The 57,671-nt window shown below is 74.4% G+C and carries 40 protein-coding genes and 1 pseudogene (1 of these 41 running past the window's edge); 16 read left to right on the plus strand and 25 right to left on the minus strand.

What is annotated here, in order from left to right; translation table 11 throughout:
* Positions 1 to 508: 508 nt before the first annotated feature.
* From AB0C78_RS35445 to AB0C78_RS35465, 5 genes and pseudogenes are all read right to left on the minus strand, one after another.
* Entirely contained in the window at positions 509 to 1,510 is a 1,002-nt protein-coding gene (locus tag AB0C78_RS35445) for a DUF6177 family protein (RefSeq protein WP_360756707.1), read from the minus strand.
* The gene (locus AB0C78_RS35450; RefSeq protein ID WP_151600508.1) at positions 1,507 to 1,887 is read right to left on the minus strand and encodes a hypothetical protein; all 381 of its coding nucleotides are present in this window, start codon (positions 1,885 to 1,887) and stop codon (positions 1,507 to 1,509) included. Before AB0C78_RS35450 ends, AB0C78_RS35445 begins: the two co-directional genes overlap by 4 nt.
* Positions 1,887 to 4,316: pseudogene (gene eccCb, locus AB0C78_RS35455) on the minus strand (type VII secretion protein EccCb); the annotation flags it as partial. The pseudogene eccCb and the gene AB0C78_RS35450, both read right to left, overlap by 1 nt.
* Before the next feature lie 29 nt (positions 4,317 to 4,345).
* Positions 4,346 to 5,761 carry an MFS transporter gene (locus tag AB0C78_RS35460; RefSeq protein WP_360756710.1) on the minus strand — a complete coding sequence of 472 codons (1,416 nt, stop codon included), beginning with the start codon at positions 5,759 to 5,761 and terminating at the stop codon, positions 4,346 to 4,348.
* On the minus strand, positions 5,758 to 6,966 hold the full coding sequence (locus AB0C78_RS35465; RefSeq protein ID WP_360756713.1) for a M20 family metallopeptidase: 1,209 nt from the start codon (positions 6,964 to 6,966) through the stop codon (positions 5,758 to 5,760). Before AB0C78_RS35465 ends, AB0C78_RS35460 begins: the two co-directional genes overlap by 4 nt.
* Before the next feature lie 70 nt (positions 6,967 to 7,036).
* Between AB0C78_RS35465 and AB0C78_RS35470 the strand changes: the two genes are divergently transcribed.
* The 6 genes from AB0C78_RS35470 (at position 7,037) to fdh (ending at position 16,240) form a co-directional block, all read left to right on the plus strand.
* Positions 7,037 to 8,125: an Lrp/AsnC family transcriptional regulator gene (locus tag AB0C78_RS35470; protein WP_360756716.1), complete on the plus strand. Its 1,089-nt coding sequence runs from the start codon at positions 7,037 to 7,039 to the stop codon at positions 8,123 to 8,125.
* Between the two features lie 125 nt (positions 8,126 to 8,250).
* The gene (locus AB0C78_RS35475; protein WP_360756718.1) at positions 8,251 to 8,790 is read left to right on the plus strand and encodes a MarR family transcriptional regulator; all 540 of its coding nucleotides are present in this window, start codon (positions 8,251 to 8,253) and stop codon (positions 8,788 to 8,790) included.
* Between the two features lie 206 nt (positions 8,791 to 8,996).
* Positions 8,997 to 10,241, plus strand: coding sequence for a GAF domain-containing SpoIIE family protein phosphatase (locus AB0C78_RS35480; protein WP_360756721.1), 1,245 nt, complete (start codon positions 8,997 to 8,999; stop codon positions 10,239 to 10,241).
* Between the two features lie 34 nt (positions 10,242 to 10,275).
* The gene (locus tag AB0C78_RS35485) at positions 10,276 to 11,019 is read left to right on the plus strand and encodes a hypothetical protein (protein WP_360756723.1); all 744 of its coding nucleotides are present in this window, start codon (positions 10,276 to 10,278) and stop codon (positions 11,017 to 11,019) included.
* Positions 11,020 to 11,143: 124 nt separating this feature from the next.
* Positions 11,144 to 12,904: a hypothetical protein gene (locus tag AB0C78_RS35490; RefSeq protein WP_360756726.1), complete on the plus strand. Its 1,761-nt coding sequence runs from the start codon at positions 11,144 to 11,146 to the stop codon at positions 12,902 to 12,904.
* Positions 12,905 to 12,991: 87 nt separating this feature from the next.
* The gene (gene fdh, locus AB0C78_RS35495; RefSeq protein ID WP_360756728.1) at positions 12,992 to 16,240 is read left to right on the plus strand and encodes a formate dehydrogenase; all 3,249 of its coding nucleotides are present in this window, start codon (positions 12,992 to 12,994) and stop codon (positions 16,238 to 16,240) included.
* Between the two features lie 13 nt (positions 16,241 to 16,253).
* Here fdh and selD read toward each other — a convergent pair whose 3' ends face one another.
* The 3 genes from selD to selA are packed head-to-tail and all read right to left on the minus strand — an operon-like array spanning position 16,254 to position 20,358.
* Entirely contained in the window at positions 16,254 to 17,255 is a 1,002-nt protein-coding gene (selD, locus tag AB0C78_RS35500; RefSeq protein WP_360756731.1) for a selenide, water dikinase SelD, read from the minus strand.
* The gene (locus tag AB0C78_RS35505; RefSeq protein WP_360756734.1) at positions 17,252 to 19,015 is read right to left on the minus strand and encodes a SelB C-terminal domain-containing protein; all 1,764 of its coding nucleotides are present in this window, start codon (positions 19,013 to 19,015) and stop codon (positions 17,252 to 17,254) included. The genes selD and AB0C78_RS35505 overlap by 4 nt, the downstream gene beginning before the upstream one ends.
* Before the next feature lie 2 nt (positions 19,016 to 19,017).
* Positions 19,018 to 20,358, minus strand: a complete 1,341-nt coding sequence (selA, locus tag AB0C78_RS35510; protein WP_360756736.1) for an L-seryl-tRNA(Sec) selenium transferase — start codon at positions 20,356 to 20,358, stop codon at positions 19,018 to 19,020.
* Positions 20,359 to 20,519: 161 nt separating this feature from the next.
* On the opposite strand from selA, the gene AB0C78_RS35515 reads away from it, so the two are divergent.
* The 3 genes from AB0C78_RS35515 (at position 20,520) to AB0C78_RS35525 (ending at position 23,442) form a co-directional block, all read left to right on the plus strand.
* Positions 20,520 to 21,062, plus strand: coding sequence for a MarR family transcriptional regulator (locus AB0C78_RS35515; protein WP_360756739.1), 543 nt, complete (start codon positions 20,520 to 20,522; stop codon positions 21,060 to 21,062).
* Positions 21,059 to 21,910 (plus strand): DMT family transporter, encoded by an 852-nt coding sequence (locus AB0C78_RS35520; protein ID WP_360756741.1) that lies wholly within the window; start codon positions 21,059 to 21,061, stop codon positions 21,908 to 21,910. The genes AB0C78_RS35515 and AB0C78_RS35520 overlap by 4 nt, the downstream gene beginning before the upstream one ends.
* A gap of 200 nt (positions 21,911 to 22,110) precedes the next feature.
* The gene (locus AB0C78_RS35525; protein WP_360756743.1) at positions 22,111 to 23,442 is read left to right on the plus strand and encodes a helix-turn-helix domain-containing protein; all 1,332 of its coding nucleotides are present in this window, start codon (positions 22,111 to 22,113) and stop codon (positions 23,440 to 23,442) included.
* A 31-nt stretch (positions 23,443 to 23,473) separates the two neighbouring features.
* Here AB0C78_RS35525 and AB0C78_RS35530 read toward each other — a convergent pair whose 3' ends face one another.
* The 3 genes from AB0C78_RS35530 to AB0C78_RS35540 form a co-directional block, all read right to left on the minus strand.
* Positions 23,474 to 25,234 (minus strand): fatty acyl-AMP ligase, encoded by a 1,761-nt coding sequence (locus AB0C78_RS35530; protein WP_360756746.1) that lies wholly within the window; start codon positions 25,232 to 25,234, stop codon positions 23,474 to 23,476.
* Positions 25,235 to 25,266: 32 nt separating this feature from the next.
* Positions 25,267 to 26,274: an acyl-CoA desaturase gene (locus AB0C78_RS35535; RefSeq protein WP_360756748.1), complete on the minus strand. Its 1,008-nt coding sequence runs from the start codon at positions 26,272 to 26,274 to the stop codon at positions 25,267 to 25,269.
* A 98-nt stretch (positions 26,275 to 26,372) separates the two neighbouring features.
* The gene (locus AB0C78_RS35540; protein WP_360756751.1) at positions 26,373 to 27,650 is read right to left on the minus strand and encodes a lipase family protein; all 1,278 of its coding nucleotides are present in this window, start codon (positions 27,648 to 27,650) and stop codon (positions 26,373 to 26,375) included.
* Positions 27,651 to 27,823: 173 nt separating this feature from the next.
* On the opposite strand from AB0C78_RS35540, the gene AB0C78_RS35545 reads away from it, so the two are divergent.
* Positions 27,824 to 28,387, plus strand: coding sequence for a MarR family transcriptional regulator (locus AB0C78_RS35545; RefSeq protein WP_360756753.1), 564 nt, complete (start codon positions 27,824 to 27,826; stop codon positions 28,385 to 28,387).
* 10 nt (positions 28,388 to 28,397) lie between these two features.
* On the opposite strand, the gene narI is transcribed toward AB0C78_RS35545, so the two are convergent.
* The 4 genes from narI to AB0C78_RS35565 are packed head-to-tail and all read right to left on the minus strand — an operon-like array spanning position 28,398 to position 35,128.
* On the minus strand, positions 28,398 to 29,138 hold the full coding sequence (narI, locus tag AB0C78_RS35550; RefSeq protein WP_360756755.1) for a respiratory nitrate reductase subunit gamma: 741 nt from the start codon (positions 29,136 to 29,138) through the stop codon (positions 28,398 to 28,400).
* The gene (narJ, locus tag AB0C78_RS35555) at positions 29,135 to 29,791 is read right to left on the minus strand and encodes a nitrate reductase molybdenum cofactor assembly chaperone (RefSeq protein ID WP_360756758.1); all 657 of its coding nucleotides are present in this window, start codon (positions 29,789 to 29,791) and stop codon (positions 29,135 to 29,137) included. The genes narI and narJ overlap by 4 nt, the downstream gene beginning before the upstream one ends.
* Positions 29,788 to 31,431, minus strand: a complete 1,644-nt coding sequence (narH, locus tag AB0C78_RS35560; RefSeq protein ID WP_360756760.1) for a nitrate reductase subunit beta — start codon at positions 31,429 to 31,431, stop codon at positions 29,788 to 29,790. Before narH ends, narJ begins: the two co-directional genes overlap by 4 nt.
* Before the next feature lies 1 nt (position 31,432).
* Positions 31,433 to 35,128: a nitrate reductase subunit alpha gene (locus AB0C78_RS35565; protein ID WP_360756763.1), complete on the minus strand. Its 3,696-nt coding sequence runs from the start codon at positions 35,126 to 35,128 to the stop codon at positions 31,433 to 31,435.
* Between the two features lie 362 nt (positions 35,129 to 35,490).
* On the opposite strand from AB0C78_RS35565, the gene AB0C78_RS35570 reads away from it, so the two are divergent.
* The 3 genes from AB0C78_RS35570 to AB0C78_RS35580 all read left to right on the plus strand — a co-directional run bounded on the left by AB0C78_RS35570 (position 35,491) and on the right by AB0C78_RS35580 (position 38,657).
* The gene (locus AB0C78_RS35570; RefSeq protein ID WP_360756766.1) at positions 35,491 to 37,200 is read left to right on the plus strand and encodes an ExeM/NucH family extracellular endonuclease; all 1,710 of its coding nucleotides are present in this window, start codon (positions 35,491 to 35,493) and stop codon (positions 37,198 to 37,200) included.
* 130 nt (positions 37,201 to 37,330) lie between these two features.
* The gene (locus AB0C78_RS35575) at positions 37,331 to 37,609 is read left to right on the plus strand and encodes a hypothetical protein (RefSeq protein ID WP_360756768.1); all 279 of its coding nucleotides are present in this window, start codon (positions 37,331 to 37,333) and stop codon (positions 37,607 to 37,609) included.
* Positions 37,610 to 37,649: 40 nt separating this feature from the next.
* A complete protein-coding gene (locus AB0C78_RS35580) occupies positions 37,650 to 38,657 on the plus strand; it encodes an LLM class flavin-dependent oxidoreductase (protein ID WP_360756771.1) in 1,008 nt (335 codons plus the stop codon).
* A 28-nt stretch (positions 38,658 to 38,685) separates the two neighbouring features.
* Here AB0C78_RS35580 and AB0C78_RS35585 read toward each other — a convergent pair whose 3' ends face one another.
* The 7 genes from AB0C78_RS35585 to gabT all read right to left on the minus strand — a co-directional run bounded on the left by AB0C78_RS35585 (position 38,686) and on the right by gabT (position 47,178).
* Entirely contained in the window at positions 38,686 to 39,477 is a 792-nt protein-coding gene (locus AB0C78_RS35585; protein WP_360756773.1) for an SDR family oxidoreductase, read from the minus strand.
* Between the two features lie 78 nt (positions 39,478 to 39,555).
* Complete coding sequence (locus AB0C78_RS35590; protein ID WP_360756776.1) at positions 39,556 to 40,245, minus strand: ABC transporter ATP-binding protein; 690 nt, start codon at positions 40,243 to 40,245, stop codon at positions 39,556 to 39,558.
* Positions 40,242 to 41,933, minus strand: coding sequence for an ATP-binding cassette domain-containing protein (locus AB0C78_RS35595; RefSeq protein ID WP_360756779.1), 1,692 nt, complete (start codon positions 41,931 to 41,933; stop codon positions 40,242 to 40,244). The genes AB0C78_RS35590 and AB0C78_RS35595 overlap by 4 nt, the downstream gene beginning before the upstream one ends.
* Positions 41,920 to 42,777, minus strand: coding sequence for a branched-chain amino acid ABC transporter permease (locus tag AB0C78_RS35600; protein ID WP_360756781.1), 858 nt, complete (start codon positions 42,775 to 42,777; stop codon positions 41,920 to 41,922). Before AB0C78_RS35600 ends, AB0C78_RS35595 begins: the two co-directional genes overlap by 14 nt.
* Entirely contained in the window at positions 42,770 to 43,936 is a 1,167-nt protein-coding gene (locus AB0C78_RS35605) for an ABC transporter substrate-binding protein (protein WP_360756783.1), read from the minus strand. Before AB0C78_RS35605 ends, AB0C78_RS35600 begins: the two co-directional genes overlap by 8 nt.
* Before the next feature lies 1 nt (position 43,937).
* Entirely contained in the window at positions 43,938 to 45,656 is a 1,719-nt protein-coding gene (locus AB0C78_RS35610) for an amidohydrolase (RefSeq protein ID WP_360756786.1), read from the minus strand.
* A gap of 169 nt (positions 45,657 to 45,825) precedes the next feature.
* Positions 45,826 to 47,178 carry a 4-aminobutyrate--2-oxoglutarate transaminase gene (gene gabT, locus AB0C78_RS35615; protein ID WP_360756788.1) on the minus strand — a complete coding sequence of 451 codons (1,353 nt, stop codon included), beginning with the start codon at positions 47,176 to 47,178 and terminating at the stop codon, positions 45,826 to 45,828.
* Between the two features lie 86 nt (positions 47,179 to 47,264).
* Between gabT and AB0C78_RS35620 the strand changes: the two genes are divergently transcribed.
* Positions 47,265 to 48,758, plus strand: coding sequence for a PucR family transcriptional regulator (locus AB0C78_RS35620; protein ID WP_360756791.1), 1,494 nt, complete (start codon positions 47,265 to 47,267; stop codon positions 48,756 to 48,758).
* Between the two features lie 4 nt (positions 48,759 to 48,762).
* Positions 48,763 to 50,190, plus strand: a complete 1,428-nt coding sequence (locus AB0C78_RS35625) for an aldehyde dehydrogenase family protein (RefSeq protein ID WP_360756793.1) — start codon at positions 48,763 to 48,765, stop codon at positions 50,188 to 50,190.
* Positions 50,191 to 50,233: 43 nt separating this feature from the next.
* On the opposite strand, the gene AB0C78_RS35630 is transcribed toward AB0C78_RS35625, so the two are convergent.
* Positions 50,234 to 51,265, minus strand: a complete 1,032-nt coding sequence (locus AB0C78_RS35630; RefSeq protein ID WP_360756796.1) for an alpha/beta hydrolase — start codon at positions 51,263 to 51,265, stop codon at positions 50,234 to 50,236.
* A gap of 185 nt (positions 51,266 to 51,450) precedes the next feature.
* On the opposite strand from AB0C78_RS35630, the gene AB0C78_RS35635 reads away from it, so the two are divergent.
* Positions 51,451 to 52,413, plus strand: a complete 963-nt coding sequence (locus AB0C78_RS35635; protein WP_360756798.1) for a hypothetical protein — start codon at positions 51,451 to 51,453, stop codon at positions 52,411 to 52,413.
* 9 nt (positions 52,414 to 52,422) lie between these two features.
* Here AB0C78_RS35635 and AB0C78_RS35640 read toward each other — a convergent pair whose 3' ends face one another.
* Together AB0C78_RS35640 and AB0C78_RS35645 are read right to left on the minus strand one after the other, a co-directional pair.
* Positions 52,423 to 57,069, minus strand: coding sequence for a hypothetical protein (locus tag AB0C78_RS35640; protein ID WP_360756801.1), 4,647 nt, complete (start codon positions 57,067 to 57,069; stop codon positions 52,423 to 52,425).
* A gap of 94 nt (positions 57,070 to 57,163) precedes the next feature.
* Positions 57,164 to 57,671: the 3' end of a cytochrome P450 gene (locus AB0C78_RS35645; RefSeq protein WP_360756804.1), read on the minus strand. 743 nt of this gene lie beyond the right edge of the window; the window shows 508 of its 1,251 coding nt (coding positions 744-1,251); its start codon lies beyond the right edge, outside the window; the stop codon is at positions 57,164 to 57,166.

Below are 57,671 nucleotides of genomic sequence, written 5' to 3' on the forward strand. Positions count from 1 at the left end.
CGACCACGACCTGCAGCGCAAAAGACCGGTGGCGCGTCCGGCGATCGACCGGACTGTCTCCGCGACGGCTTTCTCACGCAGCCGCCGAGATACACAGAACAACACCTATGCGGCAGAATGCGGTGACGGCCTGCGGGACGTCGCCGAGTTGCCGGAGCCGGACTAAGGTGGAGGGTGAGGATGGCCCGCACGACGATGGGTGAGGTGGCTGGGTGAGCAGTGGGCCTTCTGTGGGATGTGCCGTCCCTGAGCGCGGCGGCATCCCGCTCGCTCTGGGTGCGGACCTTGGCGTGGTGCCGGTTTTGCAACTTTTGCGTTTCGCTCCCCGGCGCGCAGCCGTCCCGACGCGATCGCGATCTGCTCGGCGACGTCCTCGATCACCGTCCCGCGGGTCATGGCGCCTGCGTAACGTCTCCGCGCAGCCCGGCACCCGCCTGATACCTCCGCTTGCGGGAGAGCGTGCGGCTCGCTGACCCGGCGAAGCACTCCGCGCTCCGGGGCCGCAGGATCATGTCAAGTGCCGGATGAGGGCGCCCATCCGTTCCCACGGCGGGTCGGAGGTGTCGTCGGCGAACGCGTACCAGGCTCCCGGTTCGGCCGGGTCTCCGATCAGCCGCCCCTTCACCGGCGCCGACAGCGCGCGTTGGCTGCCCGCTTCGGCGACTCCGGCCGGACCGAGCGCCAACGCGAGCGGGCGGGGAAACCCCAGCAGGCGGGCCGGATAGGTAAGGTCGGCACGCCCCGGCATGCAATGGGCCGTGAGCGTGCTGAGTTCGCCGGTTCCGGCGTACCGGTCCGCCAGGGACTCGAGGGCGCCGAGGGGGCCCGGCGACCAGGTGTCGCCAGGCAGCGACATCACGAAGATGACCTCTTCCCTGACACCCGTATCGACACGTGATACCTGCACTGTGCCGCCGAAGGGCGGGCCCGGCTCCCCATGGCCGCCCGTGAACACCAGCCAAGTCGGACGTGGTGCGCGGCGGCGGCACAGGGCGGTCAGAGCGGCCCGGTCCCAGCGGGCCACGGCCGGTTCGGCGGCGCCCCATCCGGACGGGGCGGCGCCGGCGAGGAGCAGCGCCAGCTCCTCGACCGCCGAGCCCAATACCAGCTCTTCCGTGGCGTCGTGGACGACACGTAGGTCGACGATGACGTGATGCCCCAGTTCCGCGTCTTCGGGGCCGCGCAGGAAGGTGGGGGACGGGCCGTCCGTCCTGGCACGCTCGGCCACAACGAACTCGGTGCCGTTCCAGTCCACCGGGAGCCCGGAGAACCCCTCGTAGTGGCCGTCACCTGCGTGCACGATCCAGCGTGCCTGCGGGCCGCGGAAGGCCAGCCGCAGCGGCAGCGTGATCCGGGTGTCGGGCGGGGTGAGCACCTGGAGCACCAGGTCTTCGGCCGCGCACCGCGCCATGACGTCGGTCACCCATGACGAGATCGGCACGATCTCCTGGTCCCGCGTGATGACGACGCTCCTCTCGGTGGCCAGGTCGACGGCCGGATGCTCCCTCACGTCGGCTCCGGTGGTTCCGGGGGCGCCGGCGGCCACACCGCGCCGCCCAGCCGGGAGATCAGCTCCGCGGCGAAACGGTGCGCCACGGCGGGCCCGTCCGGGGCGTCGTCCGGCACCCACGCCTCCATCCACCAGTACGGGATCGCCAGCCCAGCGGTGACGCGGTCCCCGAGCAGCCGCTCCACCTCGCCCTCGACCTCGACCCGCTGTGCCTCCTCGATGCTCACCAGCACCCGGTCCGACTCGTCGCAGAGCTGGACCAGCCTGTCATCACCGGCGGCCCGGACCCACAGCGACTCGTCCGCGACCACCATCGAGTCGGCGAGGTCCAGGGCGTTGGGCTCACGTTGGGTCAGCACGACCAGGAAATAGGCCATTACGCCTCCCGCAGGGAGGACGGCCGCGGTGCGGGGACGCCGGGCGGCTCGTCCAGCAGCGCCGTCTGGATGAGTCGTGGGCCGTCTCCGCGGGTGAGCCAGAGTCCGCGTCCCGGCGGCTGCGGCCGGGCGTACACGCGGGGGAACAACTGCCCCTCCGATCGGTCGCCGGACATCAGTAGTGCGCCGGTGCCGATCTCCCGCATCGCCTGGACGAGCGGGTCGTACATGCCGCGGGACGCTCCGGCGACGCGGCGGGTGACGACGAAGTGGACACCGATGTCGCGGCCGCCGGCGACGAACGGCAGGAAGGGTGCGAGCGGCTGCTGCCCGGCCGTGGTGAGCAGGTCGTAGTCGTCCACCAGGATGACGATGCGCGGTGTCGGGACGGTGCCGTCGCTGTCCGCGGCGACGTCGTCGGGCATTCGTTCCTGCAGTTCCTGCGCCACGTTCGCGGCAAGCCCGGCGCACACGCGCGGAGTGGTGGCGTATCCGCCGAGGTAGGGCGCCGGGATGACGTCGCGCAGCGTCCGGCGCGGGTCCATGACAGCGAACACCATCTCGCCGGGCGTGTACCGGGCTATCAGGCCGCCGGCGATCAGCCGCAGCAGGTTCGTCTTGCCGCATCCGCCGTCGCCGAGGACGAGCAGGTTCTGGTCGACGCCGAACAGGTCCAGGGGCACCGGGGCAAGGTGTCGCTCGTCCACGCCGATCGGCACCAGCCTCGGCTCGTCCGCCGGGCCGGGCAGGTCGTGCGCGGGCAGCCGGTGCGGCAGGACGCGGACCTGCGCCGCCACCGGCCCGGCGGTGGCGCCCCGGATCCTGCCGACCGCCGACTCCACCGCCTCGCCGAGCGCGGACGGATCGGGCGCGCCGCCGATCGCGGGCACAGCGACCTGCGCGAACAGCTTGGCCTCGGTCAGGACGCGGCCGGGCAGGTCCGCGCTGATCGTCTGGGCCAGTTTGCGGTCCACGGCGGAGTCCGAGGGGTCGTTCAGCCGCAACTCGACCCGCTGCCCGAAGTTGGACTGGGCCGCGATCCGCACGTCGTTCCAGCGCAGCATCCCGGCGACCACGTGCACGCCGTAGCCGCCGCCGCGCTGCAGCAGGTCGGCGACCATGTCGTCGATCTCCTCGAAGTCGGTGCGGATGGCTCCGAAGCCGTCCACGAGGAGCACGACGTCCGCGCACGGCAGTTCGGGCACCAGCCCGTCGGCGTGCATCCGGCGCAGCCGCGCGACCCCGTCGATGCCGCGGTTCCGGAAGACCTCCTGGCGGTGCTCCAGCATCCCGTGGACTTCCTCGACCGTTCGGCGGATCCGCTCGTAGTCGGTGCGGCCCGCGATTCCGCCGACGTTGGGCAGGCCCTCCAGAGCCTGGAGCCCGCCGCCGACGAGGTCCAGCCCGTACACCGACACCTCAGAGGGTGAGCGGGTGAGCGCAAGCGAGAGCGTGAGCGTGCGCAGCAGCGTCGTCTTCCCGGTCTGCGGGCCGCCGATGATCGCGACGTGCCCGCCGGCCGCCGTCAGATCGAGCCGCCAGACGTCCTGCCATTGCCGGCGGGCGTCGTCCAGCAGACCGACCGGCACCTCGAGCCCCTTCCCTCGGGCGTCCGGCAGGTGCATCCCGGCGGCGGTGACCTGGACGGGGCCGCAGATTTCCTCAAGCGTCACCAAGGACGGCAGCGGCGGCAGCCAGATCGTCTGGACCCGGCGGCCGTGCCGGGACAGCGACTCGACCGTCACGTCGAGCAGCGTCGGCCCGGAGGTCCGTTCCGGCAGGCTCGGCTCGTCGGCGCCGTCCCCCTCCGTCTCCGTGCGGCGCCTGGCCGTCTCGCTCCTGTTGAGCACCGGATAGAGGCGGACCGGCGGTGCCTGCCCGGCAGGCTCCTCGTCGGCCGCCGCCTGGTCGCGGTACGCGCCCGACACGTAGCCGCCCTTGAACCTCAGGTAGACGCTGGTGTCGACCTTGAGGTACCCGAAGCCGGGCAGGGCCGGCAGGTGGAAGGCGTCCGTCGTGCCGAGGACAGTCCGGCTCTCCTCCTCGGAGAACGTGCGCAGCCCGATCCGGTAGGACAGATAGGTTTCCAGGCCGCGCAGCTTGCCGCTCTCGACGCGCTGGCTTGACAGGAGCAGGTGGACGCCGATGCTGCGGCCGATCCGGCCGATGGACAGGAAGAGTTCGATGAAGTCCGGACGAGCGGTGAGCAGCTCGCCGAATTCGTCGATGATGACCAGCAGGTGCGGCAGCGGGGGCAGCTCGGGCCGTTCCGCGCGCAGGTGGTTGTAGTCGCCGACGCTGGCGATGTTGCCGGCGTCCCGCAACACCTGCTGGCGGCGCTGCACCTCGCCGGCCAGGCTGGCGTAGGCGCGCTCTATGAGCCCCGCGTCGTCCTCAAGGTTGGTGATGACCCCGGCGACGTGTGGAAGCGATCCGAACCGGCGGGACGCCCGGCGCGTCAGCCCTCCCGCCTGCGGGCGGCGACCGCGAGCAGCGCCGCCAGCAGGGCGAACGCCGCGCCGATCAGCCAGACCGCGACGTAGCCGCCCTCACGCGGGTCGTCGTGCCCGGCGGGCGCGGCGAGCAGCGTGCCGAACAGGCCGCCCGCGACCGCGCCGCCGACCGTCTTGACGTTGTTGTAGACGGCGGTGGCGACGCCCGTCCGGGACGGGTCGGACGCCTCGGCGATCACCGTGGGCATCGCGCCGAGCGCGGTGCCCATGCCGAGGCCCATCAGGGTCAGCTCGGCGACCACCTGCCACAGCGCGCCGTGCGCCGCCGCGAACGCGACGAACCCGGTCCCGACCAGCAGGAACGAGCCGATCAGCGCGCCGCGGTAGCCGATCTTCCCGGCGATCCGCGCGGTGCACGCCGAGCCGGCGATGCTCGCGGCCATCGCGGGCAGCATGGCCAGCGCGATCGACAGCGAGGACAGCGCGAAGCCGTAGCCGGCCTCGTCCGGGTCGGTGGCGAAGAAGGTCGCGTTCGGGGACTGGCCGCCGAAGTAGATCACCCCGAACGCGAACGAGGCGAAGTAGAACGGCGCGACGTGCCGTCCGGCCATGGCGCGCAGGTCCACGAGCGGCTCGGCGGTGCGCAGCTCGACGAACGCCCACACCGCGAGCAGCGCGAGCCCCGCGAGGGCGGGGACGAGCACGCGCCCGCTCCCCCAGCCGTGGTCGCCGGCCGACGACACGCCGGCGAGCAGCCCGAGGACCGCGAGGCCGAGCAGCGCGACGCCGGGCCAGTCGACCCGTCCGGCGGCGCGGGTCACCGACTCGGGGATCGCGACCATCGACACGGCGACGCAGGCCACGGCGAGGACGGCGGGGACCGCGAGGGCGAGCCGGACGTCGCCGAAGACCTTGCCGGCCACGCCCATGCCGAGGCCGCCGAGCAGCCCGCCGAGGGTGAGTGCGCCGACCAGCCGGGCGATCGCGCGGCGGGCCAGGTCGACCGGGAGCCGGTCGCGGACCAGCGCGATCTCCAGCGGCATCAGCGCGACCAGCGGGCCCTGCAGCAGCCGTCCTGCCAGCAGCACCGGGAAGGCGGGCGCGACCGCGCACAGCACCGACCCCGCGGCGACGCAGGCCAGCGCGATCCGCAGCATCCGGCGGTGCCCGTACAGGTCGCCGAGCCGGCCCATCGCGGGCGCGCAGACGGCCGCCGACAGCAGCTGGACGGAGACGACGAGCGCGACGGCGGAGTCCGGGACGCCGAAGGTGTCGCCGATGCTCGGCAGGATCGGCGCGATCCCGGCCTGCAGGAACCCGCTGACCAGCTCGAACAGGACGAGCAGGCCGACCACGGCGGTGACCGACCGCACCGGCGGCGCCGCCCCTTCCCCGGTGGCGGCGCCGGTGGCGGCCGTCACGCGTCCCCCAGGCGGCGCGTCGCGAGCTCGGCCAGCAGCGCGGCGGCGTCGGGCAGGACGGCGTCGTCGTAGGCGGCCTGCGGCGAGTGGTTCATCGGCGCGGTCGCCGGCTCGCGGCCGGCCGGGCAGGCGCCGAGCCCGATGAACGCGCCGGGGACCTGCTGGAGGACGAACGAGAAGTCCTCGGAGCCGGCCATCGGGCGCGGGACGTCGAAGACGCGCGCGTCGCCGAACAGGTCGCGGGCGGTGCCGAGCGCGAACGCGGCCTCGCCGGCGGCGTTGACGGTGACGGGGTACTGCTCGACGTAGTCGATGTCGGCCTCGACGCCGTGCGCGGCGGCGATCCCGCGCACGGTCCGCTCGACGCCCGCGCGGACCTTGCGGTGCGCCTCTTCGGAGAACGACCGGACGGTGATGTCCATCGACGCGGTCTCGGGGATGACGTTCCCGGCCGTCCCGGCGTGGACGGAGCCGACGGTCACGACGGCGGGGTCGAAGATGTCCAGCTCGCGGGTGACCATCGTCTGGAGCGCGCCGACCATCGCGGCGAGCGCGGGCACCGGGTCCTTGGCGCCGTGCGGTGACGAGCCGTGCCCGCCCTTCCCCCGGACGACCACATTGACGGCGTCGGACGCGGCCATCGCCGTCCCGCCCCGGCTGACGATCGTGCCCTGCGGCAGCGCGGTGGAGAACACGTGCAGGGCGTAGGCGGCGACGGCGCGCTCTCCCGCCGCGTCCAGCACCCCCTCGTCGATCATGATCTTGGCGCCGCCCATGCCCTCCTCGCCGGGCTGGAACATCAGCACCACGTCGCCGGCCAGCTCGTCGCGGCGCGCGGCGAGCAGCTTGGCCGCGCCGACGAGGCCGGCGACGTGCAGGTCGTGCCCGCAGGCGTGCATCCGCCCGGGGATCGTCGAGGCGTAGTCGAGGCCGGTGTCCTCCTGGACGGGCAGCGCGTCCATGTCGCCGCGCAGCAGCACCGCCGGGCGGCGCCCGTCCGCGCGGGCCGCGCCGCCGCGCAGCACGGCGGTGACCGAGCCGAGGCCCTTGCCGGTGGTGATCTCCAGCGGCAGCCCGTCCAGCGCGGCGAGGACCTTCTCCTGGGTGCGCGGCAGGTCGAGGCCGAGCTCCGGCTCGCGGTGCAGGGCGCGGCGCAGCTCGGTCAGTTCTTCCCGCAGGTCAGCGGCATCGTCACAGACAGACATGCAGGTATGGTGCGGAGTCGGACCCTTTCCGCCCGGCTTCTGCCGGTATCCACCGCGAGAGACCGCTCGTATGCCGACATCGACCACCCTCGACGAGCTGGACCACCTGCTCGTCACCGCCCTGCAGACCGCGCCCCGCGCCGACTGGCGCCGGATCGGCGCGGCGCTCGGCGTGGACGCCTCCACCGCCGCGCGCCGCTGGGCGCGGCTGACCGGGGCCGGGCTGGCCTGGCTGTCGTGCTTCCCGGTCGCGGTCGACTGGCTGACCCCGGTCGTCGCGTTCATCGAGATCGACTGCGTGCCGGGGCGGCTGCACGAGGTCGCCGCGGAGCTCGCCGAGGACCCGCACGTGTTCAACCTGGAGCACGTCACCGGCGGCCGGGACCTGCTGATGACCGTGGTGCTGCGCGACAACGCCGAGCTCGCCCGCTACGTCGGCTTCCGGCTCGGCCGGCTCGACGGCGTCGCCGCGACCCGCACGCAGCTCGCCACCACCCTGCACTCCGAGGGCAGCCGGTGGCGGCTCGACCGGCTCGACCAGCGGCAGCGCGACCTGCTGGTGCGCGACCGCCCCCGCGACCGGGGCGAGTGGGTGCTGCGGGCGGAGGACCAGCGGCTCGCGCGGCTGCTCGTCGAGGACTGCCGGCAGCCCGTCGCGCGCCTCGCCGAGCGCAGCGGCCTCAGCCCGACGACGGTGCGCCGCCGGCTGGCCCGGATGGACCGCGGCGGCGCCCTCATGTACCGCTGCGAGGTCGCCCGGTTCCTGTCCGGCTGGCCGGTGACGGTGTACCTGTGGGGCTCCGCGCCGCCCGACGAGGTGACGCGGCTCGCGGGCCTGCTCGCCGGGCTCCGCGAGACCCGGATGTGCGCGTCGCTGACCGGCGCGCACAACGTCCTGTTCGCCGTGTGGCTGCGGTCGGTGGAGCGCGTCCAGTCGTTCGAGACGGCGCTGCGGCGGCGCTTCCCGCAGCTGGAGATCGTCGACCGGGCGGTGGCGCTGTGGCAGGTGAAGCTCGCCGGGCAGCTGCTCGACCCGCAGGGCCGGCACCTGCGCGGCGTCCCGTTCTGGACGTGGGACGACCCCGGCACCGAGGACGCGCTCGGCGACCTGGTCGCGCGGCTGCGCGCGGGCCCGGGCCCGCAGGCCGCCGCCCCCTGACGGGCGTCGTCGTTTATCGTGGTCTTCCGTCCGCGACGCGCCCCGTTCCCGCCCCACCGCGGCGGGACGCGCGAGCCGGTGCCGTGGGTGGCGAGGCCAGGGAACTCCATGAGAAAGGCGGGGGCGTGACGCAGCGACGACCGCGGCTCTCGGCCGACGACCCGGCGGGCGAGGATCCGGCGGGCGGCGGCGCGGGCGAGGTGCCGGACGACGTCACCGCCGCCGTCGAGCGGGTGCTGAGCGCGGCGGCGCTGCTGTGGAGCCGCGCCGACCAGGGCCTGGAGCCGGCGGTGTCGCCGATCCAGCTGCGCGCCGTGGAGGCGATCGCCCGGTTCGGCCGGCCGAACCTCGGCCGGCTCGCCGAGGAGCTCGGCGCGATCCCGTCGTCGGCGAGCCGGCTGTGCGACCGGCTGGAGGCGGCCGGCCTGGTGGTGCGGGAGAACGCGGTCGCGGACCGGCGGGAGATCATCGTCCGGCTGAGCAAGCAGGGCGAGCGGCTGTACTCGGAGCTGACCCGGCGCCGCCGCGCGGCGGTGCGCGAGGTGCTCGCGCAGCTGTCGCCGGGGTCCCGGGGGCGGCTCATCGACGCGCTCACCGAGTTCGATCTGGCCCGCGAGCGGCAGGACGCGGGCTCGTCCGAGGCGGTCGGCTCCCGGACGGCCTGAGCCCGCCGGCCGCGCCCCCGCCCGCACCCCGCCCGTGTCCCGCGGGGATTCCGGGAGGAATTCCGGTGCTCCTCGACATCAAGTATTTGCCATGTGGCAAGCTTTTTGACAGTCTTCCCCTGCGGTTCCCCGTCCCGGTCCGGACGGCCCGCGGAGGAACCATGCCCCCGGGAGGTGGACGGCCCGGACAACGAGATGGGGTCGCAATGAGCACGCACGGCCGCGCGGCCGACGTCGAACGGGCGCTGCGCACCGCCCCGGCGCATGCGCTCCCGGAGACGCTGGCCGCCCTCCTCGGGCGGGAGCTGCCCCGCGTCCGGAGCGCGCGCCTGCTGGTGAACGACTACCACTCGCGCGTCCTGCTCCCGGTCGAGCCCTTCCCCTCCGCACCGGCGCGGCCGGCCGGAGGGGAGCCGGCCGCGCCGCTCAGGATCCGGGGCTCCGCGGCGGGGCGCGCGTTCGTCTCCCGCCGGCCCGTCGTCGAGCCCGCCCCGGACGGTCCCGGGCGGCCGGACGGCGCGGACGCGACCGTGTTCGTCCCCGTCACCGCGCGCGGCGAGCGGCTCGGCGTGCTGGAGCTCGCGTCGTCGGGCGGCGACTGGGACGACGCCGCGTTGGCCGAGCTGGCGGAGGTCGGCGCGGTGTTCGGGTCGGCGCTGCGGGTCGCCTGGCACCACACCGACCGGTACGAGCGGGCCCGGCGCAGCCAGCGGCTCACGCTGGCCGCCGAGCTGCAGTGGCAGCTGCTGCCCGGGCACGCCTGCGCCGGGGACGGCTACAGCCTCGCCGGGCACCTGGAGCCCGCCTACTCGATCGGCGGCGACAACTTCGACTGGTCCGCCGAGCACGACCACCTCGCGCTGACCGTCACCAACGGGTCGGGCACCGGCATCCAGGCGGCGCTTTTGACGTCGCTGACGGTCGGGGCGCTGCGCAACGCGCGCCGGTCCGGCGCCGACATCGGCGAGCAGGCGAGCCTCGCCAACGACATGGTCCACGTCCGCTACGGCGGGCGCGAGTTCACCGAGACGCTGGTGATGCGGATCGACCTCGCCGACGGGACCGTGCACGTCATCGACGCGGGCTCGCCGCGGATCCTGCGGATGCGCGGCGCCGAGGTGGCGCGGATCCCGCTCGAGCAGCAGCTCCCGCTCGGCATGTTCCCCGACACCGAGTACAAGCCGCAGCGGTTCCGGCTGGAGCCCGGCGACCGGCTCGTCATCGTCAGCGACGGGGTGTTCTCCGCGCGGTCCGCGCGCGGCGAGTTCGGCGCGCAGGCGCTGGAGCAGGCGACCCGCCGCAGCCGCCTGCAGGACGCGGCGGAGGTGCCGCTGACCATCGTGAACGAGCTGATCGAGCACCACGAGGGCGCCGACCTCGCCGATGACGCCGTGGTGGTGTGCCTGGACTGGCGCGGCCCCGGCGCGCCGCCCGCCGCCGCACCGGAGTAACCTCCCGCTTACCGAGCCGAGCGGAGGAGGCGCGATGGACGGGCTGGACGCGATGGAGACCGTGCGGGCGGCCGACGGGATCATCCACGACGTGGGCGCCGCGTGGATGCTGGACCCGGCGACCCCGGAACGCGGCAAGCGGGCCGGCTACGACAACCCGTTCGCCTTCTACTTCGCGGGCCGCGGCGGGGTTCTCGGCGACGTCGACGCCGGCGTGGTGTCCGCCGCGATGGGCTGGTTCCCGGCGCCGGTCGTCCGGCTCTTCTGGGACGAGGGCGTCGCGGTCGCGGGGGCGCGCGAGGCCGCCCGCCGGTACGCGGCGACGTGCGTGGAGTGGGGCCGCGACCACATCGGCGACGCCGGCGGCGAGCGGCTGTGCGAGCTGGCCGGACGCGTCGTCGACGCGGCGGAGGGCTCCGGGCTGCCGCTGTTCTGCGGATGGCGCGCCGAGCCGCTGGCCGACGACGTCCCGGGCCGCACCGCGCAGCTGGTGCACGTGCTGCGGGAGTGGCGCGGCGCGCTGCACCTGGTGGCGACGACCGCGGCGGGGCTCGCGCCGCTGGAGGCCGTGCTCGCCGGCTCGAACGAGGACCGGGCCCGCTTCCTCGGCTGGCGCGGCGACCTCCCGGACTGCTCGGCGCTCAAGGGCCGCCGAGCGGAGGCGGAGGAGACCACCGACCGGCTCGCCGCCGCCGTGTACGAGCGGGCGCTGTCGCCCGCCGAGCGCGCCGAGTTCGTGGAGCTCATCCGCGCGGTCGGAGCCGCCGCGCTCGGCTGACGCGCCTTTTTTGTCGTCCGGGACACAAGAACGGTTCGGCGATTGTGTCGGCGGGCGACTGTCGCGGGCGGAGAACGGCGTCCATTGTTGCCCCGTATCCGTCCGCGTCCGGAAGGAGAACGTGATGGGGCGACCACCCCACCCCCTCGTTCGCCGCCCGCCGCGCCGGCTCGGCGGGCTCGCCGTGCTGGGCGCGTCGGCGCTCGTCGCCGCCGCGGCGGCGCTCCCCGTCCACGCCCTCGCCGCCCCCGCCGCCGGCCCGGGCGCCGACCGGGTCGAGACGCCGGTCGCCACGGGCTCGCCCGTCACCGGCGTCACCGAGTCGATGGTGCGGGTGCGCGTCCCGCTGCCGGCCTCGGCGGGCCCGCACCCGGAGGCCTGCGACTGGCTGTCCTACCTGCGGTTCCGGGACTCCGCAGGCCCCGCCGCGTCGGCGGACGCCGACCGGATCCTCGTCGCGCAGCCCGGCATCCTCGAAGGCGCCGGCGCCTTCGACAGCGTCGCCCGCAACACGGTCGCGGCCGCCGCGAAGGACGGGAAGCACATCGAGTTCTGGGCGCTCGACCGCCGGTCCAACTGCCTGGAGGACCACACCGGTGTCCAGGCGGGCCTCGCCGCGAAGGACGTCCACCTCGCCGTCGATTACTACTACCGGCAGAAAGAGGTCGACGGCCGGAAGTTCGCCGGCTACCAGACCAACGACCAGGTGGCCTGGCTGCAGAACGTCGGGCTGGAGCAGACCGTCCGCGACCAGTACGACCTGATGGTCCACGAGCTGCCGGACCAGCAGGCCCGCAAGCAGAAGATGCTGTGCGGCGGCCATTCCCTCGGCGGCGTCCTGACCGCGTTCTTCGCCGAATGGGATTTCGACGGGAACCATTCCACCACCGGCGACGCCGGCTACAACCAGTGCTCCGGCTATTTCGCGCTCGACACCCGCATCAGCACGAGCCTGCCCGGAGCGGGCGGCCAGCTCCCCACCGACCTGGTCCCGCTGCTGAAGTTCGGCGCGGGCGCCGTCCAGGCGGGGCTGGAGAGCGGCGTCGTCCCGCGCTCGCTCTCGGCCCCCGCGCTGATCAACACCGAGACGATGAACCTGCTGTCGATCGCGGGCCTCGCCGCCGACCTCTCCCCCGGCGGCGTGTCCGACCTCGCGACCTACGTGCCGTCCTCGTTCAACACCGACACGACGTACCGGCTGCTGTTCTCCAAGGACTACCCGACGTTCGTGAAGGGCTCCCCGACGGTGAAGGACTTCCGCTTCAGCAACGCGGCGGCGCTCGGCGGGCTCCTCGACGACAACTCCGAACCGCTGGCGTTCATGCAGGCCAGCGTCGGGTTCTGGGACGGCGGGAAGATCGTCGACAAGGAGTTCCCGGCGCCGAACGACCTGGACGCGATCGGCCTGTCCGGGCTGAAGCAGCTGCTCGGCCCGGACAAGAAGGCCATCCCCGACGAGCCGAACGGCCCGCTCTACACCTGGCGGAACTACGACCAGGTCGGCGCCGGGGTGCCCGCCTCCAAGGACGGCACGCCCTTCACGTCGTCCGCCAAGGAGGTCACCGACATCGGCGAGCTGGCCCGCAGCCTCGCCGAGCAGCCGCTCGACTTCACCGAGCACTACTTCCCCACCAAGATGGTCACCGACATCGCGCTCGCGGCCGCCCCCGGGATCGCCGACGACGCCGTCCACACCGGCGGCCCGACCGCGAACCCGATCATCAACCTGGAGGCCGGCGACGGGCTCGGCGGCTCCAGCCCACAGCCCGGCGACGTCGTCGCCCCCGGCTACCAGCACATCGACGTGCTCACCGCGGCCGCGAAGCAGAACGACGGCAAGCCCGAGATCGTCTCGACGAACCTGGCCGCCTTCGCCGCGAGGTGACGCCCCGCCCCGCCCGCGCCCCGCATCCCCGTGTTTCGGGGTGCGGGGCGCGGGTACGAGGCCGCCCGATGAGGTGAGGGGGTCGGGATGGGCGTCCGCCAGTGGATCGGATCGTGGCCGGTGTACCGGCAGGTGACCGGGGACGATCCGCTGGGCCGCGGAGCCGCCGCCAAGAGCGGCGTCAGCGAGCGCCTCAAGCCGCGGGTGAGCACCGCCGACCAGGTCGTCAAGTCCGTCTGCCCGTACTGCGCGGTCGGCTGCGGCCAGAACGTGTACGTGAAGGACGAGAAGGTCGTCCAGATCGAGGGCGACCCCGACTCCCCCGTCAGCCGCGGCCGGCTCTGCCCGAAGGGGTCCGCGAGCCTCCAGCTGACGACCGGCTCCGCGCGCGAACAGCACGTCCTCTACCGGCGCCCGCACGGCACCGAATGGGAACGCCTCGACCTCGGCACCGCCATGGACATGATCGCCGACCGCGTCATCGCGGCGCGGCGGCACGGCTGGCAGTGGGAGCAGGACGGCAACCGGACGCGGCGCACCCTCGGATTCGCCAGCCTCGGCGGCGCCACGCTCGACAACGAAGAGAACTACCTCATCAAGAAGCTGTTCACCGCGCTCGGCGCCGTACAGATCGAGAACCAGGCCCGCGTTTGACACTCCTCCACCGTTCCCAGTCTGGGAACCTCGTTCGGACGCGGCGGCGCGACCACCTTCCAGCAGGACCTGCAGAACGCCGACTGCATCGTCGTCCAGGGCTCGAACATGGCCGAATGCCATCCGGTCGGGTTCCAGTGGGTGATGGAGGCCAAGGCGCGCGGGGCCAAGCTGGTCCACGTCGACCCGCGGTTCACCCGCACCAGCGCGCTCGCGGACGTGCACGTCCCGCTGCGCGCCGGCAGTGACATCGCGTTCCTCGGCGGGATCATCAACCACGTCCTGGCGAACGAGAAGTACTTCCGCGAGTACGTGCTGGAGTACACGAACGCGTCGGTGATCCTGGACGAGGGCTTCCGCGACACCGAGGACCTCGACGGGGTCTTCTCCGGCCTGGACCCGGAAGGCCGCTGCTACTCCCCGGACACCTGGCGCTACGAGGGCCTGGAGCTGCAGGCGGCCGCCGGCGAGCGCGACATGGAGTACGACGAGCGCATCGAGGCGGCGACGTCGGGCCACGGCGAGGCGACCGGCTCCGGCGGCTCGGCGCTCGGCGAGGGCGACCCGAACCGCGACCCGTCGCTGGAGCACCCGAGATGCGTGTTCCAGGTGCTCAAGCGGCACTTCTCCCGGTACACGCCGGAGATGGTGGAGCGGGTCTGCGGCGTCCCGAGGGACCAGTTCCTGCAGGTCTGCGACCTGGTCACGGAGAACTCCGGACGCGACCGCACCACCGCGTTCGCGTACGCGGTCGGCTGGACGCAGCACACCGTCGGCGTCCAGTACATCCGGACCGCGGCGATCCTGCAGACGCTGCTCGGCAACATCGGGCGGCCCGGCGGCGGCATCCTCGCACTGCGCGGCCACGCCTCCATCCAGGGGTCGACCGACATCCCGACGCTGTTCAACCTGCTGCCCGGCTACATCCCGATGCCGCACGCCCACGCCAACGAGAACCTGGACGCGTTCATCGCGGCCGAGGCCGCCAGGAAGGGCTTCTGGGGCGAGATGCGCTCCTACTTCGTCAGCCTGATGAAGGCGTACTGGGGCGACGCGGCGACCGACGCCAACGACTTCTGCTTCGACTACCTGCCGCGCCTCACCGGATCGCACAGCACCTACGAGACGGTGATGGCGCAGATCAACGGCACCTGCAAGGGCTACTTCCTGCTCGGCGAGAACCCCGCCGTCGGATCGGCGAACGCGAAGATGCAGCGGCTCGGCATGGCGAACCTCGACTGGCTCGTCGTCCGCGACTTCTCCCTCATCGAGTCGGCCACGTGGTGGAAGGACGGCCCCGAGATCGAGACCGGCGAGATGCGCACCGAGGACATCGGCACCGAGGTGTTCTTCATGCCCGCCGCCGCGCACACCGAGAAGGACGGCAGCTTCACCAACACCCAGCGCATGCTGCAGTGGCACCACAAGGCCGTCGAACCGCCCGGGGACGCGCGCAGCGAGCTGTGGTTCATGTACCACCTCGGCCGGATCATCCGGGAGAAGCTCGCCGGGTCGTCCGACGAGATGGACCGCCCCGTCCTCGACCTCGCCTGGGACTACCCGGTGGAGGGCGCCACCGACGACCCCGCCGCCGAAGCCGTCCTGGCCGAGATCAACGGCCGCGACGCCGGCGGGAACCCGCTCTCGTCCTACACCGAGCTGAAGCCGGACGGCTCCACCAGCTGCGGCTGCTGGATCTACGCGGGCTGCTACGCCGACGGCGTCAACCAGCCCGCCCGCCGCAAGCCCGGCAAGGACCAGAGCTGGGTGGCGCCCGAGTGGGGCTGGGCGTGGCCGATGAACCGCCGCATCCTGTACAACCGGGCGTCCGCCGACCCGGACGGCAACCCGTGGAGCGACCGGAAGGCGCTCGTCTGGTGGGACGCCGAGCAGGGCAAGTGGACGGGCCATGACGTGCCCGACTTCGTCGCCGACAAGGCGCCGGACTACAAGCCGCCGCGCGGCTCCACCGGCGCCGACGCGCTCGCCGGCAACGACCCGTTCATCATGCAGGCCGACGGGAAGGCCTGGCTGTACGTCCCCGCCGGGCTCATGGACGGCCCGCTGCCGACGCACTACGAGCCGCAGGAATCGCCGTTCTCGAACCCGCTGTACAAGCAGCAGCGCAACCCCGTCCGGCAGCTCATCGACCCGCATCCGGCGAACCTCTACGAGCCCAGCGGCGACGAGCCGGGCGCGGGGGTGTTCCCGTACGTCACCACCACGTACCGGCTCACCGAGCACCACACGGCGGGCGGCATGTCGCGCTGGCAGCCGTACCTGGCCGAGCTCCAGCCGGAGTTCTTCTGCGAGGTGTCGCCGGAGCTCGCGGCCGAGCGCGGCCTCGAGCACGCCGGCTGGGCCACCATCGTCAGCGCCCGCGGCGTCATCGAGGCGCGCGTCATGGTGACCGATCGGATGTCGCCGCTGACGATGGACGGCCGCACGCTGCACCAGATCGGCCTGCCCTACCACTGGGGGTCCAACGGCTACAGCCGCGGCGACGCCGCCAACGAGCTGCTGCACCTGGCCCTGGACCCGAACACGCACATCCAGGAGGCGAAGGCGCTCGCCTGCGACATCCGCCCGGGCCGCCGGCCGCGCGGCGAGGCCGCCCTCGCCCTCGTCCGCTCCTACCGCGAGCGCGCCGGGATCACGGACCGGACCGGCACCGAACGCTGACCCGGCGCGCGCGTCAGCGGATGACGAGCGGGCGGCCGGCGGCGGGGACCAGTTCGCCGATCACGGGATGGTCCGGGAGTTCGGCGGCGACGAGGAGGCCGCCGGAGGTCTGGGCGTCGGCGAGCAGGAGGCGGTCCTCCTCGGACGCGGTGCCGAAGTCGGTGTGGGGGGCGACCCAGTCGAGGTTGCGGCGGGTGCCGCCGCTGACGTACCCGGCGCGGACGGCGGCGCGGGCGCCGTCCAGGTACGGGACGGCGGCGGCGTCGACGACGGCGGTGACGCCGGACGCGCGGGCCAGCTTGTAGAGGTGCCCGAGCAGCCCGAAGCCGGTGACGTCGGTGGCGCACTCGGCGCCTGCGGCGAGCGCGGCGGCGCAGGCGTCGCGGTTGAGCGCGGCCATGGACTCGACGGCGTGTTGGAAGACCTCGCCGGTCGCCTTGTGCCGGTTGTTCAGGACGCCGACGCCGAGCGGCTTGGTCAGGGTCAGCGGCGCGCCGGGCTTGCCGGTGTCGTTGCGGAGCAGGCGGGCGGGGTCCGCGACGCCGGTGACGGCCATGCCGTACTTGGGCTCGGGGTCGTCGACGCTGTGGCCGCCGCCGACGTGGCACCCGGCCTGCCCGGCGACGTCGAGACCGCCGCGCAGCACCTCGCGGGCCAGGTCGAAGGGGAGGACGCCGCGGGGCCAGGCGAGCAGGTTCACCGCGACGAGCGGCCGGCCGCCGACGGCGTACACGTCGGACAGCGCGTTCGCGGCGGCGATGCGGCCCCAGTCGTACGGGTCGTCCACGACGGGGGTGAAGAAGTCGGCGGTGGCGACGACGGCGGGGCCGCCCGGGGCGTCGGGGAGGGTGACGACGGCGGCGTCGTCTCCGGTGTCGAGGCCGATGAGCAGGTCGCCGTTCGGCTCGGCGGGGGCGGTGGTGAGCCCGGCGACGACGTCCTCCAGCTCGCCGGGCGGGATCTTGCAGGCGCAGCCGCCGCCGTGCGCGTACTCGGTCAGCCGCTTGGTGGTCATGACGTCCTTTCGGTGCAGCGGCGGCGCAGGTCGTCCACGCGGACGGTGTAGCCCTGCTCGTCGAGGTGCTCCAGCAGCGGGACGGCGACGCGGCGGGTGGTGCGGAGCGCGCGGCGCGCCTCGCTGAGGGTGAACGGCGGGTCGAGCTTCGCCAGCAGCGCGGCGGCCTCGGCGTCGGCGCCCGGCAGCAGGACGATCCCGTCGGCGACCTTGAGCAGCGCGCCGCTCGCGGCGGCGGCGGCGATCAGCTTCGGGGTGAGGCCGAGCTCGGCGAGCCGGCCCGCGTCGGGGGCGTTGAACGGGGCGCCGGCGAGGTCGCGGCGGACGGCGTCGACGGCCCGCCGGACGTGGGGCGGCAGTTCGGGGGCGGTGGCGGTGCCGTAGAGCCGGCCGTCGCGGCGGTGCAGGCCGGTGGCGAGCGCCTCGACGAGGGCGCGGTCGGGCAGGCCGAGCGCGCGGCGGGCGGCCTCGGCGGGCAGGCCGGGGTCGGTCGGGTGCGTCCTGGCGTGCTCTTCGACGGCGTCGCGCAGGCGGCGGCGCAGGCCGTCCCAGTGGTCGGGGTCGGCGAGCCAGTCCCCGGCGACGGGTTCGGACGGCGGCGGGACGCCCATCGCGATCAGGTCGGCGCGGCGGACGAGGCCGCGGCGGCTCAGTTCGGCGGCGCCGTCAGGCCGGGCGCCCATCGCGGCCAGCTCGCGGGCCCGCGCGGCGGCGGCGCCGCGCCGGGTGAACGGCTCGGGCCGCACGTCGAGGACCGCGACCCCGGCCGGGACGCGGTGCCGGCCGGGGTCGCGCAGCAGGGCGGTGTCCCCGGCGCGCAGCGGCAGCGGCCGCTCCAGCGCGAGCCGCGCGGTGTCCTCGCCGAGGGCGCGGACGTGCACCGGGACGGCCGCCGATCCGGCGTGCAGGACGAGCCGCCGCGGCAGGTCGCGGGCGGGGTCGCCGTGCAGCCGGACGTCGACGAGCCCGGTGGCGAGCCAGCGTCCGGGGGTGAGGAGCGCGTCGCCGCGGCGGATCCCGTCGGCGGCGCCGTGCAGGTTGACCGCGACGCGGGCGACGGCGCCGACCTCGTCGCGCTGCTCCTTGAGGCTCTGCAGGCCGCGGACCCGGACGGTCGCGTCGCCGACGACGAGCCGGTCGCCGGCGCGGATCGTCCCGGCGCCGAGCGTGCCGGTGACGACCGTGCCGCGGCCCTGGACGGTGAAGACGCGGTCGATCCAGAGCCGGACGTCGGCGCTCTGGTCGGGTTCGGGAAGCGCGGCGGTGAGGTCGGCGAGCGCGGCGCGCAGGGCGTCGAGGCCCTGCCCGGTGGCGCCGCTGACCTCGACGGCGGCGACCTCGCCGAGGGACGTGGCGGCGATCCGTTCGAGCGCGTCGTCACGCACGCGCGCGGCCGTCCCGGCGTCGGTGAGGTCGCGGCGGGTGACGGCGAGCAGGCCGTGCCGGACGCCGAGCGCGTCGAGGACCGCGAGGTGCTCCTGCGACTGCCGCTGCCAGCCCTGGTCCGCGGCGACGACGAACATGGCAGCGGGGACGGGCCCGACCCCGGCGAGCATGGTCGCGACGAACCGCTCGTGGCCCGGGACGTCGACGAACGCGAGCGGTTCGCCGCCGGGCAGCGCGGTCCAGGCGAAGCCCAGCTCGATGGTGAGGCCGCGGCGCCGCTCCTCCTCCAGCCGGTCGGGCTCCATCCCGGTCAGCGCGCGGACGAGCGTGGACTTGCCGTGGTCGACGTGCCCGGCGGTCGCGACGACGTGCATGCTCATCCTCCTTCCGCCGCGCGGACCACCGCGCGGGCGAGGGCGTCGTCCTGGCCGGGCGGGACGGCGCGCAGGTCGAGCAGGCAGCGGCCGTCCTCGACGCGTCCCATCACGGCGGGCGTGCCGTGCCGCAGCAGCGCGGCGTACGGCTCGGGCAGCGAGACGGCCGCGCTCGGCAGGACGACGCCGGGCGCGCCGCCGCCGCCCACCGCGGCGTCGCTGTCGGCGGGCGCCGCGTCGACGCCCGCCTCGCGCAGCCGGTCGGCGAGCCGCCGCGCGCGCTCGCGCAGCGACGCGACGTCGGCGTGCAACGCCTCGTCGGTCGGGGTGCGGGGGCCGCGGACGGTGGCTTCGAGCGCGGCGAGCGTCAGCTTGTCGACGCGCAGCGCGCGCGCCAGCGGATGCCGGGACAGCCGCCGCACGTACTCCTCCTTGCCCAGGACGAGCCCGCATTGCGGGCCGCCGAGCAGCTTGTCGCCGCTGGCGGTGACCAGGTCGCCGCCCGCCTTCAGCCAGGTGGCCGCGTCGGGCTCGTCCGGCAGCAGCGGTTCGGGTTCGAGCAGGCCGGAGCCGATGTCGGCGACGACCGGAACGCCGAGCCCGGCCAGCTCCGCGACGTCCGCCGAACGGGTGAAGCCGGTGACGCGGAAGTTGGACGGATGCACCTTGAGGATGAAGCCGGTCTCGGGACCGACGGCCGCCGCGTAGTCGTCCGGCGAGGTGCGGTTCGTGGTGCCGACCTCGCGGAGCCGGGCGCCGGTCGCGGCGAGCAGCTCCGGGATACGGAACCCGTCGCCGATCTCCACCATCTCGCCGCGGCTGATCACGATCTCCCGGCCGCCGCCCGCGAGCGCCGTCGCGGCAAGCACCAGCGCGGCGGCGCCGTTGTTCACCACGTGCGCCGCCTCGGCCGCCGGGACGGCGTCGAGCAGCGCGGCCAGCGCGGACCGTCCGCGCCGCGCCCGCGCGCCGGTCGTCAGGTCGAGCTCGACGTCGGTCGCGCCGGACGCCACGAGCATCGCCTCGCGCGCGGCGTCCGACAGCGGGGCGCGTCCAAGGTTGGTGTGCAGCAGCACGCCGGTCGCGTTGATCACGGGCCGCAGCCCGGCGGCGGTGACCGGCAGCGCGCCGGCCGCCGCGTCCGCGACCGCGCCCGCCGGGATCTCGCCGGCCCGCGCGCGGCGCTGCGCCGTGACGACCGCCGCCTTCACCACGCCGCGTCCGAGCCGCGCCGCCGCCTCCGCGAGCCGCGGGTCGGCGAGCACCGCGTCCGTGCGGGGGATGCGCCGCCGCCCGTCCTCCTCGCCCGGCGGCGCCGGAACCGGCGCGGGTCCACGATCCATGCGGCGACCTCCGTTGCGGGCGGCGCCGCGAGATCCGGTGCGGCGCACGAGACCAGCAGGGGTTACCCCTCAGCGTCGCACGCCAAACGGGCCCGTGCCGCGACCCCGGCCCTGGCCCGCCGGGGTTGCGCCGGACCGTCCCGGCTTGTTATGCATGACTCATGCATGACCGACTCGCGAACCTGCTCGGCGCCGCCTCGCTGGCGGTCACCGACCTCGCGCTGGCCGGGGCGACCCGCGCCGCCGGGGTGAGCGCCAGCGGCGCCGGGGCGCTGGTCGTGCTCGCGCACGCGCCCGGGCTCGGCGTCACCGAGCTGGGACGCCGCGTCGGGCTGACGCAGTCCGCCGCCGCCCGCATGCTGGACGGCCTGGAGGCCTCGGGACTCGCCCGGCGCGAGCGCGGGACGGGACGCGGCGTCCAGGTGCGGCTGACCCCGGCCGGCGAGAAGGCGGTCGGCGCCATGCTCACCGCGCGCGGCGCGCCGCTCGCCGCCGCCCTCGACGGGCTGGACGCCGACGAGCGCGACCTGCTGGCCGGCCTCCTCGGCAAGCTCCTGACCCGCCTGTACGCCGAGATCGGCGACGCGGACGTCATGTGCCGCCTGTGCGACCGCGCATGCTGCACCGACGGCGCCGTCTGCCCCGTGGGCCAGGCGGAACGCGACGCCCTCGGCGGCGGGGAGACGGCCCCGGCGGCCCCGTGACGGGCGCGCTGCTCGCCCTCGGGTCGGCGCTCTGCTACGGGATCGCCGACGTCGCGGGCGGGCTGCTGTCGCGGCGCGCGGATTTCCGCACGGTCGCCTTTCTCGGGCAGGCGGGCGGGCTGGCCTGCGCGGTCACCTTTTCGCTTTTCGTTCCCGTGCGGGAATTGGCGTGGCAGGACCTCGCGTGGGGCGCGCCGTCCGGAGTGGGGACCGGAATCGCCATGGTGTTCCTCTACCGGGGCATCAGCGAAGGGACGATGAGCGTGGTCGTCCCCGTCAGCGCCGTCGGCGGTGTCGCGCTTCCCGTCCTCGCGGGCGTCGTGTTCCTGGGCGACCGCCCCTCCCTCATGGCCTGGGCGGGAATCGCGGTGGTGCTGCCCGCATTGTGGCTGGTCTCCCGGTCGCGGTCGGACGAGCGGGAACGGGTCAGGTCGGCGGTCGTCAACGGGCTCGTCGCGAGCGCCGGGATCGGCGTGCAGTACCTGGCGCTCGCCCAGGCCGGCGACGACGCGGGCCTGTGGCCGGTCGCGGTCGGGCGCGTGGCGGCCCTCGCGACGATCGCGCCGATGCTCGCGGGGCCGCGCACGCCGCGGTTCCTGCGGTTCGCCGACGCGCGGACGCCGTCGCTGGCGCTCGCGACGGGCGCCGTCGCGGCGACGGCGCTCGCGCTCTACCTGCTCGCCACGCAGCGGCAGCTCGTGGTGATCGCGGTGGTCCTGTCGTCGCTGTACCCGGTGGTCCCGGTGCTGTGGGGCGTCACCGCGCTGCGCGAACGGCTGTCGGCCGGGCAGGTGGCCGGGCTGGTCGCCGCCGCCGCGGCGGTGCTGCTCCTCACGCTGCCGCAGTGACGGCCGGCAGGAAAGTTGACAAAGCACGAGGGTGTTTCTTGTGCTCTCCTGCCCGAAAGCCATTGGTCTTCGTATTTCGCTGCGCGAAATCAATCCGTCCCGTACCAAACGCCGGTCCGGCTTGTCACTCCTGTGAGTGTCGCAGGGGGCGCGGGCTATCTAGCCTGGCGGCCCGGGTGTCCGCTCACGGAGGTGACACTTTGACGGAACTGTACGAAGGGCCGGCCGAGACCGACGACCTGTCCTCCCAGCCCTGGCGCGACGTCCCGCGCGAGGAGGCCCGGTGGATGCGGCCCCACCTGCCGGAACTGGTCGACACCATGGTCGAGGGGGTGCTGCGCAACGTCCCCGAGTACGCCCGGCCGGACGACCCCGTCTACACCGACGTGATCCGGAGCGCGGTGGCGCAGGGCATGGGGCACTTCGTGCAGATGATCGCCGATCCGGACACCCCCTGGCAGGAGGTCCACCAGGTCTTCTTCGACATCGGCTACGGCGAGGCCGTCGAGGGGCGCAGCCTGGAGCACCTGCAGAACGCGCTGCGCGTCGCGTCCCGGACGGCCTGGCGGTACCTGTCGCGGGAGGCCGAGCGGCTGAAGAAGCCCCGCGAGCTGGCGATCGCGCTGACCGAGGTGAACTTCGCCTACCTGGACCTGCTCGCCTCCGCCGCCGCGCAGGGCTACGCGCGGGCGCGGGAGAAGGCGGCCGGGGAGCGCGAGCAGCGCCGCGGCCGGCTGCTCAGCCTGCTGTTATCGCACCCGCCGGCGCCCCGCGACATCGTCGTGGAGCAGGCGGGGCTGGCGGGCTGGCCGCTGCCGGAGCGGATCGCCGTGATCGTGCTGGACCCGCGGCCCGGCAGCGGCGGCGAGGGCCCCGCGGGCCTGCCGCCGTTCCTGCTGAGCGGCGTCGACCGGGGCCGCCCGTGCCTGGTGATGCCCGACCCCGACCGGCCCGGCGGCGCCGACCGGCTCACCGCCACCGTCTCCGGCTGGACGGGCGCGATCGGCCCGTCGGTGCCGCTGGAGGAGGCCGGGGTGTCCCTGCACTGGGCGCACCGGACGCTCGACCTGATGGCCGCCGGACGGCTCGGCGGCGCCGCGAACCCCGCCGGCGCGCAGGACCTGCCCGCCGGCGCGGCCCCCGGACGCGACCGGCCCGGCGGCCCGAAGCGGCGCACCGGCGCCCCGGCCGCCGGACGGCTCGTCCGCGCGGACCGGCACCTGCCCGAGCTGCTGCTCCAGGAGGGCTGGTCGCTCGCGGAGGCGACGGCGCGGCGCCGGCTCGCGCCGCTCGCCGAGCTCGGCCCGCACCGCGGCGGGCGCCTCGCGATGACCCTGCTCGAATGCCTCAAGCACGGCTTCAACGCGACCGACGCCGCCGAGGCGCTGTGCGTGCACCCGCAGACCGTCCGGTACCGGCTCGCGCAGCTGCACGACCTGTTCGACTACGACATCGAGGACCCGGCGCTGCGGCTGGAGCTGATGCTGCTGCTCCCCGTCTGGCTGCGCGACGCCACCGACGGGGAGCACTGACCGCGCGCACCCCGGTACGCCCCGCCCGGTGCTACTCCTCCCGGGCGGGGACGGTCACGTACGGCAGCGTCCGGTCGAGGTAGGCCTGCCGGCACGCCGACCGGGCGATCTTGCCGCTGCTGGTGCGCGGGATGCCGCCCGGCTCGATCAGCACGAAGTCGTGCACGCGCAGGTCGTGCTGCTGCTTCACGGCGGTCCGCACGGCCTGCGCGACCTCGTCGACGTCCAGCAGCGCGATCGGCACCCGCCGGTTCCGCTCGGCGACCACGACCAGGCCCTCGGTGTCGCCGACGTCCACCGACACGGCCGCGGTGTACTCGCGGCGGATGCCCTTGTGCGCGTTGGACACGGTGAACTCGATGTCCTGCGGGTAGTGGTTGCGGCCGTCGACGATGACCAGGTCCTTGATCCGGCCGGTGACGAACAGCTCGCCGCCGTGCCGGACGCCGAGGTCGCCGGTGCGCAGCCACGGCCCGCGCGGCAGGCCGCCGGTGTCCCCGGCCAGCTCCGCCTCGAACGTCTCCTTCGTCGCCTCCGGACGGCCCCAGTAGCCGGCCGCGACGTTCGGGCCGTGTACCCAGATCTCGCCGACCGACCCGTCCGCCTTCCGCACGCCCGTCCCGGCGTCCACGATGATCGTGTGCTGGCCGAAGGACGTGCCGCACGCGATCAGCTGGATCGCGCCGGGCGCGTCCGCGGCGCAGGGCTCGGCGGTGCCGCGGCGCAGCGCCTCGTGGTCGAACGCGGCGCGGGTCGGCTCGCGGAACCGCGACGACGCCGACACGTACACGGTCGCCTCGGCGAGCCCGTACGCGCACACCTGCGCCTCGGGCTTCAGCCCGCAGTCCTTGAACGCCTCGTAGAACCCGGTGAGGGTGCTCTCCCGGATCGGCTCGGCGCCGTTCATGAACACCTGCACGCCGCTGAGGTCGAGCTTCGCCTTCTCCTCCGCGGTGACCTGCGCGGTCAGGTACTCGTAGGCGAAGTTCGGGCCGCCGGTGAACGCGTGCTTCTGCTGGCTGAGCAGCTCCAGCCACCGGACGGGCCGCATGACGAACGCGACCGGGTCCATGATCACGCCGGGGTTGCCGTAGACGAGCGGCAGCGCGACGGTCGTGACGAGGCCCATGTCGTGGAACACCGGCAGCCAGTTCACCCCGGACGACTCGCGCGGGATCCCCTCGAACGTCCGCCACAGCTGCTCGGCGTTGGTGGCGAAGTTCCCGTGCGTGATGATCACCCCTGCCGGGGTGCGGGTCGACCCGGACGTGTACTGCAGGTAGGCGACGTCGTCGGGGTCGATCGGCTCGGGCGTCCAGTCGAGCGAGGCGTCCACCTCGTCCGCGACGATGATCTCGGCGGGCGCGCGGACGCCGTCGCCGGCGAGGAACGTGCGGACGGCGGGCAGCGACGCGCTCGTGGTGATGACGACGTCGGGCTCGGCGTCCTGGTAGACGGCGAGCAGCCGGTCGCCGTGCCCCGGCAGGTCCGGGGAGAACAGCGGGACGCCGATGACGCGGGCGTACATCGCGCCGAGGAACCCGGTGACGTAGTGCAGGTCCTGCGGGGCGAGCAGCGCGACGCGCCGCCCCGGCGAGGTGGCGCGGCGGATCGCGGCGGCGGTCGCGCGGGCGCGCCGGTCGAGCTCGCCCCAGGTGACGTCGGTGGCGACGCCGTCCGGGTCGGTCATGTAGTCCATGAACGTGTAGGCCCGGTCGTCGGGGAAGTCCTTGGCGAACCGGGCGAGCCGCTCGATCAGCGGGGTGCGGTCGAGCGCGGGGAGGTCGGTCATGCTCACGAAGCTCCTGGTACGGGAGGGACGAGTCAGGAGGAGACGGCGGCGCCCGCGGGCTCGCCGGCGGGCTCGGTCTCGGCGGCGGGGCCGCCGCGGCGGACGCGGCGGGTCTCGAGGCGCTCGTGGTCGGGCCAGCGGACGTCCCAGACCCAGCCGAGCCGCTCGAAGATCCAGATGACGCGGGCGCTGATGTCGATCTGGCCCTTCAGCACCCCGTGCCGCGCGCAGGTCGGGTCGGCGTGGTGCAGGTTGTGCCAGGACTCGCCGAACGACGGGATGGCGAGCCACCACACGTTGCGGGCCTTGTCGCGGGTCCTGAAGTCCTCGTTGCCGAACACGTGGCAGATCGAGTTGATCGAGAACGTGACGTGCTCGCCGACGAACACCCGCATCAGGCCCGCCCAGAACAGCGCGGTGACGGCGCCGTGCCAGGACCAGGTGAGCAGCGCGCCGAGCCCCATCGGGACCAGGAACGTCGACAGCACGATCACCGCGTAGACGGGGTCGAGGGACAGGAACCGGATGTCCTTGTCCTTCAGCAGGTCGGGCGCGTACTTGCTGCGGGACGTGCGGTCCTTGCTGAACAGCCAGCCCACGTGCGCGTGGAACAGCCCCTTGGTGAGGCCCCACACGCCCGGCCCGTACGCCCACGGGGAGTGCGGGTCGCCCTCCTGGTCGGAGTACTTGTGGTGGCGGCGGTGGTCGGCGACCCACCGGACGACCGACCCCTGCATCGCCTGCCCGCCGAGGATCGCGAGCGCGATCCGCAGCCACCGTCTGGCCTTGAAACCGCCGTGCGTGAAGTGCCGGTGGTAGCCGACCGTGATGCCGAGGGCGTTGAACGGGTAGAGGAAGGCGAAGATCGCGATGTCCGTCCAGCCGATCCCCCAGCCCCACAGGAAGGGGACGGCGGCCAGCAGCCCGATGATCGGCGCGACCACGAACACCACGACCGCCACGCGCTCGGGCAGCGGCACGGTGCCGGAGATGTCCGGCTGCGGAGTTCTGCTGCCGGCGTCGGCGACACCCGCTGTCATTTACGGACTCCTTCGATACGTGAGTGCGGAGGCCCCGCCCTCCGGTCCCGGGCGGCCGGTCGTCCCGGCCGCCCGGTCCCCGCGGGCGGGGCGCCGGTTCAGCAGTTGCTCTGGGCGGGCTTGCCGGCGAACCGGTCGCCGAGGAAGTTCGTCACGTCCCCGGCGGCGCCCCAGTCGGTGGACAGGTGCTCGGTCGGGTAGGTGTTCTTCCAGGTCGTGTTGATGCCGGCCTTGCAGTAGGCCGCGTGGGTGCCGTCCTCGGTCTCGTGAGGGATGATCTCCTCCAGCCAGCCGCGGTACTGGAACACCGGGAAGCCGATCTTGTACGTGGCGTTCGAGGACGCGGTGCCGATGTCGACGCCGAGCTTCTGCCGGTCGACGATGTCGCCCCAGGTGGTGCCGTCCGGGCCCTTGAGGGCGTAGATCTGGTCGAGGGACAGGCCCTGCTTGGAGAAGTTCTCGACCTTCGCGCCGAGGAACACCGCGAGCGTCCCGTACAGGCAGTTCGCCTTCACGTCCTTGATCGCCTGGGCGCCCTTGTCGTTCATCAGGTCGTCGAACGGCATCTCCGGGTAGGCGGCGTGCAGGCCGACGAGCGCGTCGGCGAGGAACCCGGCGAACAGGCTGCCGTTCAGCTGCTTGGCGGTCAGCTTCAGGTCGCCGGGCACGCCGCCCGCCGCCGCGCCGACCACGTTCAGCTCCGGCGCGTACGACGCGGCGAGCTGCGCGCCCCACAGCGCGGCGGCGCCGCCCTCGGAGTAGCCGGAGATGCCGACCTTGCCGTCCGCCTTCAGCGTCCCGCCGGGGATCTGCCGGGACGTGCGGACGATGTCGAGCAGCGCGTGCCCCGCGTTCGCGCCGATCATGTAGGTGTGCACCTGGCCGTCGAGGTAGCCGACGCCGTCGGTGGCGGCGACCGCGTACCCGGCCTTGAGCATCAGCTGCAGGTTGCCGCCCTCGTACATGTCGACGTACTGGCCGGCGAGCTGCTTGGAGAACGCGCACTGCAGGCCGGAGCCGAGGGTGCCGGGGTTGAAGGCGACCGTGGGCCGCGAGCCGCCGCCCTTCCACTCGGCGTCCGGCACCGCGACGGTCCCGGACACGGCGATCTTCTGCCCCTTGGCGTCGGTCGAGACGTACCGGACCTTCCAGGCGTGCATCGGCACGTCGCCGGGGATGTTGGTGAGCTGCGCCGGACGGCAGGCGAGCAGGTCGCCCGGGCTCCCGGTCACCGCGCCGGAGGGCGCCGCGTAGATCTGCGCGTCCGTGGCGTCGCAACCCGGCGGCGCGGCCTCGGCCTGCGGCGCGGTGAGCACCGCGGGCACGGCCAGGGCGGCGCCGAGTGCCGCGGTGGTGAGCAGGGTCCGAAGTCGCATTCCTCGCTCCAGGGGTGGGTCCGGAAAGTGAACGCTGATGACTGTCCCCCAGGGGCGGCGCGGCGCGGAATGAAGCTGCGTCACAGGGTCGGGCGCCCTTATTAGCAACCAAGTCAAAAACGGCGGGTTAGGGTGAACGCCAGTTGACGTCCGGGTACGGGGTAAGAGCGCCTATGCCAGAACGAAGTACCGAGCCTCCGGAGGCCGGGCTCGCGGAGGCCGAAGAGGTCACGACGGCGGTGATGGCGGCGTCCCGGCTGCTGATGGCGGTCTCCGCGCGGGCGCTGGCGTCCATCGACGACTCGCTGACGCTGCCGCAGCTGCGCACGCTGATGGTGCTGGCCGGCCACGGGCCGGTGAAGATGGCGCTGCTGGCGGCGGCGCTCGGCGTCAACCCGTCCAACGCGATGCGGATGGTGGAGCGGCTGGAGGCGGTCGGGCTGGTCGACCGGCGGACCAATCCCGACAACCGGCGCGAGGTGCTGCTCAGCCTCACCGACCGCGGCCGCGACCTGGTGCGCCGGGTGGCGGCGCGGCGCGGCGCGGAGGTCGGCGCGCTGGTGGCGCGGCTCGGCGCGCAGGAGCGGGCGGCGCTGGTGTCGGCGCTGCGCTCGCTGACCGCGGTGGCGGGCGACCTGGCGGTGGACCCGTTCGAGGAGGTCCGCCGGGTCGGCGGGCTGGTCGACGACCCGCTCGGGCTGTCCGGCCCGGGGGTGCGGCGGGCGCGGGCCCGCTGACCGGCACGCCTTACCGAACGGCCCGCTTCACCGGGCGGGCATCGGCGGCGGGATGCGCGGCCGGGTGCCGGTACGGGACGGCCCGCGAGCGGTAGACGACGTACGGCCGGGCCAGGTACCAGACCGGCGCGGTCAGGGCGTGGACGAGCCGGCTGAACGGCCACAGCAGGAACAGCGCCATGCCGAGCAGCGCGTGCAGCTGGTAGACGAAGGGCGCGTGCGCCATCGCGGCGACGTCCGGGTCGAGGTCGAACAGGCTGCGGAACCAGACGGAGACGCCGAGCCGGTAGTCGTAGGGGTTGGCGAGGCTGGACGCGGTGGCGGCGAGCCCGCCGAGCATGGCGGCGGCGAGCAGCGGGTAGACGGCGCGGTCGGTGCGGTTCGTCGCGCGGCGCACCGCCGGGACGCGCAGCCGCCGGTACAGCAGGATCGCCAGGCCCGCGACGGCGGCGAGCCCGGCGCTCCCGCCCATGATCAGCGCGACGTCGTGGTAGGAGTTCTCGCTCACGTCGAGGCGGTCGGTGACCATCTCGGGGACGAGGAGCCCGGTGACGTGCCCGCCGACGACGAGCAGCAGCGCGTAGTGGAACAGCGGCCCGCCGACGCGCAGCAGCCGCGACTCGTGGATCTGGCTGGACCGGGTGGTGAACCCGAACCGGTCGTAGCGGTACCGCCAGGCCGAGCCGGCGACCATGACGACGAGGACGATGTAGGGCAGCGCGCCCCACAGGGCGATGTCGAGATGGGTCACCGGATGCCTCCTCCGGGTCGGCTGGACTGGGTGAACGGTTCGAGCCCGACGCGCTCCGCAGGCGGGCCGCCGAGCGCCAGGTCGCGGACGGCGGCGCGGTCGGCGGCGGTCGGGCCGGGGCCGGGGAGGGCCTCGCGGACGGCGAGCACCACGTCGGTGTACGGGCTGCCGTAGGCGTCGAGGGCGTGCCGGAGCAGTTCGAGGCCGGGCCGGTGCTCGCGGAGCAGCCGTTCACCGGGGTCGGGACAGCGGGCGGCGAACTCCAGCAGCACGGGCAGGAAGTCGGGCAGCCGCCCGCCGCCGGGCTCCCAGCCGTGCTCGTGCAGGACGCCCTTGAGGCGGGCGAGGGAGCCGCCGCGGCGGCGGGTGTCGCCGTCGGTGTAGTAGGTGAGATCCAGGGTGCGGCGGCGGGTGCGGTCGAACGTCGCGACGTAGCGGGCGGCCAGGTCGAGGGGCGCGACGCCGTCGACGTTCCCGCAGAAGCGCAGCAGCGCCTCGGCGCATCCGGCGGGTAACTCGTGCAGCACCGCCGGCTCGCGGAGGACCGTGCGGACGGCGTCGACCCGTCGCGGCCACGTCTCGGGGTCGGGGTAGGTGAGCAGCAGCGACGCCGCCTGGTAGACCGGCGTCCCGCGGAACGACGCGCCCTTCACAGGCCGTTCTCCCCGGAGCGGCGCGGGAACAGCCCGCGCGGGCGGCCCCGCCCGTTCCAATTGAGCAGGTTGACGCGCCCCCTCAGCTCATCACGGCCGCTCGGGTCGGCGGGGCTGCTGAACTCGGCTGCCGGGACCGGCTCCCGCTGCGGCGGGACGTGGAACCCCTCCACATCTGCGGGATACATGCCAGGGCCGCCGTCGCCGTCCAGGCTGCATCCGGTGCCCGCGGCGTCGTCGGGGACCGTCCCGTTGTAGGTGGTCGGGATGACGTACCGCTCCTCGTACTTGGCGAGGGCGAGCAGCCGGTACATGTCCTCGATCGTCCGCTCGTCGAGGCCGACGGCGCGCGCGATGGCCGGGTCGCGCTCCTCGCCGAGGTTGACGCGGCGCATGTGCGCGCGCATCGCCGCGAGGCGGCACAGCGCCGCCTCCACCGGGCCGGTGTCGCCCGCGGTGAACAGGTGCGCGAGGTACTCCAGCGGGATGCGCAGCGCGTCGATCGCGCCGAACAGGTTCGCCGGGTCCTCGCCGTCGTGGCCGCCCGCGGTGACGGCGTCGACGACCGGTGACAGCGGCGGCACGTACCAGACCATCGGCAGCGTCCGGTACTCCGGATGCAGCGGCAGCGCCACCCGGTACCGGCCGATCAGCGCGTGGACGGGCGAGCGGCGCGCGGCGGTGACCCAGTCGTGCGGGATGCCGGACTCCTCGGCGGCGCGCGCCACGTCCGGATCGCCGGGGTCGAGGAAGCAGCCGAGCTGCGCCTCGTACAGGTCGCGCTCGTCGGGCACCTTCGCGGCCTCGCCGACGCGGTCGGCGTCGTAGAGCATGACGCCGAGGTAGCGCAGCCGCCCCACGCACGTCTCCGAGCAGACGGTCGGCGCGCCGGCCTCCACCCGCGGGTAGCAGAACGTGCACTTCTCGGCCTTGCCGGTCTGGTGGTTGAAGTACACCTTCTTGTACGGGCAGCCGGACACGCACATCCGCCAGCCGCGGCACCGGTCCTGGTCGACCAGCACGATGCCGTCCTCGATCCGCTTGTACAGCGCGCCGGACGGGCACACCGCGACGCACGACGGGTTCAGGCAGTGCTCGCAGATGCGCGGCAGGTAGAACATGAACGCCTGCTCGTACTCCAGCCGCACCCGGTCGCTCATCTTCCGCAGGACGGGGTCGGCGGCGAGGGCGTCGGGGCCGCCGCCGAGGTCGTCGTCCCAGTTCGGCCCCCACGTGACCTCGGTGGGGCGGCCGTCCACCAGCGAGCGCGGGCGGGCCGTCGGCACGTCGTCGCCGAGCGGCGCCGACGTGAGGTTCTCGTAGTCGTACGTCCAGGGCTGGTAGTAGTCGTCGAGCGACGGCAGCTCCGGGTTGGCGAACAGCCGGGCGAGGCGCCGGGCCCGGCCTCCCGCGCGCGGCACGAGCCGGCCGTGCTTGAGCTTCCAGCCGCCCTTCCACCTGTCCTGGTCCTCGTGGCCGCGCGGGTAGCCCTGCCCGGGCCGCGTCTCGACGTTGTTGAACCAGGCGTACTCGGTGCCCTCCCGGTTCGTCCACGTCTGCTTGCAGGTGACCGAGCAGGTGTGGCAGCCGATGCACTTGTCGAGGTTCATCACCATGGCCACCTGGGCCATCACGCGCATGTCAGTACTCCACGTTCTGCGAGCGGCGCCGGATGACGGTGACGGCGTCGCGCTGGTTGCCGGTGGGTCCGTAGTAGTTGGGCGAGAAGGAGAGCTGGCCGTACCCGCCGATGAGGTGGCTCGGCTTGATCAGCAGGCGGGTGAGGGCGTTGTGGACGCCGCCGCGCCGGCCGGTGGCCTCCGACTTCGGGACGTTCACCAGCCGTTCCTGGACGTGGTACATGAACACGGTCCCGGCGGGCATCCGGTGCGAGACGATCGCGCGCGCCACCACGACGCCGTTGGGGTTGACCGCCTCGATCCAGTCGTTGTCGGCGGCGCCGATCGCCGCGGCGTCCGCGACGCTCAACCAGATGACCGGGCCGCCGCGCGCGAGCGTCTGCATCAGCAGGTTCTCCTGGTACTCCGAGTGGATCGACCACTTGGAGTGCGGCGTGACGTACCGGACGGTGACGGAGCGGCCGTCTCCCCCGGGCGCGGGGACGCCGCAGACGGCGGCGGCGTCGAGCGGCGGCCGGTAGACGGGGAGCTGCTCGCCGAGTTCGGCGATCCAGTCGTGGTCGAGGTAGAAGTGCTGGCGTCCGGTGAGGGTGTGCCAGGGCTTGCGGTGCTCGGTGTTGACGGTGAACGGCGAGTAGCGGCGGTCGGGCGCCTCCTTGCCCGACCACTCGTAGCTGGCGCCGACCTGAACAGGACGCTGCTGGGTGTCGCTGAACACGACGCGGCGTTCGGCGACCGACTCGGCCAGCGCGTCCAGCCCGCCGCCGTCGCCGCAGCGCCGCGCGAGCCGCTCGAACCCCTCGGCGCCGAGCCGTCCGTTGGTGGTGCCGGACAGCGCGAGGATCGCCTCGCACAGCTTCACGTCCGTGTCGAGCAGAGGGCGGCCGGACGTCGCGTCATGCGCGGACGTCCCGCAGCGCGCCGCCAGCCAGCGCGCCTCCGGCTTCGGGTGGACGGTCACGCCCTTGACCGTCATGCCCAGCTCCTCGGCGAGCGGCCCGAACGTCGCGAGCTTCGCGGCGATCGCGGTGTAGTCGCGTTCCACGAGCGCGAACTCCGGCAGGTTGAAGCCGGGGACGGGGTCGTGGCCGGCGCGCCAGTCGGGGACGTGCCCGCCGGGCTGCGCGGTCTCGCCGGGCGTGTCGTGGTGCAGCGCCGTGGCGACGAGGTCGTACGCCGTGCCGAGGCGTCCGGCGGCCAGCTCGCCGAGCCGCGCCGCGAGCCCGTGGAAGATCTCGAAGTCGGTGCGGGCCTGCCAGGGCGGGCTGATCGCCGGGGAGAACGCGTGCACGAAGGGGTGCATGTCCGTGCTGGACAGGTCGTGCTTCTCGTACCAGGTCGCGGCGGGCAGGACGAGGTCGGCCATCAGCGTGGTCGAGGTCATCCGGAAGTCCAGCGCGAGCAGCAGGTCGAGCTTGCCGCGCGGCGCCCCGTCCCGCCAGGCGACCTCCAGCGGCCGGTGCCCGGGCGGCGCCTCCTCGGCCGACGCGTTGTCGCCGGTGCCGAGCAGGTGCCGCAGGAAGAACTCGTTGCCCTTCGCCGACGAGCCGATCAGGTTGGCGCGCCACACGGTGAGGACGCGCGGCCAGTTCGCGGGGTCGTCGGGGTCCTCGCAGGCGAAGCCGAGCCGGCCCGCCTCGATCTCCTCCGCCGCCCACTCCCCCGCCGGGCGGCCGTCCTCGCGGGCGCGCCGTCCGAGGTCGAGCGGGTTCTGGGAGAACGTCGGGTAGGACGGCATCCAGCCGAGGCGCGCCGACCGCGCGACGAGGTCGGCGGTGTGCAGGCCGTCGAACAGGCCGCGCCCCGTCGGCGAGGCGAGCGCGTCCGCGCGGTACCGCTCGTACCGCCACTGGCCGGTGTGCAGGTACCAGTAGGGGGTGCCCGCCATCTGCCGGGACGGCCGCACCCAGTCCGCGGCCGTCGACAGCTGCTGCCAGCCGGTGAGCGGGCGCACCTTCTCCTGGCCGACGTAGTGCGCCCAGCCGCCGCCGTTGACGCCCTGGCATCCCGTCAGCAGCAGCAGCGACAGGAACGACCGGTACACGGTGTCGGAGTGGAACCAGTGGTTGGTGCCGGCGCCCATGAGGATCATGCAGCGGCCCTCGGTCCGCTCCGCCGTGTCCGCGAACTCCCGCGCCACCCGGACCGCCGCGCCCGCCGGGACGGACGTGATCGTCTCCTGCCAGGCGGGCGTGCAGGGCTGCGACGCGTCGTCGTAGCCGCGGGGCCAGTCGCCCGGGAGCCCGTCGCGGCGGACGCCGTACTGCGCCAGCATCAGGTCGAAGACCGTCGTCACGCGGCGTCCCGCGACCGTCCGGACCGGGACCGCGCGCCGCATGGTGCCGCTGCCGGCGTCGAAGCGGGGCAGCAGGACCTCGGCGGTCTCCGCGTCCGGTCCGTGCAGCGTGAGCAGCGGATCGATGTCACCGAGGTCCAGGTTCCAGCGGCCCTCGCCGCGCTCCGACCAGCGGTCGCCGAGCGTGCCGTTCGGCGCGACCGCCTCGCCCGCCGCCCCGTCCATGACCACCGGCCGCCACGCCGCCGCCTCGCCGCCGTCGCCCAGGTCGGCCGCCGTGACGAACTTGCCGGGCACGCACGTCCCGTCTGCGCGCTCGTCCATCTCCACCAGGAACGGCAGGTCGGTGAAGCGGCGCGCGTAGCCGGTGAAGTACGGCACCTCCCGGCGGACGAAGAACTCGGTGAGGATCACGTGGCCCATCGCCATCGCGAGCGCGCCGTCCGTGCCGGGATGCGGGTGCAGCCACTCGTCGGCGAACTTCGTCGCGTCGGCGTAGTCGGGCGAGACCACGACGACCTTCTGGCCCCGGTAGCGGACCTCCGCCATCCAGTGCGCGTCCGGCGTCCGGGTGACCGGGACGTTCGAGCCCCACAGCACCAGGTACGCCGCGTCCCACCAGTCGCCGGACTCCGGAACGTCGGTCTGGTCGCCGAACACCTGCGGCGACGCGATCGGCAGGTCGGCGTACCAGTCGTAGAACGACACCATCGGCGCGCCGATCAGCGACATGAACCGCGCGCCGACCGCGTGCGAGGCCATCGACATCGCCGGGATCGGCGAGAACCCGGCGACGCGGTCCGGGCCGTACTCGGCGATGGTGTGGACGTGCGCCGCGGCGGCGATCTCCAGCGCCTCGTCCCAGCCGACGCGCACCAGCCCGCCCCGGCCGCGCGCCGCCTGGTAGCGGGCGCGCCGCTCGGGGTCGCCGGTGACCTGCGCCCACGCCGCGACCGGGTCGCCGCCGGCCCGCGCCTTCGCCTCCCGGTACATCTCCAGCAGGACGCCGCGCGCCATCGGGTAGCGGATCCGCGTCGGCGAGTAGGTGTACCAGGAGAACGACGCCCCGCGCGGGCAGCCCCGCGGCTCGTACTCGGGACGGTCCGGGCCGACGGACGGGTAGTCGGTCTGCTGCGTCTCCCAGGTGATGATCCCGTCCTTGACGTAGACCTGCCAGGAGCACGAGCCGGTGCAGTTGACGCCGTGCGTGGACCGGACGACCTTGTCGTGCGCCCACCGCTCCCGGTACGGCGCGTCGTTGACCTTCTGGTCGGCGCGGTAGACCGCGCGCAGGTCCGGCGTCGTCGGCGTCCGCCGCAGCAGGCCGCCGGCCCGCAGCAGCCGCTCGGCGGCGGCCGCGGCCGCCCGCTCCCCTCGCTCGACCGCTCCCCGACGCCCCACGTCCCGCGCTCCTTCCGCACGTCCGACGGCGCACCGCGGCGGGCCGCGGACGGCTGGACGCGGGCGGGATGGAGCACGGTCCGGTCGCCCGCGAACACGGCGGGTCACCGATTGCGTCCGGAACGTTACTCTGCATCATTGCGGTGAGCAATGGTTTCTACTAGGCAAGTAGTAGATCAATGGGACCGGCGGCTTCACCAGGCCGGCGCGCAGGGGGTCAGAGCGACGGTCAAGTCTACGCCCGGCCCTCCCTTTCACCGGCGCGCCTTGGGCCATTCCAATTGCGACAATCCATTGCAAATTGGTGGAGTCTTCATTAACGGTTCGCCGGTACGGGGCGGCCGGGCCGTACCGTCCCGCGCATGCGCCGAACAGCAGCAGCACTCACGACCGCCCTGGCCGCCGGCATCACCGCGGCCGCGGCGGCCACGGCGGCCGGCGGCCCGGCCGCCGCGGCGGAGCCGGAGACCTGCGCCACTCCCGCCACCCACCAGATCGCCGAGGTCCAGGGCACCGGGGCCACCTCCCCGCTGCGCGGGCAGACCGTCCGCGTCGAGGGCGTCGTCACCGGCGACTTCCAGCGCGCCGACCAGCTCAAGGGGTTCTTCGTCCAGGACCCGACCCCCGACGACGACCCGCGCACCTCCGACGGGCTCTTCGTCTACTCCACGCAGGAGGTGCGGCCGGGCGACCGCGTCCTCGTCACCGGCAAGGCCACCGAGTACAACGGCCTCACCGAACTGTCGCCGGTCACCACCGTGAACGTGTGCGGCGACGGCGAGGTCGCGCCCGACAACGTGCGGCTGCCCCTGGAGGACGGCGCGGACCTCGAGCGGTACGAGGGCGAGCTGCTGCGCTTCCCGCAGAAGCTCACCGCCACCGAGACCTACCAGCTCGGCCGCTACGGCGAGATCACCGTCTCCGCCGGCGGCCGCCTCTTCCAGCCCACCGACGGGCACGGCGGCACCCAAGCGGAGAACGACGCGCGGCAGCTCCTCGTGGACGACGGGTCGAACGTGCAGGACCCGGCGACGATCCCGTACACCGACAAGCGCGTCCTGCGGATCGGCGACACCACGGCCGGGCTCACCGGCGTGCTCACCTACCAGTTCGGCGCCTACGCGCTCCAGCCCACCAAGACGGCGCACTTCGCCAACGACAACCCGCAGCCGAAGAAGCCGCAGCCGGTCGGCGGCGACGTCCGCGTGGCGAGCTTCAACACCCTCAACTGGTTCACGACGCTCAACGAGCGCGGCGCGAACACCGCCGACGAGCGCGAACGGCAGCTGACCAAGCTCGTCGCCGCCCTCAAGGGCCTGGACCCGGACGTCGCCGGGCTCATGGAGGTCGAGAACAACGGCGACAGCGGCGCGCTGAAGACGCTGGTCGACCGGCTCAACGACGCCGTCGGCGCCGGGACGTACTCCTGGATCGAGAACCCGAACCCGGGCACCGACGCGATCCACGTCGCGATCATCTACAAGCCCGCGAAGCTCACGCCGGTCGGCGCGGCGCACTCGTCCGACCAGGCCGTGTTCGAGCGGCCGCCGCTGGCGCAGGAGTTCCAGCCGGTGAACGGCGGCACGAGGTTCACCCTGATCGTCAACCACCTCAAGTCGAAGGGCTGCACCGGCGCGACCGGCGCCGACACCGACCAGGGCGACGGGCAGGGCTGCTTCAACGCCCACCGCGTCGTCCAGGCGAAGGCGGTCGCCGCGCTCGCCGCCCAGGAGGAGAACCCGCTGGTCATCGGCGACCTCAACAGCTACACCGCCGAGGACCCGATCAAGGTGCTCACCGGCGCCGGCCTCGCCGGGCAGACCGAGCGGTTCGTCCGGCCGGAACAGCGCTACTCCTACGTCTTCGACGGCATGTCCGGCGAGCTCGACCACGCGCTCGCCGGCGCCGCGCTGGCGAAGCGGGTGACGGGCGCGACGATCTGGCACGTCAACAGCGACGAGCCGACGTTCCTCGACTACAACACCGAGTACAACCAGCCGCGCTTCTACCACCCGGACGCGTTCCGCTCGTCCGACCACGACCCGGTCCTGCTCGGCCTGCGCCTGCACTGACCCCGCAGCCTGCACTGATCCCGCAGGGTCCCGTAGGGCCCGGACGTCCGGAAATCGGGCGTCCGGGCCCCTTGCGCCGCCGCTCACGGAGCGTATGATCCGGATCACACTTCTAGTGATCGGTGCGCGCATGAACGAAGCAGCTCCCCGCCTGGCGTTCGGCATCGGGTCCGACGGGACCTACACGCGGGCCGGCCAGACCCTCGCGTTCGTCCTGGGCCTGCTCACCACGTTCGCGTTCCTGCCGCTCGTCGTGGTCGGCGCCGTGCTGTACACCAAGGCCGAGGGGGTCTTCCCCTCGGACGCCGACCGGGCGCGCCGGCTGGTGAACTGGTCGTGGATCAGCATCACCGTGCCCGTCGTCCTCGCGGTCGCCGCCGGGGCGGCGGTGGCGGCGCTGACCGGCTGACCCGGGAAGAGGGCGGGGGCCCGGCGGGTTCACACTCTTTATGAGCATCCCCTTCTCCGTCCTCGACCTGGCGCCCGTGGTGAGCGGCGCCACGTCCGGCGACGCCCTGCGCAACACCCTCGACCTGGCCCGGCGTACCGAGGGGCTCGGCTTCCACCGGTACTGGCTGGCCGAGCACCACACGATGCCGGGCATCGCGAGCTCGGCGACCTCGGTGTTGATCGGGCAGGTCGCCGCGGCGACGTCGCGGATGCGGGTCGGGTCGGGCGGGGTGATGCTCCCGAACCACGCGCCGATGGTGGTCGCCGAGCAGTTCGGGACGCTGGAGGCGCTGTTCCCCGGGCGGATCGACCTCGGCCTCGGCCGGGCGCCCGGCACCGACCAGGCGACCGCGCGGGCGCTGCGCCGCTCCCCCGACGCGCTGTCGGTCGACGACTTCCCCGAGCAGGTCGTCGAGCTGCGGGGCTACTTCGCCGAGGACAGCACGGTGACGCCGGCGGCGGGCAACGAGCCGCCGGTGTGGCTGCTCGGGTCCAGCGGGTACAGCGCGCGGCTGGCCGGGCTGCTCGGGCTGCCGTTCGCGTTCGCGCACCACTTCAGCGCCGAGAACACGGTGCCGGCGCTGGCGCTGTACCGCGACTCGTTCCGTCCGGGGATGCTCGACGAGCCGTACTCGATGATCGGCGTGTCGGTGACGGCGGCGGAGTCCGACGAGCGGGCCCGCGAGCTCGCCGCGCCGCAGGCGCTGGCGTTCCTGCGGCTGCGGCAGGGGCGGCCGGGGAAGATGCCGACGCCGGAGGAGACCGCCGCGCACCCGTACACGCCGCTGGAGCGGCAGATGATCGACTCGCGGCTCGCCGACCAGGTCATGGGCGGCCCGGAGACCGTCCGGCGGCAGATGGACGCGCTGGTCGAGCGGACCGGCGTGAACGAGGTGATGGTGACCACGCAGGTGTTCGACCACGCCGACCGGATCCGCTCCTACGAGATCCTCGCGGAGCTGTACGACCTGAAGACCGTCGAGCCGCCCGCCGCCGGCGGGCTCTGACCGCGAACCAGCGGGCTCTGACCTCCACCTAGCGAGCTCTGACCTCGAAGGCGAACGGGACGGTCCCGGGGTCGGGCAGCGCGGTGCCGCCGTCCACCGACAGCACCGCGCCGTTGACGTAGGACGCCTCGGGGCCGAGCAGCCACAGCACCGCCGCCGCGGCCTCCTGCGGGGTGCCGGGGCGGCGCTGCGGGACGAGCCGGGTGACCTCCTCGTACGCCTCCTCGCGGCCGAGGCCGAGCGGCGCGCCGAACTCGCTCATCTCCGCGTCCGCCATCTCGGTGCGGATCCAGCCGGGGCACACCACGTTCGCGCGGACGCCGCGCGGCCCGTAGTCGGCGGCGATCGTCTGCGTGAGCATGGTCAGCGCGGCCTTGGACGTCGCGTACGCGGCGCTCTCCAGCGGGGCGCGCAGCGCCGCGACCGACGACACCGCGACGAGGGCGCCCTTCGCCTCGATGAGGTGCGGGAGGGCCGCCTTCGCCAGCAGGAACACCGACGTCAGGTTGGTGCGGAGCGTGAGGTCCCAGTCCTCGGGGGTGAGGTCGAGGACGGCGCCGGCGCGCATCACGCCGGCGTTGGCGACGAGGCCGTCGAGGCGTCCGTGCGCGGCGGCGACGCCGTCCACGAGGTCGGCGACGGCGTCCGGTTCGGACACGTCGCAGACGCGCGGTTCGGCGCCGGTCGCGGCGGCGACGCGCTCCAGCGCGTCCTTGCGCCGCCCGCAGATCACCGCGGTGTCGCCGCGCTCCGCCGCCGCCGCGGCGACCGCGGCCCCGATCCCGCTCCCTCCACCCGTGACGATCAATACACGTCCCATGCGCGTCCTTCCGTCGAGTTGTGGCGTGCCGCCCTTATGACGGTGCTCATAAGGACGGCACGCCACAAGGGAACGTGTTCAGGTGCCCAGGTAGGCGGCTTGGAGGAGTTCCGGGTTCTTGCGGAGGGGCGCCGCGGGGCCGGTATGGGTGAGGCGGCCGCCGGCCAGCACATGCGCCGTGTCGGCGATCTCCAGCGCCAGCGTGGCGAACTGCTCGACGAGCAGCACCGCGACGCCGCCGTCCGCCAGCGCGCGGACGGCCGGCAGCAGCCGCTTCACGATCACCGGGGCGAGGCCGAGCGACATCTCGTCGATCAGCAGCACCGACGGCGACATCGCGAGCGCCCGCGCCAGCACCACCATCTGCTGCTCCCCGCCCGACAGCAGCCCGGCCCGCACGTCCAGCCGCTTGCGCAGCTCCGGGAAGAGCTCCAGGGCGCGGTCGGCGGCCGGGCCGCGCCGCACGGCCCGCAGGTTCTCCGCGACGGTGAGCTGCGCGAACACCGTCCGGCCCTGCTCGACCAGCGCGATGCCGCGCCGCGCGCGCCGCACCCGGTCGAGGCCGGCGATGTCGTCGCCGTCCCCGGTGAGCCGTCCCGACGCGATCGGCAGCACCCCGGCAACGGCCTCCAGCAGCGTCGTCTTCCCGGCGCCGTTCGGGCCGAGCAGGACGGTGACCTCGCCCGCCGGGACGGTCAGGCCGACGTCCCGGACGATCGGCGCGCCGCCCCGCCCGACCGACACCGCGTCGAGCCTCAGCTCCTTCATGTGAGGGCCACCTCGTCTCCCAGGTAGGCGCGGGCCACGTCGGGCCGCGCGAGGACCTCGGCGGGCGGGCCGGACGCGATGACCTCGCCGAAGTCGAGGACGACGACCCGCGCGCAGGCCCGCCGGACCATGTCCAGGTCGTGCTCGATGAGCAGGACGGACGCGCCGTAGCGGGCCGGCACCTCCACGAGCCGGTCGGCGAGCGCGAGCGACTCGGCGTGCGCGAGGCCGGCGGCGGGCTCGTCCAGGACGACGAGCCTGGGGCGGGCGAGCAGCGCGGCAGCGACCTCCAGCAGCCGGCGGCTGCCGACGTCGAGGTCGGCTACGTGCGCGTCCTCCGGCGCGCAGCCGAGGAAGTCCCGGACGTCGCCGACCTCGGCCGGGGTGACCCGCCGGTGCGCGGCGAACCGCAGGTAGGCGCCGACGGTGAGGCCGGTCGGGACGCGGTCCTGCTGGAAGGTGCGGCGCAGCCCGGCGGCGGTGCGGCGGTGCACGGGCAGGCCGTCCAGCCGGCGTCCGGCGAGCGTGACGCTCCCGGTCGCGGAGGGGATGAAGCCGGACAGCGCGTCGGTGAGCGTTGACTTGCCCGCGCCGTTCGGCCCGATCAGCCCCATGACGGTGCCCTCGGGAACGACGAGATCGACGTCCTGCAGCGCGGCGATCTGCCCGTATCGGACGCTCAGCCCGCGCACCTCCAGGAGCGGTTCGGTGCCGAGCGGCGGTTCGCCGCCGGACGTCGCGGCGCGCGGCGGCGGGACGGGCGCGGGACGCCGGGCGCGCAGCCGCCGCGCGAGGCCCTCGCTGACGCTGCTGCCCTGCGACAGCGCCTGCACGGCGCCCGCGCCGAACAGGACGTTCGCCCAGTCCTGCGAGATCCCGGCGCGGCGGAACAGCTCCGGGACGAACGTCATCAGCACGCCGCCGAACAGCGCGCCGCCGACGTACTCGGCGCCCGCCATGACGGCGACGACGAACAGCGCGAGTGAGCCGATCGTCTGGAAGTTCTGCGCGGTGATCATGCCGACCTGGCCGGCGAGCAGCCCGCCCGCGACGCCCGCCGCGAACGCGCTGGCGGCGAACGCGGACAGCTTCGCGCGGGCGACGCTCGTGCCGGACGCGGCGGTGGCGCGCTCGGAGAACCGGACGGCGCGCCACGCGGCGCCGGTCCGGGTGCGTCCGAGCAGCTCGGCGCCGATGCCGGCGATCACGAACACCAGGCCGGCGTAGACGAAGTACTGCCGGTCGGTGGCGAGGAAGCCGGGCCGTCCGACCTGCTGGTAGGAGTCGACGCCGGGGAAGTTGACGGCGGACACCACGACGTCGGCCGCCGCCGCGAACCCGAGCGTGACGACGGCGAGGTGCACGCCGCGCAGCCGCAGCGCCGGGAGCCCGACGACGAGGCCGAACGGCATCGCGGCGAGCCCGCCCGCGACGACCCAGACGACGATCGAGCCGGGGACGCCCCACACGCTGAGCCGCGCGACCGTCCACGCGCCGACGGCGGCGAACGACAGCTGGCACAGCGAGTTCATGCCGGCGCGGCCGACGGCGCCGAGGCCGAGCAGCGCGACCGCCGACACCAGCGCCGACGTCGCGAGGAACAGCCAGTACTCGGGGACCACCACGGCCGCGACCGCGATGACGGCCAGCGCCGCGAGCGGCTGCCGGAGGAACTCAACGCGCCGCATCCCACACCTCCCGCCTCTGCGACCAGATCAAGATGGCGAGGATCGCCAGGAACGGCACCGCGTCGCGGTACTGGGCGAGCTCGCCGACGTGGGCGAGCGCGCCCTGCAGCGCGCCGAGCCCGAGGCCGCCGGCGACGGTGAGGCCGAGGCTGCGGAACCCGCCGACCAGGGCCGCCGTGCAGGCGGGGATCGCCATCAGCGCCAGCGACGTCTGGTCGCTGGTCTGCTGCGGCGCGACGACCAGCAGGACGGCGGCCGACAGCAGCCCGGTGACCGCCCACATGCCGACGCCGAGGCGGCGGCTCGGGATGGCGTGCAGCTCGGCGGTCGTCGGGCGTTCGGACAGGGCGCGCAGCCGCAGCCCGAGGACGGTCCGGGCCAGCACGAGCCACGCCGCGCCCGCCACCACGACCGAGCCGAGCACGCACACCGCGGACGCCTGCGTGATCGTGATGCCGTCGACGGTGAACAGCGAGCCGCCGAACTCGCCGGGCATGCGGCGCGGGTGCGTGCCGAACGCCAGGTAGGAGGCGGCGAGCAGGCCGACGAGGAACGCGATGGAGATCGCGGAGCGCTGGTCGGCGCCGGCCTCCCCGAACCATTTCCCCATCACCCAGCCGAGCGCGGCGGCGACGAGGACGGCGGCGAGCAGCCCCGCGAGCGCGGCGAGACCGTACGGCCAGCCGTGCTCGGAGGCGACCGCCATCGTGTAGACGCCGATGACGCCGATCGCGACCTGCGCGAAGTTCACCACTCTGACCAGCCGGAACATCAGCGTGAGGCAGAGCCCGAGCGCGGCGTAGGCGCCGCCGCCGGCGAGCCCGGCGATCGCTCCCTCAACCATTGGGCAACCTGATCCAGTCGGGGGTGAGCACCGTCCAGCCGTTGCCGTCGGGCCGGACGAACTTGCCCGCGAGGTTGGAGGCGTGCGCGTCGCCGGGGCCGAACGCGAACGGGGTGCCCGTCATGCCGGACGGCAGCGGGCGCAGGGTCCGCAGCGCGCGCAGCACGGACGCGCGGGTGATGTCGCCCTTGATCCCGCGCAGCACGGTGACGAGATGGGTCGCGGCGAGGTAGCCGCCCTGGGCGAACGAGGTGAGCGGCACATGGTGCCTGGTCATCGTGGCCCTCCAGTCCTGGTTGGCCGAGGAGCGGACGTCGGTGTACGGCTCGAACTCCGACAGCGCCACCACGTCCGCGCCGGACGGCCCGAACGCCCGCGCCGCCTGGTCGGTGTAGGTGGAGGTGAGGAAGAGCCATTTGACGCCGGTGACGTTCTGGGCGTGCGCCGCCTTCACCCAGCCGACGTCCATCGGCTCGGTGCCGTTGAAGAACACGCCCTGGCAGCCGGCCGCGCGGGCCCGCAGGATGTAGGGCGTGTAGTCGGTCGTCTGCGCGGACAGGCTGCGGTCCTCGATGAGCAGCCGCTTGCCGGTCAGCTTCGTCCAGCGGGTGACGCCGTCGTGGTAGGCGCGTCCGGTGCTGCCGATGATGGAGAAGAACCCGCAGAGCCGGTTCAGCCGCAGGTGCTCGGACGCGTAGTACAGCGTGAGGGTGGTGCCGAGGAACGGGCCGACGTTCGTCGGCGAGATCGTCGGGGACCGGAAGCAGCCCGGGTCGACGCCGGTGCCCTGGATGTCGGCGATCGCGTAGCGGTCGTAGAGCGGGCCGTCGACCTGGCAGTCGACCAGGCTCGCGCCGCCGGCGAGGGCGACGGCGTGCTTGTTCTGGATGACGTCGCGGGCGGCGAGCGCGGCGGTCGCCGGGTCGCCCTTGTCGTCGCCGGCGGTGTAGGCGATCTTCCGGCCGTTGATGCCGCCGGCGGCGTTGACGTCGTCGAAGACGGCGCGGGCGGCCTGCGACGCCTCGGGGAAGGTGACCTGGCCGCTGAGCGTCGACACCGATCCGACGTGGATCGGGCCGGTGCCGGCGTCGGCGCCGGTCGCGCAGCCGGCGGCCGCAGCGAGCAGCGCCGCCGCCGCGAGGATCGTGCCGATCCGCATGTCAGACGCCCTCGGCGGCGTGCACGACCCGGCCGTCGAACACCGTCATCGCGACCGGGGTGTCCGGCAGGTCGTGCGGGTCGAGCGCGGTGAGGGTGCCGTCGAGGACGGTGACGTCGGCGGCCTTCCCGGGTTCGAGGGTGCCCTTCCAGTCCTCGGCGAAGTCCTGCCAGGCGGCGTTGGCGGTGTAGGCGCGGACGGCCTCGGGCAGCCCGACGCGCTCCTCCGGCCCGTACGTCCGGCCGCTCGCCTTGGACTCGCGCAGCAGCATCGCGGCGATGCCCTGCCGCCAGTTCGGGTAGGTGACGGGCGCGTCGGAGCTGGCGGTGACGGGGATCCCGGCGTCGACCGCGGACCGGACCGGCCACTGGTAGGCGGCCCGGTCGGCGCCGAGCATCTCCTCCATCATGTCGGCGATCGTCCATTTGATCGCCGGGTTCATGTTGGCGCCGAACCCGTGCGCGGCGAGCTTGCGCAGGCTGCGGCGGCCGGCGAGGTCGGCGTGGATGACGTAGTGCCGCGGGTCGTCGCGGGGATGCTCGGCCTGCGCCGCCTCGAACGCGTCGACGACGGCGTCGATGGCGAGGTCGCCGGTGACGTGCACGCCGAGCTGGTGCCCGGCGGCGTGCGCGAGCCGGATCATCTCGGTCAGCTCGCGGGTGCGCAGCGCGTCGGCGGCGCCGTGCACGCACAGGCAGCCGTGGCCGCCGGTGGTGTACTCCTCGCTCATCCACGCGGTCTTGTTCGGCGGGATGCCGTCGGCGAACAGCTTCACGCCGAGGACGCGCAGCAGGCGCGGGTCGACGCCGTCCGGGATCTCGGCGCTCGCCAGCCCTTCGGCGATCTCGGCGGCGGACCCGCCCATCCCGGTGAGCAGCAGCAGGACGCTGACGCGGGCGCCGAGGTCGCCGGCGCGGGCGAGATCGGCGTAGACGTCGAGGGTGAGCTGCCCGGCGGCGCCCGCGAACAGGCTCTTGCCGCCGGGGCCGAGGCCGGGCTCGGTGTAGCTGGTGATGCCCTCGCGCTGCAGCGTCGCGACGGCCTCGCGGATCGCGCGCTCGATCTGGTCGCGGGTGTAGGCGGGCAGGTGCCGCTGGACGAGGGCCTGCGCGCCCTCGGCGAGCAGCCCGGTCGGGTTGCCCGCGCCGTCGACGTGGATGACGCCGCCCTCGGGGACGGGCGTGTCGGCGGTGACCCCGGCGACGTCGAGGGCGCGGGAGTTGGCCCAGGTGAGGTGGCCGCTGAAGTCCTGCAGGTAGACGGGGTGGTGCGGGGCGACGGCGTCGAGGTCGGCGCGATCGGGCATCCGGCGGCCGTCGGCGCATTCGGTGAGGTAGCCGGTGTCCCAGCCGTTGCCGCGGATCCAGGCGCCCTCCGGCAGCCGGGACGCGGCGTCCTTCACGGCGGCCTGGACGTCGGCGATGGAGCGCACGGCGGGGAACCCGACGTCCAGCGCGAGCGGCGGGCGAGTGGAGCCGAACGCGCAGCCGTGCAGGTGCGAGTCGTTGATGCCGGGCAGGACGGTCCGGCCGCGCAGGTCGACGACCTCGGTGCGCGGGCCGGCCAGCGCGCGGATCGCGTCGGTCGCGCCGACCGCGGTGACGGTCCCGCCGGTGATCGCCACCGCGCGGGCGGTGCGGAACGCGGCGTCGGCGGTGAGCACCTCGCCGTCCAGCAGCACCAGGTCGGGGGTGGCCTGGGGATCGGGGTTCGCGTGCATGTGCGCCTCTTCATTCGGGCCCAAACGTATTTGCGAACGTACGGGGCCAAACGAAGAACGGTCAATAACGGGCCGGTAACGGTGTGAGCCGCCTCACAAGCGCACGCGGGCATGCCAAAGCCGCCGGCGCCGCACCGGGCGCCGGCGGTCCCGGCCGGGCTTCAGGCGGTCAGCCGGCGAACGCCTCCTCGATCACCTCGAGCCCCTCGACGAGCAGATGCTCGGGGATGACCAGCGGAGGAAGGAAGCGCAGCACGTTCCCGTACGTCCCGGCGGTCAGCACCAGCACGCCCGCGGCATGGCAGCGCCGCGCGATCTCGGCCGTCAGCTCCGGGTCCGGGTCCTTGGTTCCGGGCCTGACCAGCTCGATCGCGATCATCGCGCCGCGCCCCCGGACGTCCCCGATCGCCTCGTGCTTCTCCGCGAGCGCGCGCAGCCGGGGCAGCATGATCTCCCCGATCCGGCGGGCCCGCTCGGTCAGCTTGCCCTCCTCGATCTCCTCCAGCACGGCGAGGGCCGCCTCGCAGGCCAGCGGGTTGCCGCCGTAGGTGCCGCCGAGCCCGCCGCCGTGCACCTTGTCCATGATGTCCGCGCGGCCGGTGACGCCCGCGAGCGGCAGCCCGCCCGCGATGCCCTTCGCCGTCGTGACCAGGTCCGGGACGATCCCCTCGTGCTCGCAGGCGAACATGTCGCCCGTCCGCGCGAAGCCCGTCTGCACCTCGTCCGCGACGAACAGGATCCCGTTCGCGCGGCAGAACTCCGCGATCGCGGGCAGGAACCCGGGCGCCGGCTCGATGAACCCGCCCTCCCCCTGGATCGGCTCGACGACCACCGCCGCCACGTTGGACGCGCCGATCTGCTTGGTGATCTGGTCGATCGCCTGCGCCGCCGCCTCCGGCCCGCAGTTCTCCGGCCCCGTCGGCCAGCGGAACGGGTACGCGAGCGGCATCCGGTACACCTCGGGCGCGTACGGGCCGAACCCCTGCTTGTACGGCATGTTCTTCGCGGTCAGCGTCATCGTCAGCAGCGTCCGGCCGTGGTAGCCGTGATCGAACACCACGACCGCCTGGCGGCCCGTCGCGTACCGGGCGATCTTGACGGCGTTCTCCACCGCCTCCGCGCCGCTGTTGACCAGGATCGACCGCTTCTCGTGGTCGCCCGGCGTGATCCGGTTCAGGTTCTCGCACACCGCCACGTACGACTCGTACGGCGCCACCATGAAGCAGGTGTGGGTGAACCGGTCCGCCTGCTCCTTCACCCGCGCGGCGACCCGCGAATTGGCGTTGCCGACGCTCGTCACCGCGATGCCGGAGCCGAAGTCGATCAGCGAGTTGCCGTCGGCGTCGACGACCACCCCGCCGCCCGCGTCCGTCACGTACACCGGCAGCACGCTGCCGACGCCGGGCGCCACCGCCGCGGCGCGGCGCTCCTGCAACTCCCGGGACCGCGGTCCCGGGATCTCGGTCACGACGCGGCGCTCCTGCGGCAGGCGCTCGCCGCCGCTCAGGTTCTGGCTGGTCATGGCGCGAACATAAGCCGAACCACCCCTACGATGAACCGTACGGGACGGCGAAATCCGTCCAAAGCTTTGGACATGAGGGAGTGCGCGTGCCGCCGACGCTGGCCGCCGTGGCGGCCCTGCCGCAGCTCGGCCTGCGCTCCCTCACCGGCCCGCTCCCGGACGCGCCGGTCGTGTGGGTCGCGGTCAGCGAGCTGGAGGACCCGACCCCGTTCCTCGAAGGCGGCGAGCTCGTCCTCACCACCGGCATGCGGCTCACCCCCGGCGGCGCCGCACCCTATGTCGACCGGCTCGTCGGGCGCGGCGTCGCCGGGCTCGGCTTCGCGGTCGGCGTCATCCACCCCGGCGTCCCGCCCGAGCTGCTCGCCGCCGCCCGCGACCGGGGCCTCGCGCTGCTGGAGGTGCCGCGCCCCACCCCGTTCATCGCGATCGGCAAGGCCGTCTCGCGGATGCTGGCCGCCGAATGGTACGAGGACGTCACCCGCGCGTTCCAGGCCCAGCGCGAGCTGACCCGCGCCGCGCTCACCGGGCCGGGCGCGCTCGTGCGGCGGCTGGCGCGGCTGCTCGGCGGGTGGGCGCTGCTGCTGGACGCGTCCGGCGCCGTCCGGCACGCCGAGCCCGCCGCCGCCCGCGACCGCGCCGCCGCCCTCGCCCCCGAGCTGGCGCGGCTGCGCCGCCGCCCCGCCTCGGGCTCCACACCGGCGAGCATGGCGCTCGCCGTGCCCGGCGACCACATCGTCCTGCAGCGGGTCGGGCTCGGCGGGCGGCCCCGCGGGTTCCTCGCCGTCGGGACGCGCGCGCCGCTCCCGCACGTCGCGCACACCATCGTCGGCGCGGCCGTCGCGCTGCTCACGCTCCAGTCGGAGACGCCCCGCACCGGCCGGGACGCGCGGGCCGCGCTCGCGGCGCTGCTCGCCGGGCTCCCCGCGACCGGCCCGGCCGTGCCGCGCGGACCGGTCCGGGTGCTGGCCTGCGCGGGCGGCGGCGCCGTCGTCGACGCGCTGGAGACCGACCCCGCCGGGGAGCGCTGCCTGGCCGCGCCGCTCGACGGCGGCACCGCCGTGATCGTCCCGGACGATCTGGCCGGCGCGGTCACGGCGCTGCTCGCGGGCACCGGCCCCATCGGCGTCAGCGACCCGGGCGAGGCGGACGCCGGGGCCGGGGCCCTCGCCGGGGCGCTGCGGCAGGCGGAGGACGCGCTCGCGGCGGCCCGCCGCACCGGACGGCAAGTCCTGCGCCACGCGGACCTGCCGGGGCAGGGCGTCCTCGGGCTGCTGGAGCCGGAGGCCGCGCGGGCCTTCGCCGCCGCGCTGCTCGCCCCGCTGGCCGCCGAGGACCTGGTCGGGACCGTCCGCGCCTACGTCGCCGCCAACGGGCAGGGCGAGGCCGCCGCCCGGGCGCTCGGCGTGCACCGGCACACCCTGCGGTCCCGGATCCGCAAGGCCGCCGAACTGCTGGGCCGCGACCTAGACGACCCCGCCGCCCGCGCCGAACTGTGGATCGCACTGGCCGTCACGTCCAACGGCGACGGCCCGATTGGCCGTCCTGGAGACTCGCCATCCGGGCCGCCGGAGATAGCGTGAGGTCATGAACGTGACCCCATTCTGGCTGGCCGGTCGCCCCGAGACCGGTGACGGTGAGCTGACCGTTACGCACCCCTACGACGGCCGGGTGGTCGGGACGGCCGCCGTGCCGACGCCCGCACAGGTGGAAGAGGCGGTCGCGGCGGCCGACGCGATCCGCAAGGAGGCCGCGGCGCTCCCCCTGCACGTCCGCGCGGAGGCCCTCGCGCACGTGTCCGCGCGGCTCGCCGAGCGGGCCGAGGAGGTCGCCCGGCTGATCACCGGCGAGAACGGCAAGCCGCTGCTGTGGGCGCGCGGCGAGGTGACCCGCGCGATCTCCACGTTCCGGTTCGCCGCCGAGGAGGCCCGCCGGTTCAGCGCCACCACCCAGCGGCTGGACACCGACCCCGCCGCCGAGGGCCGGATGGCGTACATCACCCGCGTCCCGAAGGGCCCGGTGCTCGGCATCTCGCCGTTCAACTTCCCGCTGAACCTCGCCGCCCACAAGATCGCCCCGGCGATCGCGGCGGGCACCCCGATCGTGCTGAAGCCGGCGCCCGCGACGCCGCTGTCGGCGCTGCTGCTCGGCGAGCTGCTCGCCGAGACGGACCTGCCCGCCGGGATGTTCTCCGTCCTGCCGGTCCCGAACGACCGCGCGTCCGCGCTCGTCGACGACCCGCGGCTGCCGATCGTGTCGTTCACCGGGTCCGTCCCCGTCGGCTGGGCGATCAACGACCAGGTGCCGCGCAAGCACGTCACTCTGGAGCTCGGCGGCAACGGCGCCGCGGTCGTGCTGCCGGACGCCGACCTCGACTGGGCCGCCAAGCGGATCGGGCTGTTCTCCAACTACCAGGCCGGGCAGAGCTGCATCGCCGTCCAGCGCGTCTACGTCGACCGGTCGGTGTACGAGGAGTTCGTGCCGAAGCTCGTCGAGCAGGTCGGCTCCCTCGTCACCGGCGACCCGTGGGACGACAAGACGCAGGTCGGCCCGCTGGTCAGCCAGGACGCCGCCGAGCGCGTCGAGGCGTGGGTGGACGAGGCCGTCGCGGCGGGCGCGAAGGTCCTGGTGGGCGGCACCCGCGAGGGCGCGACCTACGCCCCGACCGTCCTCGCCGACGTCCCCGCCGACGCGAAGGTGGCGCGCGAGGAGGTCTTCGGGCCGGTCATGCTGGTCCAGCCCGTCGACGGGGTGGACGAGGCGTTCGCGCTGGTCAACGACTCGAAGTTCGGGCTGCAGGCGGGCGTGTTCACGCGGAACCTCGACATCGCGTTCCGCGCCCACCGGGAGCTGGACGTGGGCGGCGTCGTCATCGGCGACGTCCCGTCCTACCGCGCCGACCAGATGCCGTACGGCGGCGTGAAGGACTCCGGCGTCGGGCGCGAGGGGCTGCGGTCGGCGATGGCCGACTACACCGAGGAGAAGGTCATGATCTTCACCGGCCTGCCCCTCTGACCACCACGTGGGCCCGCCCCCGCCCGGGGCGGGCCTTCGCGGGTCAGAGAAGGCCGGTCCGCAGCGCCCCGGCCGCTTCGGAGAGGGCCTCCTGGAACCGGCCGCCGAGCCCCCACATGTTCGCGAACCCGTGGATGAGGTCCTCCTGCCGGCGCAGCGCGACCCGCACCCCGGACTCCTGCAGCCGCTTCGCGAACGCCTCCCCCTCGTCCCGCAGCGGGTCGAACCCGGCGGTGACGAGGTAGGTGGCGGGGAACCCGCTCAGGTCGTCCGCGAGCAGCGGCGACACCTTCGGGTCGGTGCGCCGCGCCACGTCCGGGCAGTAGTGGTCGCTGAACCAGACCATGTCCGCGTCGGTCAGGTAGAAGCCGTCCGCAAACAGCTCCCGGGACCGCCGCCGCACCGACATGTCGGTCGCCGGGTAGAACAGCAGCGCGAAGTCCGGCCTGCGGTCCGCGAACGCCCCGACGACCGCCGCGAGGTTCCCGCCCGCGCTGTCGCCGCCGACCGCGATCGCGTCCGGCGACGCCCCGAGCGCCGCCGCGTTCTCCACCGCCCACGCGTACGCCGCGAGCGCGTCGTCCGCCGCCGCCGGGAACGGGTGCTCGGGCGCGAGCCGGTAGTCCACCGACAGCACCCGCACCTCCGCGTTCACCGCGAGGTACCGGCAGACCGAGTCGTGCGTCCCGACGTCGCCGATCACCCAGCCGCCGCCGTGGAAGAACACCAGCAGCGGCGAGCCCTCCGCCAGCCCCTTCGGCTCGTACAGCCGCGCCGGAACGGTCTCGGCGGCGGTGAGGTCCCGCGTCCGCACCGGCCGCTCCGGCAGCCGGTTGATGTACCGCTGCCCGCGGGCGAGGCCCTGCCGCGCCTCCGCCGGCGTCGCCCCGGTCAGGCTCGCGCCCTCCAGCCGCGTCATCAGCAGGAGCAGCTGCGCGTCCAGCGCGAGCCGCTGCCCGTCCCGCACCACCGGCCGCCCGGCGATCAGCCGCCGCACCGGATCGGGGAGCGCGTACACGGCGCGGAGCACGGCGCCCGCGACCGACGGCGGGACCATTTCGGCGAGCTGCGGCATCGACCCTCCAACCATTCGGACGTTCCGGACACCGTACCCCCCGCCGCCCCTCCCATCCGAACACGGTTCGGTCAAGCCCGCCCGACCCTCCCGGTGCGCGTCCGCGGCGACCCGGGACGGCCGGAACGCCGTGCGGGTAAGGGGTTCTGGTGGTCGGGCGGGGTGGCTAGGATCGTCGCGGCCGGGTGGCGGAGCGTGACTGGAGCGGGCGGATGCAGCGGTTCTGGAGGTTGCTCACGGGCTACGTCGACGTCGGCGTCGCGTTCGTGCTGGCCGTGGTCATCCTGGGCTTGGACGTCACCGGCATCGCGTCCACCAGCGTGGTGCAGAGCGCGACGATGGCGACGCTCGCGGTCGTGTCGATCGTCCTGCTGCGCGACCGGGCCCGCGGCGACACCCGCGGCGAACTCGTCCAGGAGTCGGTGAACGCGCTGGCGGACGGGCTGCGCCGGCAGCCGGACGTGCAGGTCGTCAGCGGCTCCGACTGCAACCGGGTGCTCGCCGAGGCGCGCCGCGACACCCGGGTGTGGTGGTTCCGCGGCGCGACCGGCGCCTACGTCCGCGCGGTCACGCTCCCCGAGTGCGTGCGGACGGCGCGGCCGCTGCGGCGCAAGCTGGAGTTCCGGCTGGAGATCCTCGACCCGATGGACCCGGACCTGTGCGGCCGGTTCGTCGGCCTGCACCAGCGGCTGGCGACCGCGCAGGACGCGCCGGAGCAGGCCTGGTCCGTCGAGGAGACGCGGCGCGAGCTGTTCGCGACGATCCTCGCCGGCTGCTGGCACCAGCAGCGCTACGAGATGCTCGACATCGACATCCGGCTGTCGTCGGCGTACTCGCTGCTGCGCTACGAGATGTCGACCAGCTGCCTGGTCTTCACCCAGCGCGGCCCGGAGTTCCCGGCGCTGGTCATCAACAGCGGCACGCCGACGTACCAGTGCTGGGAGTCGGAGCTGCACGTCAGCTTCCAGCAGGCCAAGCGGCTGCCGCTGGACACCGTCAAGCACCTGCGGCTCGGCGAGCAGCCGACGCCGGACGAGATGAGGCGGGTGTTCCTCGGCCTCGGCATCGAGCTGCCCGCCGACTACACCCAGAACGACCTCAAGGAGATCCGCCGGCTCGCGCTGGAGGCGGGCGACCCCTACGCGTAGCGTCGGCGGCTAGGTCGGACGGCGGGCCGTCCAGGCGTTCTCGAACATCTCGTGCAGGGGACGCGGGGGCAGCAGGCGCAGGAACGGCCCGCCCGCGGTCCTGTCGCGCCCCGCCCTGGCCAGGTGGGCGGCGAGCTTCGCGGTCTCGACGGGGATTTCGGGGGCCTTGAGCGCGAGCCATTCGCCGGGGATGAACGCGGTGCGGCCCGCGCGGGCGCGCTTGTCCTCCTGGACGAGGGCGCGGCCCACGAGCTCCGCCTGCGCCGCCTTGTGCCGCGCGGCCGTCCAGCCGTTCCACTTGCGGACGTTCCGGTCGGTCGGGCGGAGCAGCGTGAGCAACTGCAGGTAGAGGGCCGCCGCGTCCTCGCTCGTGCCGAGTTCGGCGGCGGCCTCGGCGACCAGGTCGGGGACGCTGAGCAGCGGGTTCGCCTCGTAGCCGCCGGGCGGGACGGGCGTCGCGGCGGCGCGGGCCGCCATGCCGGCGACGGCGTCCGCGCGCGCCCGGACGGCGTCGACGCGGCGGAGCAGCTCGTCCAGGCCGTGGTCGGCGCAGAGGTCTTCGAAGCGCGCGCGGGCCGCCGGGTCGGCGAGCGCCGACGTGCGCAGCACGACGGACGCCCGCCGCTGCCGGCCGTCGACGATCAGCAGGCCGTCGTCGAAGGCGAGGGCGGACGCGTCGGCCTCCACCGGCACCTCGCCCGCGGTCACCCGGCGGACCGGATGGGTGTGCGGCCCGAACAGCAGCCTGCGCCGCTCGGTGTCGCCGAGGGAGAGCTCGCCGAGCGGCACCAGCAGGCCGGGCGCGGCCAGCCGGGCTTCCAGCCGCGCGGCGAGGGCGGCCGCGCCGAGGGTCGCCGGATCGCCGGCGGGGCGCTCGGTCAGCGCCCACACCAGCACGGACGCGAGCGGGACGTACGGGTCGCCGTACAGGCCCCGCGGGCTCGCCGTGCCGCCGGGCAAGACGGTGTGGACGCCGATCCCGTACGATTCCCGGTCGGCGACGACGCAGGTCAGGTCGTCGGCGGCGAGCGTGGACGCGGCGGGGTCGGCGAGGGCGGCGGCCCACTGGTCGGAGACGCCGAGGTCGCGTTCCAGGTCCGCGACGAGGTCCTCGTCGACGGCGGCGCGGCGGCCGAGGAGCCCCGACCACGCCTCGGCCATGCGCACGGCGGCGGCCGCGAAGCCGCCCTCCTCCCACAGCTCGGCGGGGTCGTCGGGCATCCCGGCGGCGACGATGCGCTGCCGGCCGGGGACGCCGAGGCGGCTCGAGAGGTCCTCGGCCTCCCGCGCGATCTGCTTGGTCGCCGAGTACGGCTTGGTCCGCAGCATCTTCGCGTGGGCATCGAACCGGGTGCCGGCGTCGCCGCCCTCGTACGCGCGCCGGGGCAGGCCGTCGAGGACGAGGGTCGCGATCGCGCGGCGGACGCCGGTGGCCCGCGTGAACGCGGCGACCGCGTCCTTGTCCGCTGCGAGCGGCCCGTGCCGGTCGTACAGGTCGAGGAGGCGGCGGAGCCGGGCGGCGTCGTCCCGGGTGACGGTGACGGTCTCGGCCTTCTTCGCGCCGGCCGGCTCCGGAGCGTCGGCGCGCTGCACGAACCGGTAGGCGCGCTCGGGGTCGATCGGCCCGTCGGCGGACGGGACGACGCCGACGATGACGGTCGCGTCGAGCCCGGCGAGGGCGGCGCCGGTCGCGTAGCCGCGCCGCCATCCGCCGGGGTGCGCGAACGGCTGGTCCGCCCAGGTGCGCAGCAGTGCGGCGAGGGCCGCCCGGTCCCGGTCCGGGGTGCCGGGTGCGACGAGCCGCCACGCCGCCGCGTCGATCGCGCCGAGCAGCGGCGACCAGTCGAGGGGGCGCGCGGGCGGGCTGACCAGCCGGACGGTCTCGTCGATCGCGCCGGCGAGGAACCGGCCGTCGGCGGCGATCGCCGTGACGGTCGCGGGCCGCGGCGACCGCTCCTGCCTCGCGTGCAGCGGCGGCGCGGGCAGCAGGCCGAGCAGCGCGTCGTCCAGGTCGGGGTCGGGGGTTTCGGCGGGCGGCCGCACCCGCGCGCCGGACCGGATCACCTCGACGCGGCGCGACAGCGCACGCCGGCGGTCCAGCACGGCCGCGGCGCGCAGCACCGTGTCGACGACCCCGGCGACGATCGCCGGGTCGGTCACCCCGGGCAGCTCGCGGGCCAGCGCGTCCCGCACCGCTTCCGGCGAGGGCGCGGCGTCCAGCAGGGCGCGGGCGGTCTCCTCGCCGGTGCGGCGGAGCGCCACCGACGACGCGGTGTCGCGCGGCGCGAGGAAGTGCCAGAAGGCGGGCGGCGGGAGCTGCGGCCGGTCCTTGCGGTCCGGCCACGGCTTGACCTCCCCGCCCGGGAACGGGCGCCCCTCCCACAGCAGCGAGCCGTCGGACGGGTCGTGGCAGCGCATCTCCCTGATCGCGCTGTAGCGGACCGACGCCATCACCAGGTCAGGGCCGCCGGGCATGCGGAGGACGCCCCACGGGGTGCCGCCGTTCTCGGTGTAGCGGAGCGCGCCGCGGCGGCCGTCGACGCCCTCGATCGTCCAGCCGGAGGGCGGCCGGCCGCGCTCCGCCTTCCGCTCGGCGACGCGGAAGCCGGCGAGGCCTCCGGAGGAACCGAGCGGCGACGCGGTCACGCCGTCAGGGAGCCGGACGAAGCTGCACTGGTCGAAGTCCCACGCCTCGTCGTCGCCGGGCGGTTCGGCGGCGAGGAAGCCGGGCAGCGCCCCGGCGGGCCGCTGCTCGCCGGACGCGAGGTCGAGCACCGTCCAGTCGCCGAGCGAGCGCGCATAGCTCGGCGAGCTCCAGACACGGGAGCCGTCGGAGAACTGCCGCTCATGGCGGCCCATGCCCTCCCGGCCTCCGGGCGCCAGGACGCGCTCGCCGTCGAAGCGTCCGCCGCCTGCCTCGAACTGGAAGCCGAGCGCGCCCTCCTGCGGCCCGCGCCAGGCATGCAGCCCGTAGTTGACGGCGGGCTCGAAGACGTCGCCGGGAGCGCTCGCCCAGAACGCGTGCGTGGCGGCGCTCGCGTGCTCGCGCTCGGACCAGCCGATGAGGAAGTCGCCGCCCGCGTAGTGGACGGTGTGCAGCGTCGTCCCCTCGGGGAGGGTGAACGCGCACTCGCCGCGCCGTCCCGCGTGGTCGACGGCGATCGCGCGGCCGCGCCCGTAGACGGTCAGGACGGGCCAGGTGCACGTCACGCCGGCGACGGGCCCGCCGAGGTCCGCGAGCGCCTCGTCCAGCGCGGGCCAGCCGAGTTCGGCGATGATGCCGGCGCGGAGCGTGCGGGCGAGCGGGACGACGAGGTCGAGCCCGGCGAGCGCGTCGCCGAGGCCGTCCAGCGCGGCGGCCGTCGGGGGGTCGAGCAGGCCTTCCAGCACGGCCATGGCCTGCCCGGCGGCGGCGACCCCGCCCTCGGCGGCGCGGTCGATCTGCCGGCCGATCCTCTCGTGGACGGCCTTCTCCACGCCGGGCGTCTCGGGCAGCCGCGAGATCGCGGTGCCCTGCCGCAGCCCCGCGTGGACGGTGCCCTCCAGCCGCGGCCCGAACACGGGGTCGGCGGCAAGGGCCTTCAGGTCGCGGCGGGACCGCTCGCCCCAGAAGTTCAGCCGCACGCCCTCGCCCGGATCCTCCACGGCGACGCCTTCGGCGAGGCACGCGTCGACGAGGTCGGCGTCGAACGGCCAGGCGCCCCCGTAGCGCGACTCGTGCAGCCGCACCGGGACGGCCTCGGCGCGCAGCCGGGCGGCGAGGCGCGGCAGCACGCCGTACAGCTCGTCCGGCATCGGCTGGACGGTGATGCCGCCATAGGCGACGCGGACGTAGGAGTAGTGCGCAGCGAACGCGCCGAGCCAGCCCGCGAGCCCGCCGGACGGGCGGACCTCGCCGTCCGCCATCGCGTCGACGATCCCGGCGGCGTCCAGCATCCGCAGCCACGCGGAACCGTCGACCGCGCCGGTCGGGAAGATCTCCGCGAGCCCGGCGCGCAGGGCGGCGGGCGGCGGCGCCTTGGCGAACACCCGCGCGGCGCCGTCGAGCACGCCGTCCGGGACGGCGGTGCCGCGCGCGTCGGCCAGGGCCTGCGCGAGGATCTCGGCGTCCTCGGACAAACCGAGCCCGGCCGCCTTCGCCGACCTGCGGACGCGGGTGTGCAGGTCGGCGGGCGGCGCGGCGCCGGCCCGTCCCCAGGCGGCGACGAACCGGGCGAACTCGCGGTGCGCGCGGTCGGCCGGGTACGTCGCGGCGAGCCACTCCTGGTGCTCGCGGATCCGCGCGGCGCCGATGGCCCCGCCCCCCGCGAACAGGAGGGCGTTGTCCACCCGGTACTGGGCGTCGACCGGCAGCGCGTGCCGGGCCTCGGCGTCGCGCGCGTCCGCGTAGGCGGTGGCGGCGTGCCGGGGCGCGATCCGGATCAGCCGGTGCCCGACGGTGTCCCAGAACCAGGGGAGGTGCGCGGCGGGCAGGCGGCGCACCTCCCGCTTCATGTCGTCCAGGAACCGGCCGGGACGCGCGTACGCGCGCGCGAGCCCGGTACGGACGGTCGCGAACAGCTTCTCCGCGTCGGGCGCGGCATCGGGGTCGGCCTCCCCGACCCAGTCCAGGTAGAGGGTCGACTGCGCGGGGTCTGCCGGGAGCTGCGGGGACATGGCGGGCAGTATGGCAGCGTCCCCGGACATAACACGCGGGAAACGATCAAGCCGGGGACCGGGCCGGTGATCAGGCCAGGGGTCGGGCCAGGGGTCAGGCCAGGGCGACGGTCACCGGCATCTCCTTGATCCCGTTGACGAAGTTGGACCGCACCCGCCGGATCCCGCCCGCGAGCCGCACGTCCGCCAGCCGCGGCAGCAGCTCCTCGAACATGATCCGCATCTCCAGCCGGGCGAGCGCGCTGCCCAGGCAGAAGTGCGAGCCCTTCCCGAACGCGATGTGGTCGTTCGGGGTCCGGGTCACGTCGAACCGGTACGGGTCGGCGAACACGTCCTCGTCGCGGTTCGCGGACGCGAACCACAGCACGACCTTGTCGCCCGCGCGGATCGCGGTGCCGCCGACCTCGGTGTCGCGGGTCGCGGTGCGGCGGAAGTGGTACACCGGCGACGCCCAGCGCAGGAACTCCTCCACCGCGACCGGCATCAGCTCCGGCTCCTCGCGCAGCCGCTCCGCCTGCTCCGGATGCTCGATCAGCGCGCGCATCGCGTGCGTGATGGCGTGCCGGGTCGTCTCGTTGCCCGCGACGACCAGCAGCAGGAAG

It is taken from the genome of Actinomadura sp. NPDC048394, from assembly GCF_040651755.1.
Taxonomy (GTDB): Bacteria; Actinomycetota; Actinomycetes; order Streptosporangiales; family Streptosporangiaceae; genus Spirillospora; species Spirillospora montaniterrae.

Coding starts and splice junctions, on each gene's coding strand:
- AB0C78_RS35570 (WP_360756766.1), top strand. CDS start 35,491: ATGCGCCGAACAGCAGCAGCACTCACGACCGCCCTGGCCGCCGGCATC.
- AB0C78_RS35485 (WP_360756723.1), top strand. CDS start 10,276: ATGGACGGGCTGGACGCGATGGAGACCGTGCGGGCGGCCGACGGGATC.
- selD (WP_360756731.1), bottom strand. CDS start 17,255: ATGACCACCAAGCGGCTGACCGAGTACGCGCACGGCGGCGGCTGCGCC.
- AB0C78_RS35605 (WP_360756783.1), bottom strand. CDS start 43,936: ATGCGGATCGGCACGATCCTCGCGGCGGCGGCGCTGCTCGCTGCGGCC.
- gabT (WP_360756788.1), bottom strand. CDS start 47,178: ATGACCAGCCAGAACCTGAGCGGCGGCGAGCGCCTGCCGCAGGAGCGC.
- AB0C78_RS35610 (WP_360756786.1), bottom strand. CDS start 45,656: ATGCACGCGAACCCCGATCCCCAGGCCACCCCCGACCTGGTGCTGCTG.
- AB0C78_RS35470 (WP_360756716.1), top strand. CDS start 7,037: ATGCCGACATCGACCACCCTCGACGAGCTGGACCACCTGCTCGTCACC.
- AB0C78_RS35480 (WP_360756721.1), top strand. CDS start 8,997: ATGAGCACGCACGGCCGCGCGGCCGACGTCGAACGGGCGCTGCGCACC.
- AB0C78_RS35450 (WP_151600508.1), bottom strand. CDS start 1,887: ATGGCCTATTTCCTGGTCGTGCTGACCCAACGTGAGCCCAACGCCCTG.
- AB0C78_RS35575 (WP_360756768.1), top strand. CDS start 37,331: ATGAACGAAGCAGCTCCCCGCCTGGCGTTCGGCATCGGGTCCGACGGG.
- AB0C78_RS35580 (WP_360756771.1), top strand. CDS start 37,650: ATGAGCATCCCCTTCTCCGTCCTCGACCTGGCGCCCGTGGTGAGCGGC.
- AB0C78_RS35515 (WP_360756739.1), top strand. CDS start 20,520: ATGCATGACCGACTCGCGAACCTGCTCGGCGCCGCCTCGCTGGCGGTC.
- narH (WP_360756760.1), bottom strand. CDS start 31,431: ATGCGCGTGATGGCCCAGGTGGCCATGGTGATGAACCTCGACAAGTGC.
- AB0C78_RS35535 (WP_360756748.1), bottom strand. CDS start 26,274: ATGACAGCGGGTGTCGCCGACGCCGGCAGCAGAACTCCGCAGCCGGAC.
- AB0C78_RS35625 (WP_360756793.1), top strand. CDS start 48,763: ATGAACGTGACCCCATTCTGGCTGGCCGGTCGCCCCGAGACCGGTGAC.
- AB0C78_RS35585 (WP_360756773.1), bottom strand. CDS start 39,477: ATGGGACGTGTATTGATCGTCACGGGTGGAGGGAGCGGGATCGGGGCC.
- AB0C78_RS35630 (WP_360756796.1), bottom strand. CDS start 51,265: ATGCCGCAGCTCGCCGAAATGGTCCCGCCGTCGGTCGCGGGCGCCGTG.
- AB0C78_RS35505 (WP_360756734.1), bottom strand. CDS start 19,015: ATGCACGTCGTCGCGACCGCCGGGCACGTCGACCACGGCAAGTCCACG.
- AB0C78_RS35545 (WP_360756753.1), top strand. CDS start 27,824: ATGCCAGAACGAAGTACCGAGCCTCCGGAGGCCGGGCTCGCGGAGGCC.
- AB0C78_RS35595 (WP_360756779.1), bottom strand. CDS start 41,933: ATGCGGCGCGTTGAGTTCCTCCGGCAGCCGCTCGCGGCGCTGGCCGTC.
- AB0C78_RS35600 (WP_360756781.1), bottom strand. CDS start 42,777: ATGGTTGAGGGAGCGATCGCCGGGCTCGCCGGCGGCGGCGCCTACGCC.
- AB0C78_RS35590 (WP_360756776.1), bottom strand. CDS start 40,245: ATGAAGGAGCTGAGGCTCGACGCGGTGTCGGTCGGGCGGGGCGGCGCG.
- AB0C78_RS35530 (WP_360756746.1), bottom strand. CDS start 25,234: ATGACCGACCTCCCCGCGCTCGACCGCACCCCGCTGATCGAGCGGCTC.
- AB0C78_RS35490 (WP_360756726.1), top strand. CDS start 11,144: ATGGGGCGACCACCCCACCCCCTCGTTCGCCGCCCGCCGCGCCGGCTC.
- AB0C78_RS35640 (WP_360756801.1), bottom strand. CDS start 57,069: ATGTCCCCGCAGCTCCCGGCAGACCCCGCGCAGTCGACCCTCTACCTG.
- AB0C78_RS35540 (WP_360756751.1), bottom strand. CDS start 27,650: ATGCGACTTCGGACCCTGCTCACCACCGCGGCACTCGGCGCCGCCCTG.
- selA (WP_360756736.1), bottom strand. CDS start 20,358: ATGGATCGTGGACCCGCGCCGGTTCCGGCGCCGCCGGGCGAGGAGGAC.
- AB0C78_RS35465 (WP_360756713.1), bottom strand. CDS start 6,966: ATGTCTGTCTGTGACGATGCCGCTGACCTGCGGGAAGAACTGACCGAG.